Annotated in this window: 54 protein-coding genes and 1 pseudogene (1 of these 55 running past the window's edge); 17 read left to right on the top strand and 38 right to left on the bottom strand. The window is 63.5% G+C overall.

Annotated features, from left to right (window positions below):
• Positions 1–623, top strand: partial view of an ORC1-type DNA replication protein gene (locus tag RBH26_RS07215; RefSeq protein ID WP_306757514.1) — the 3' portion only. It extends 1,114 nt beyond the left edge of the window; only the last 623 of its 1,737 coding nucleotides appear in the window; its start codon lies beyond the left edge, outside the window; its stop codon occupies positions 621–623.
• Between the two features lie 83 nt (positions 624–706).
• The gene (locus RBH26_RS07210; RefSeq protein WP_306757690.1) at positions 707–1,177 is read left to right on the top strand and encodes a hypothetical protein; all 471 of its coding nucleotides are present in this window, start codon (positions 707–709) and stop codon (positions 1,175–1,177) included.
• 76 nt (positions 1,178–1,253) lie between these two features.
• On the opposite strand, the gene RBH26_RS07205 is transcribed toward RBH26_RS07210, so the two are convergent.
• Positions 1,254–2,189: a S26 family signal peptidase gene (locus RBH26_RS07205; RefSeq protein ID WP_306757513.1), complete on the bottom strand. Its 936-nt coding sequence runs from the start codon at positions 2,187–2,189 to the stop codon at positions 1,254–1,256.
• Positions 2,190–2,378: 189 nt separating this feature from the next.
• Here RBH26_RS07205 and RBH26_RS07200 point away from each other — a divergent pair, with 189 nt between their 5' ends.
• Entirely contained in the window at positions 2,379–3,968 is a 1,590-nt protein-coding gene (locus tag RBH26_RS07200; RefSeq protein WP_306757511.1) for a DNA-directed DNA polymerase II small subunit, read from the top strand.
• A gap of 13 nt (positions 3,969–3,981) precedes the next feature.
• Here the strand turns inward: RBH26_RS07200 and RBH26_RS07195 are convergent, their stop codons facing one another.
• The 16 genes from RBH26_RS07195 to RBH26_RS07120 form a co-directional block, all read right to left on the bottom strand.
• Entirely contained in the window at positions 3,982–4,590 is a 609-nt protein-coding gene (locus RBH26_RS07195) for an HD family hydrolase (RefSeq protein ID WP_306757510.1), read from the bottom strand.
• A 41-nt stretch (positions 4,591–4,631) separates the two neighbouring features.
• Positions 4,632–5,027: a dehydratase gene (locus tag RBH26_RS07190; protein ID WP_306757509.1), complete on the bottom strand. Its 396-nt coding sequence runs from the start codon at positions 5,025–5,027 to the stop codon at positions 4,632–4,634.
• Position 5,028: 1 nt separating this feature from the next.
• Positions 5,029–5,772 (bottom strand): ABC transporter ATP-binding protein, encoded by a 744-nt coding sequence (locus RBH26_RS07185; protein WP_306757508.1) that lies wholly within the window; start codon positions 5,770–5,772, stop codon positions 5,029–5,031.
• Positions 5,773–5,774: 2 nt separating this feature from the next.
• Positions 5,775–6,578 (bottom strand): ABC transporter ATP-binding protein, encoded by an 804-nt coding sequence (locus RBH26_RS07180; protein ID WP_306757506.1) that lies wholly within the window; start codon positions 6,576–6,578, stop codon positions 5,775–5,777.
• Entirely contained in the window at positions 6,575–7,612 is a 1,038-nt protein-coding gene (locus RBH26_RS07175; protein WP_306757504.1) for a branched-chain amino acid ABC transporter permease, read from the bottom strand. The genes RBH26_RS07180 and RBH26_RS07175 overlap by 4 nt, the downstream gene beginning before the upstream one ends.
• Positions 7,609–8,517: a branched-chain amino acid ABC transporter permease gene (locus tag RBH26_RS07170; protein WP_306757502.1), complete on the bottom strand. Its 909-nt coding sequence runs from the start codon at positions 8,515–8,517 to the stop codon at positions 7,609–7,611. The genes RBH26_RS07175 and RBH26_RS07170 overlap by 4 nt, the downstream gene beginning before the upstream one ends.
• A 6-nt stretch (positions 8,518–8,523) precedes the next feature.
• Positions 8,524–9,861 carry an ABC transporter substrate-binding protein gene (locus RBH26_RS07165; RefSeq protein WP_306757500.1) on the bottom strand — a complete coding sequence of 446 codons (1,338 nt, stop codon included), beginning with the start codon at positions 9,859–9,861 and terminating at the stop codon, positions 8,524–8,526.
• Between the two features lie 148 nt (positions 9,862–10,009).
• The gene (locus tag RBH26_RS07160; protein ID WP_306757498.1) at positions 10,010–10,492 is read right to left on the bottom strand and encodes a MaoC family dehydratase; all 483 of its coding nucleotides are present in this window, start codon (positions 10,490–10,492) and stop codon (positions 10,010–10,012) included.
• A gap of 36 nt (positions 10,493–10,528) precedes the next feature.
• Positions 10,529–12,331 carry an acyl-CoA carboxylase subunit beta gene (locus RBH26_RS07155; protein ID WP_306757497.1) on the bottom strand — a complete coding sequence of 601 codons (1,803 nt, stop codon included), beginning with the start codon at positions 12,329–12,331 and terminating at the stop codon, positions 10,529–10,531.
• Positions 12,332–12,333: 2 nt separating this feature from the next.
• Positions 12,334–14,133: an acetyl-CoA carboxylase biotin carboxylase subunit gene (locus RBH26_RS07150; protein ID WP_306757496.1), complete on the bottom strand. Its 1,800-nt coding sequence runs from the start codon at positions 14,131–14,133 to the stop codon at positions 12,334–12,336.
• Between the two features lie 2 nt (positions 14,134–14,135).
• Positions 14,136–15,302: an acyl-CoA dehydrogenase family protein gene (locus RBH26_RS07145; protein ID WP_306757494.1), complete on the bottom strand. Its 1,167-nt coding sequence runs from the start codon at positions 15,300–15,302 to the stop codon at positions 14,136–14,138.
• A gap of 140 nt (positions 15,303–15,442) precedes the next feature.
• Entirely contained in the window at positions 15,443–17,137 is a 1,695-nt protein-coding gene (locus tag RBH26_RS07140) for an AMP-binding protein (protein ID WP_306757492.1), read from the bottom strand.
• Positions 17,138–17,502: 365 nt separating this feature from the next.
• Positions 17,503–18,891, bottom strand: a complete 1,389-nt coding sequence (locus RBH26_RS07135) for a UbiD family decarboxylase domain-containing protein (RefSeq protein ID WP_306757491.1) — start codon at positions 18,889–18,891, stop codon at positions 17,503–17,505.
• Positions 18,888–20,396: a UbiD family decarboxylase gene (locus RBH26_RS07130; RefSeq protein WP_306757490.1), complete on the bottom strand. Its 1,509-nt coding sequence runs from the start codon at positions 20,394–20,396 to the stop codon at positions 18,888–18,890. Before RBH26_RS07130 ends, RBH26_RS07135 begins: the two co-directional genes overlap by 4 nt.
• Positions 20,397–20,879, bottom strand: coding sequence for a ubiD operon protein (locus RBH26_RS07125; RefSeq protein ID WP_306757489.1), 483 nt, complete (start codon positions 20,877–20,879; stop codon positions 20,397–20,399).
• Between the two features lie 302 nt (positions 20,880–21,181).
• Positions 21,182–21,619, bottom strand: a complete 438-nt coding sequence (locus RBH26_RS07120) for a hypothetical protein (protein ID WP_306757488.1) — start codon at positions 21,617–21,619, stop codon at positions 21,182–21,184.
• Between the two features lie 217 nt (positions 21,620–21,836).
• Between RBH26_RS07120 and RBH26_RS07115 the strand changes: the two genes are divergently transcribed.
• Both RBH26_RS07115 and RBH26_RS07110 read left to right on the top strand, forming a co-directional pair.
• Positions 21,837–23,015: an aspartate kinase gene (locus RBH26_RS07115; protein WP_306757487.1), complete on the top strand. Its 1,179-nt coding sequence runs from the start codon at positions 21,837–21,839 to the stop codon at positions 23,013–23,015.
• Between the two features lie 212 nt (positions 23,016–23,227).
• Positions 23,228–24,574 (top strand): tryptophanase, encoded by a 1,347-nt coding sequence (locus RBH26_RS07110; RefSeq protein WP_306757486.1) that lies wholly within the window; start codon positions 23,228–23,230, stop codon positions 24,572–24,574.
• Between the two features lie 106 nt (positions 24,575–24,680).
• Here RBH26_RS07110 and RBH26_RS07105 read toward each other — a convergent pair whose 3' ends face one another.
• The 5 genes from RBH26_RS07105 to RBH26_RS07085 all read right to left on the bottom strand — a co-directional run bounded on the left by RBH26_RS07105 (position 24,681) and on the right by RBH26_RS07085 (position 27,862).
• Positions 24,681–25,040, bottom strand: a complete 360-nt coding sequence (locus RBH26_RS07105; RefSeq protein ID WP_306757485.1) for a hypothetical protein — start codon at positions 25,038–25,040, stop codon at positions 24,681–24,683.
• A gap of 189 nt (positions 25,041–25,229) precedes the next feature.
• Positions 25,230–25,646 carry a GNAT family N-acetyltransferase gene (locus RBH26_RS07100; protein WP_306757484.1) on the bottom strand — a complete coding sequence of 139 codons (417 nt, stop codon included), beginning with the start codon at positions 25,644–25,646 and terminating at the stop codon, positions 25,230–25,232.
• Between the two features lie 3 nt (positions 25,647–25,649).
• On the bottom strand, positions 25,650–26,186 hold the full coding sequence (locus RBH26_RS07095; RefSeq protein ID WP_306757483.1) for a redoxin domain-containing protein: 537 nt from the start codon (positions 26,184–26,186) through the stop codon (positions 25,650–25,652).
• A 94-nt stretch (positions 26,187–26,280) separates the two neighbouring features.
• Complete coding sequence (locus RBH26_RS07090; RefSeq protein WP_306757482.1) at positions 26,281–26,517, bottom strand: ubiquitin-like small modifier protein 2; 237 nt, start codon at positions 26,515–26,517, stop codon at positions 26,281–26,283.
• A 238-nt stretch (positions 26,518–26,755) separates the two neighbouring features.
• Positions 26,756–27,862, bottom strand: coding sequence for a polymer-forming cytoskeletal protein (locus tag RBH26_RS07085; protein ID WP_306757480.1), 1,107 nt, complete (start codon positions 27,860–27,862; stop codon positions 26,756–26,758).
• Between the two features lie 184 nt (positions 27,863–28,046).
• On the opposite strand from RBH26_RS07085, the gene RBH26_RS07080 reads away from it, so the two are divergent.
• Positions 28,047–29,039 (top strand): replication factor C small subunit, encoded by a 993-nt coding sequence (locus RBH26_RS07080; RefSeq protein WP_306757479.1) that lies wholly within the window; start codon positions 28,047–28,049, stop codon positions 29,037–29,039.
• A gap of 20 nt (positions 29,040–29,059) precedes the next feature.
• On the opposite strand, the gene RBH26_RS07075 is transcribed toward RBH26_RS07080, so the two are convergent.
• Positions 29,060–31,198, bottom strand: a complete 2,139-nt coding sequence (locus RBH26_RS07075) for a GAF domain-containing protein (RefSeq protein ID WP_306757478.1) — start codon at positions 31,196–31,198, stop codon at positions 29,060–29,062.
• 194 nt (positions 31,199–31,392) lie between these two features.
• Here RBH26_RS07075 and alaS point away from each other — a divergent pair, with 194 nt between their 5' ends.
• The 5 genes from alaS to RBH26_RS07050 all read left to right on the top strand — a co-directional run bounded on the left by alaS (position 31,393) and on the right by RBH26_RS07050 (position 37,677).
• Positions 31,393–34,170 (top strand): alanine--tRNA ligase, encoded by a 2,778-nt coding sequence (gene alaS, locus RBH26_RS07070; RefSeq protein WP_306757477.1) that lies wholly within the window; start codon positions 31,393–31,395, stop codon positions 34,168–34,170.
• A 63-nt stretch (positions 34,171–34,233) separates the two neighbouring features.
• Positions 34,234–35,016 carry an alpha/beta hydrolase gene (locus tag RBH26_RS07065; protein WP_306757476.1) on the top strand — a complete coding sequence of 261 codons (783 nt, stop codon included), beginning with the start codon at positions 34,234–34,236 and terminating at the stop codon, positions 35,014–35,016.
• 103 nt (positions 35,017–35,119) lie between these two features.
• Positions 35,120–36,388 (top strand): AMP-binding protein, encoded by a 1,269-nt coding sequence (locus RBH26_RS07060; protein WP_306757474.1) that lies wholly within the window; start codon positions 35,120–35,122, stop codon positions 36,386–36,388.
• Positions 36,389–36,528: 140 nt separating this feature from the next.
• Positions 36,529–37,266 carry a type 1 glutamine amidotransferase gene (locus RBH26_RS07055; RefSeq protein ID WP_306757473.1) on the top strand — a complete coding sequence of 246 codons (738 nt, stop codon included), beginning with the start codon at positions 36,529–36,531 and terminating at the stop codon, positions 37,264–37,266.
• A gap of 132 nt (positions 37,267–37,398) precedes the next feature.
• The gene (locus RBH26_RS07050; RefSeq protein ID WP_306757472.1) at positions 37,399–37,677 is read left to right on the top strand and encodes a hypothetical protein; all 279 of its coding nucleotides are present in this window, start codon (positions 37,399–37,401) and stop codon (positions 37,675–37,677) included.
• 119 nt (positions 37,678–37,796) lie between these two features.
• Here the strand turns inward: RBH26_RS07050 and RBH26_RS07045 are convergent, their stop codons facing one another.
• The 3 genes from RBH26_RS07045 to RBH26_RS07035 form a co-directional block, all read right to left on the bottom strand.
• Entirely contained in the window at positions 37,797–40,010 is a 2,214-nt protein-coding gene (locus RBH26_RS07045; protein ID WP_306757470.1) for a heterodisulfide reductase-related iron-sulfur binding cluster, read from the bottom strand.
• Positions 40,011–40,198: 188 nt separating this feature from the next.
• Positions 40,199–41,071, bottom strand: a complete 873-nt coding sequence (locus tag RBH26_RS07040) for a UbiA family prenyltransferase (protein WP_007259488.1) — start codon at positions 41,069–41,071, stop codon at positions 40,199–40,201.
• Entirely contained in the window at positions 41,049–41,657 is a 609-nt protein-coding gene (locus RBH26_RS07035; protein ID WP_007259489.1) for a phosphoribosyltransferase family protein, read from the bottom strand. Before RBH26_RS07035 ends, RBH26_RS07040 begins: the two co-directional genes overlap by 23 nt.
• A gap of 279 nt (positions 41,658–41,936) precedes the next feature.
• Between RBH26_RS07035 and RBH26_RS07030 the strand changes: the two genes are divergently transcribed.
• A complete protein-coding gene (locus RBH26_RS07030) occupies positions 41,937–43,334 on the top strand; it encodes a cytochrome P450 (RefSeq protein WP_058864760.1) in 1,398 nt (465 codons plus the stop codon).
• Positions 43,335–43,407: 73 nt separating this feature from the next.
• On the opposite strand, the gene RBH26_RS07025 is transcribed toward RBH26_RS07030, so the two are convergent.
• Both RBH26_RS07025 and RBH26_RS07020 read right to left on the bottom strand, forming a co-directional pair.
• Positions 43,408–44,214 carry a UbiA family prenyltransferase gene (locus RBH26_RS07025; RefSeq protein WP_049889305.1) on the bottom strand — a complete coding sequence of 269 codons (807 nt, stop codon included), beginning with the start codon at positions 44,212–44,214 and terminating at the stop codon, positions 43,408–43,410.
• A gap of 180 nt (positions 44,215–44,394) precedes the next feature.
• Positions 44,395–44,979, bottom strand: coding sequence for an isoprenylcysteine carboxylmethyltransferase family protein (locus RBH26_RS07020; RefSeq protein WP_049889306.1), 585 nt, complete (start codon positions 44,977–44,979; stop codon positions 44,395–44,397).
• A 297-nt stretch (positions 44,980–45,276) separates the two neighbouring features.
• On the opposite strand from RBH26_RS07020, the gene RBH26_RS07015 reads away from it, so the two are divergent.
• From RBH26_RS07015 to RBH26_RS07005, 3 genes are all read left to right on the top strand, one after another.
• Positions 45,277–45,870 (top strand): hypothetical protein, encoded by a 594-nt coding sequence (locus tag RBH26_RS07015; RefSeq protein WP_007259493.1) that lies wholly within the window; start codon positions 45,277–45,279, stop codon positions 45,868–45,870.
• A gap of 199 nt (positions 45,871–46,069) precedes the next feature.
• A complete protein-coding gene (locus tag RBH26_RS07010; protein ID WP_007259494.1) occupies positions 46,070–46,756 on the top strand; it encodes a hypothetical protein in 687 nt (228 codons plus the stop codon).
• Positions 46,757–46,903: 147 nt separating this feature from the next.
• On the top strand, positions 46,904–47,263 hold the full coding sequence (locus tag RBH26_RS07005; RefSeq protein WP_306757466.1) for a hypothetical protein: 360 nt from the start codon (positions 46,904–46,906) through the stop codon (positions 47,261–47,263).
• A gap of 71 nt (positions 47,264–47,334) precedes the next feature.
• Here the strand turns inward: RBH26_RS07005 and RBH26_RS07000 are convergent, their stop codons facing one another.
• The 3 genes from RBH26_RS07000 to RBH26_RS06990 all read right to left on the bottom strand — a co-directional run bounded on the left by RBH26_RS07000 (position 47,335) and on the right by RBH26_RS06990 (position 48,826).
• A complete protein-coding gene (locus RBH26_RS07000; RefSeq protein ID WP_058864728.1) occupies positions 47,335–47,919 on the bottom strand; it encodes an L-threonylcarbamoyladenylate synthase in 585 nt (194 codons plus the stop codon).
• A gap of 68 nt (positions 47,920–47,987) precedes the next feature.
• Complete coding sequence (locus tag RBH26_RS06995) at positions 47,988–48,503, bottom strand: redoxin domain-containing protein (protein WP_058864729.1); 516 nt, start codon at positions 48,501–48,503, stop codon at positions 47,988–47,990.
• The gene (locus RBH26_RS06990) at positions 48,503–48,826 is read right to left on the bottom strand and encodes a glutaredoxin (RefSeq protein WP_058864730.1); all 324 of its coding nucleotides are present in this window, start codon (positions 48,824–48,826) and stop codon (positions 48,503–48,505) included. Before RBH26_RS06990 ends, RBH26_RS06995 begins: the two co-directional genes overlap by 1 nt.
• A 121-nt stretch (positions 48,827–48,947) precedes the next feature.
• Here RBH26_RS06990 and RBH26_RS06985 point away from each other — a divergent pair, with 121 nt between their 5' ends.
• Positions 48,948–50,348, top strand: a complete 1,401-nt coding sequence (locus RBH26_RS06985) for a hemolysin family protein (protein ID WP_306757465.1) — start codon at positions 48,948–48,950, stop codon at positions 50,346–50,348.
• A gap of 2 nt (positions 50,349–50,350) precedes the next feature.
• On the opposite strand, the gene RBH26_RS06980 is transcribed toward RBH26_RS06985, so the two are convergent.
• The 4 genes and pseudogenes from RBH26_RS06980 to RBH26_RS06965 all read right to left on the bottom strand — a co-directional run bounded on the left by RBH26_RS06980 (position 50,351) and on the right by RBH26_RS06965 (position 52,033).
• Positions 50,351–50,794 carry an acyl-CoA thioesterase gene (locus RBH26_RS06980; RefSeq protein WP_058864732.1) on the bottom strand — a complete coding sequence of 148 codons (444 nt, stop codon included), beginning with the start codon at positions 50,792–50,794 and terminating at the stop codon, positions 50,351–50,353.
• A gap of 90 nt (positions 50,795–50,884) precedes the next feature.
• Positions 50,885–51,286 (bottom strand): hypothetical protein, encoded by a 402-nt coding sequence (locus RBH26_RS06975; RefSeq protein ID WP_306757464.1) that lies wholly within the window; start codon positions 51,284–51,286, stop codon positions 50,885–50,887.
• Positions 51,287–51,339: 53 nt separating this feature from the next.
• Positions 51,340–51,810, bottom strand: a pseudogene (locus tag RBH26_RS06970) (zinc ribbon domain-containing protein); the annotation flags it as partial.
• A gap of 31 nt (positions 51,811–51,841) precedes the next feature.
• Positions 51,842–52,033, bottom strand: a complete 192-nt coding sequence (locus RBH26_RS06965) for a hypothetical protein (protein ID WP_306757698.1) — start codon at positions 52,031–52,033, stop codon at positions 51,842–51,844.
• A gap of 61 nt (positions 52,034–52,094) precedes the next feature.
• Between RBH26_RS06965 and RBH26_RS06960 the strand changes: the two genes are divergently transcribed.
• A complete protein-coding gene (locus RBH26_RS06960; RefSeq protein WP_058864734.1) occupies positions 52,095–52,448 on the top strand; it encodes a hypothetical protein in 354 nt (117 codons plus the stop codon).
• Between the two features lie 63 nt (positions 52,449–52,511).
• On the opposite strand, the gene RBH26_RS06955 is transcribed toward RBH26_RS06960, so the two are convergent.
• The 3 genes from RBH26_RS06955 to RBH26_RS06945 all read right to left on the bottom strand — a co-directional run bounded on the left by RBH26_RS06955 (position 52,512) and on the right by RBH26_RS06945 (position 56,073).
• The gene (locus RBH26_RS06955) at positions 52,512–53,621 is read right to left on the bottom strand and encodes a hypothetical protein (protein ID WP_306757461.1); all 1,110 of its coding nucleotides are present in this window, start codon (positions 53,619–53,621) and stop codon (positions 52,512–52,514) included.
• A gap of 195 nt (positions 53,622–53,816) precedes the next feature.
• On the bottom strand, positions 53,817–54,875 hold the full coding sequence (locus RBH26_RS06950; RefSeq protein WP_306757460.1) for an AAA family ATPase: 1,059 nt from the start codon (positions 54,873–54,875) through the stop codon (positions 53,817–53,819).
• Positions 54,876–54,927: 52 nt separating this feature from the next.
• Positions 54,928–56,073, bottom strand: coding sequence for a DUF4179 domain-containing protein (locus RBH26_RS06945; RefSeq protein WP_306757458.1), 1,146 nt, complete (start codon positions 56,071–56,073; stop codon positions 54,928–54,930).
• Positions 56,074–56,316: the final 243 nt, after the last annotated feature.

Genomic DNA, 56,316 nt, shown 5'->3' with positions numbered 1-56,316 from the left:
AGGAGATCGTCTTCCCGCCCTACGACGCCAACCAGTTGCGGGATATCCTGAAACACCGTTCGGAGGTCGCGTTCAAAGACGGCGCGCTGTCGGACGACGTCATCCCCCTGTGTGCGGCCTTCGCGGCCCAGGAACACGGGGACGCGCGACGCGCACTGGATCTCCTCCGGACGGCGGGAGAACTGGCCGAACGCTCCCAGTCGGAGACGATCGTCGAGAAACACGTCCGGCAGGCCCAGGACAAGATCGAACTCGATCGGGTCGTCGAGGTCGTCCGCACCCTCCCGACACAGAGCAAGCTCGTCCTCTTTGCGATCATTCTGCTGGAGAAAAACGGCGTCCACAGCATCAACACCGGCGAGGTGTTCAACATCTACAAGCGCCTCTGTGAGGAGATCGACGCCGATGTCCTGACCCAGCGTCGCGTCACGGACCTCATCAGCGAACTCGACATGCTCGGGATCGTCAACGCCGTCGTCGTCTCGAAGGGTCGGTACGGCCGTACTAAGGAGATTAGCCTCTCGGTCCCACTCGAGGAGACGGAGGCCGTCTTGCTGTCAGACTCCCGACTGAGCAACATCGACGACGTCCAGCCGTTCGTCCAGGCCCGGTTCGAGAACTAATACTGTCGGACAGCAGTCAGTGAATCGTCTCAGTTGGTACTATAGCCGACGACCTGATGTACCTCGAGGGAGTTCGATTCGACATGAACCGACGGGCAGTTCTCGGTTCGACGGCAGGGCTGGCCGCGTTGGCCGGCTGTATCTTCGACGACAGCGGCCCCGACCACGAGTTCGAACGCGGTGAACTCGACGTCGTCATCGACGGCGAGGCGTTCGACCTCTCGGCGGATCGGTTCCAGGCCGAACACGCCGACAACTACTCGATGCACTTTCACCTTCACGAGGGCGACGACTACTGGTACAACGATTATCCCGAAAGCGGTGAACGGATCACCGTCGCCGAAGGGATCGATCTTCTCCCACACTTTGTATACGCCGCCGAGGACGACGAACACGTCGTCACGATCGACGGAACCGAGTACGACGGCCGGGAATCAGGAACAGAGCTGACGTTTTTCGTCGACGACAACCGCGTCGATCCGACAGCCCACGAGATCCAGGACGGAGACGCGCTTCGACTCGAGATCGAAACCGAAGTCGAACCCGACGCCTGAGACGGACTGCTGTACCGCTGTCTCGCCGACCGCCAACGGGCCGGCGATCAGCAGGACGTGACGACAGGAGACCGTCTCAGTGCTGACGACGACCGATCGCCATTGCGACACCGGCGCCGGCAGTTGCGACGCCGACGGAACCGGTGAGGCCGGCCTGGATAGCTGGGTCGTCGAGGTCGTCTATCGGAACCGGCGTGGTGTCGATCGTCGGGGACGGTGCGAGCATGCCGCCGATGATCTCGTCGAACGCCAGTCGGACGTGGCCGAGCCACGGCACGCGGAACGTCGCCTTGCCGGTGACCCACTCGGGTCTGACGATATCTGACTGGATCTGACCCCGCTGGCCGAACTGGTCGTAGCCGGCGTTCGCGTCGCCTTTAGTGATGAAGCCATCGTGGGGTGCCGGACACGTCATCACGTCGTCACAGGTCGCGTCGCCGACGATTGCGTCGTCAGCTTTGGTCTCGATCCAGTTTTCGTCCTCTTCGACCCAGTAGTGAGCGCGATGGATGATGGGGACGGCGTTTGGATCCCCGTTCGGCCGGAAGACGATGACGTCGCCCTCGTTGCCGAACTTTTCGTGACCGCTGTCCTGACCGTTCTCGAGTGGAACGACGCCGGTCCCGTCGACGGGATCGTCACCGACGAACCGCTCGTCGTCGACGACGAATATCAGATCGCCCCGTTCCATGTTCGGCTCCATACTGCCGCTCTCGACGGCGACCAGCGGGGGCCAGACGCCGCTGACGCCAAACAGGATCAGGCCGATGACGACGACGATAGCGATACTGCTGACGACGTCGCGTACGAAGACGACGTTTTCCGCGTCGGATTTCAGAAACCAGCGGAAGACGCCGTCGTCCTCGATCGTGACGGCGTCGGTTCGTCCGTCACCGTTGGGCCCTTTCGACGGCTCCCCGGCTGAACTCCGGTCGTCGACGTCGTCTCGATCCCATCGATCCCGACCGTCGTCGGGATCGTCCGGTGGATCACCGGGGGTAGATCCGCTCATCGTCACCCGTTTTGCTGGGATGTCCAATCAACCTTCTGCTCCGGTGGCCCCACCGGTTCCGAGACGATCAGTGACCGGCTCGTGATCGGTTGCGAGACGACCGGTGGCGAACTCGCAGTGCGAACCGCGATGCTCCCCTGCGGGCGTCGATACGGTACCCTTTTCTCTTCGCTCACGAATGCGAGTCGTGTGCCACTCGAGGCGCCCGCCCGGATCGTCAGCGAACTCACCAGTCGTGGCTACAACGCCGAACGCGAGGCCGTGACCCGGCTCGCGTCGGCCAACAATCCACAGGCGACCCTCGAGCGCGTCGTCGAGGAGCTCCCGGATGACGCACTGGTCGTCCGGACCGAACACGTCGAATCGGCCCTCGAGGCGATCGAATCGGGGACCGACGTACCCAACGGATCGCCGTCACACCCTGCGGTCGATGAGCGAGAATCTGCCCCAGCCGACGGCTCGAACACCTTCGTTTCGACTGGAGGCGAAACCGCCGGCTCCCCCGCGGCTGATGGGACTGATCCAGTCGAAACGAAGGGGGTCGAGAGTATCGAGCGGTCGGTTGATCCCGAGTTGCGATCGCTGGAGATCGACGGCGACATGACCGGCGAGAGCACGGGAACCGGTGAGTACGAGGACTTCGTCTCCGTGTTCCGCGATCGACTCGAGCGACTCGGCTCGAAGCTTCGGGGGCGGGTCAATCACCGACCGGCGTCGGCGATCGAGAACATGGCCGGCGGGAGCGAGGTCGCGATGGTCGGCCTGGTCAACGACATCCGATCGACGGCCAGCGGCCACTGGCTGATCGAACTCGAGGACGCGACCGGAACCTTCCCGTGGCTCGTCATGAAAGACCGGGAGTACGTCGATCTGGTCGACCAGCTGCTCTGTGACGAGGTGCTGGCGATGCAAGGAACCCTCGCCGACGACTCGGGGATCGCGTTCGTCGACTCGATGTACTTCCCGGACGTCCCACGGACCCACGAGCCGTCGACGGCCGACCGCCACGTCCAGGCGGCGCTGATCAGCGACGTCCACGTCGGCAGCCAGGAGTTCATGGCCGAGGCCTGGAACCGATTTACGGACTGGCTCCACACGAAACAGGCCCAACACGTCGAGTATCTGCTGATCGCTGGCGACATGGTCGAGGGCGTCGGCGTCTACCCAGACCAGGACGAGGAACTCGATATCGTCGACATCTACGAGCAGTACGAGGCGTTCAACGAGCGTCTGAAGCAGGTTCCCGGTGACCTCGAGATCGTGATGATCCCGGGCAACCACGACGCGGTTCGTCTCGCCGAGCCACAGCCGGGCTTCGACGAGGAACTCCGGGAGATCATGTCCGCTCACGATCCACGGATCGTGAGCAACCCCTCGACGGTGACGATCGAAGGCGTCTCGGTGTTGATGTATCACGGGGTCTCACTGGACGAGGTCATCGCCGAACTCCCCGAGGAGAAGGCCAACTACGACGAGCCACACAAGGCGATGTACCAGCTACTCAAGAAACGCCACGTTGCACCGCAGTTCGGCGGTCACACCCGACTGGCGCCCGAAGAGCAGGACTACCTCGTGATGGAGGACGTACCTGACATCTTCCACACCGGCCACGTCCACAAACTCGGCTTCGGGAAGTACCACAACGTCCTCGCGATCAACTCCGGCTGCTGGCAGGCCCAGACGGATTTCCAGAAGAGCGTCAACATCGATCCCGACGCCGGCTACGCGCCGATCGTCGATCTGGACACGCTCGACGTGACCGTCCAGAAGTTCAGTTGACCGTCGTCCGCGATCAGAGCTGACACGAGCGGCCGATCTCCCGTTCGTACGCCGATTTGATCCGCTCGAACAGGTCTTCGCCGACCGCCGTCCGAATCCGCGGGGCAGCCGTCGCGAAGAACTCGTCTAAATTCTCGAACTCGTCGAACGCGTCGTTGTCCTCGGTCTCGTCGTAGCGGTCCTCACGCTCGTATTTGAGCGCCTGCAGGCAGTTATCGATCAGATCCATATCCTTGACGAACCGCGCGGTCTCCGTCTCTCGCGTCTCGTACTCCTCCCAGAGCGCCAGCAGTTCGTCGTCCCCGAACGGCTCGAGCAGGGCCGCCATCGCCTCGCGTTCGGCCGCCTCCTTCTCGGCGTCGGTGACGGTTCTGCCATCGTCGCCCGCTCGAGTCGGGATATCCCCGGTCCGGGCCTCCGCGAGGTCGTGGACGACCGCCATCGACGCGGCCCGCGATCGGTCGACGCCGGCCCGTTCGGCATACAGCAGACAGAGCGTTGCCGTCCCCCAGGTATGGGCCGCGACCGACTCCGGCGAGTCGACGTTTCGCAGCTCCCAGCCCGTCCGGCGCTCGTCTTTTAACTCGAGTAACTCGAGCAGTGAATCGAGTTCGTCCGTCATCGTCTACGCCGGCGGCGGGACGGAGAATGAGTCTGTCGCTTTTACGGACTGCTGTCCTCGTCGTTCCAGATCAGGCCCTCGATCGTGCCCGTCAGTACCGTCTCGCCGTCGTCGTTCTCACAGCGAACGTCGACGTCGATCTCGAACCGGTCGTCTCGCTCGATTACGTCCGTAAACGTCCACGTACAGCCGATCCGCTGGCCGGTGTAGACGGGGCGGACGAACTCGAAATTCATCGCCGTCGCCAACACCTCGAGGTCGCCGCCGATCTTCGTCGGCAGCGTCGCGGTCAACAGTCCGTGGACCAGCAGTCGGCCGTCGTTCGGAACGGTGTGTTTCTCCTGTTTGTCCTTCGAGAGCTCGGCGAACTGCTCGACCTCGTCGGTCGTGAACGTCCGCTCGAACGTGTGCGTCTCGCCTTCTGTCGGTCGGTACATGCTAGCCGCCTTCGAAGATCCGTTTGATCTCGTCGTTGTCTACGATCGGCTCGTCGCGGCCGATGTCGGTGACGATCTCGCCACGCTCGATGACGTATCCGTGATCGGCGATCTCTCCAGCGTGGCGGACGTTCGACTCCGCGACGACGATCGAGATTCCGAGGTCTTTGATCCGTTCGACACCCTCGCGGAACTGTTCGCGCACCGAGGGGGCGAGTCCCTCGAACGGCTCGTCGAGCAACACGATGTCGGGATCCGAGGTCAGCGCCCGGCCGACGGTAACCATCTTCTGTTGACCGCCGCTCAACTGGCCGGCCGGCCGATCGAGGAACTCCTCCATCTCCGGATAGATATCGAGGACGCGCTCGAGGCGCGCTTCGAATCCGTCATCGTCGACGTCGCCTTTCCCCCACGCCGACATTCGTAGGTTGTCCTCGACGGTGAGGGTCGTAAACAGCCGTCGGTCTTCGGGTGCGAAGCCGATACCGTGTTGGATCCGTTCTCGTGACGGACGATCCGTGAGGTCGGTTCCGTCGACGCGGATCGTCCCGTTTCGAATCGACGTCTGGCCCATCACCGACCGGAAGGTCGTCGTCTTCCCCGCTCCGTTGCGTCCGATCAACGCGACGGTCTCGCCCGGTTGGACCGCCAGCGAGACCTCCTCGAGGACCGTCGCTCTGTCGATGCTGACGGTGACGTCTTCGACCTCGAGAAGCGGCTGCTGGTGTTGCTGTTGTCCACCCATCGTCAGACACCTCCCTCGAGGATGAACTGGTTGACCTCCTCGGAGTTCATCACGGCGGCCGGGTCGTCGTCGGCGAGCACGCGACCCTCGTGGAGGGCGACGATCCGATCGGAGTAGGTGCGGATCAGTTCCATGTCGTGTTCGATGAAGATGAGACCGATGTTGCGCTCGACCGCCGCGTCGGTGATCGTCTCCATCACCGCGTTCTTCTCGCGGGAGCCGACGCCGCTCGTTGGCTCGTCGAGGACCATGAGCTTCGGTCGAAGCGCAAACGACATCGCCACGTCGAGGATCTTGCGTACCCCGTGTGGCAGGTGTTCGGTGTGTTCGTCCGCGTGGGCCTCGAGGTTGAACATCTCGAGGAGCCGTTCGGTCTCTTCGACGGAGTCGCTATCGCGGTGGGTAAGCGTAAACAGCCGATTGTTCTCCCCTTTCCGGGAGAGAACGCTCGCCTGAACGTTCTCGAACACCGTGAGCTCGTCGTAGATCTGTGGGATCTGGAACGAGCGGACGAGACCGCGACGGACGCGTTTGTACCGTCGCAGGTCCGAAATGTCGTCGCCGTCGAAGACGATGGTTCCGTCGGTCAGCGAGAGCGCACCCGACAGGAGGTTCGTAAACGTCGTCTTGCCAGCGCCGTTCGGCCCGATGATGCCGACGATCTCGTCGTCGTAGAACTCGAGGCTGACGCCGTCGACGGCGACGAGGCTGCCGAACTCCTTGCGGACGTTTTCGGTTCTGAGGATCGGTTCCGCCGATCCGCTCGATCTCGCGGATGCCGTGTTCCGTGTGTTCTGTGTACTCATGAGTTGTCTCTCCGTTCGTCGAGTCGCTCGAGCAGTTCTTTCGCACCGCCCCAGATACCCTTCTCTCGCAGCGTCAACACGACCACGAACAACACGAGTCCCATCGTGAAGTGCCAGTAAGTGGTGACGCTGAGTGCCAGTTCCTGCAACAGGATGAAGCCGCCGGCGCCGACGACCGGTCCGAGGAAGGTGCCGATACCGCCAAGCAACGCCATGAAGACGATCTCGCCGGACATCGTCCAGTCGAGATACTCCGGCGTGATGTGGCCGACGACGACGGCGTAGAGCGCGCCGCCGAGTCCGACGATCATCGCCGAGAGGATCATCGAGTACAGCCGGTACCGGAGGATGGGGACGCCGCTCATCTCCGCTCGCGTCTCGTTTTCGCGGATCATCTTCAGCGTGAGGCCGAACGGCGAGCGCAACACGACCCACAGCAACAGGATCGTCGCGGTCAGACAGACGAGGATCACGTGGTAGTAAAAGCCCATCAGATAGAACTGGGCCGGCACTTCGCTGACGGGGAGTCCCAGGAAGTCGGGGCGGGTGAGCCCGATCCCGTCGGTCCCGCGGGTAAGTCCGCCGACGTCCCGGGTCGCGAGCACGAACAGCAGCTGGGCAAGCGCAAGCGTCAACAGCGCGAAGTAGATCTCGTGTGTCTTGACCGAGAGCGCGCCGATGATCGCCCCGACGACGCCGGCGACGATCATCGCCAGTACCAGCAGGACGACGAGATCGGTGATCCCGGCCCGTTCCATCGCGATCACGACGGTGTACATCCCGGCCCCGAAGAACGCGGCGTGGCCGAACGACAGCAGCCCCGTGTAGCCGAGGACGATGTTGAACCCGAGGGCAGCGATGGCGAAACACATGATCCACGCCAGCAGACGCGTGTGATAGGCGTTCATCGTCAACGCGGGGTACAACGCGAGGAAGACGAACAGGGCGCTGCCCGCGAGCAGGCGCTTGTCGAGAAGCACCCCCTTTATCTCCCCGGCTTTCACGTCGCCGAACGTCGGCAAGCGGGTGCTCATTCGACCACCCCCTCGTCGCCGAACAGCCCTTCTGGCTTGAAGATGATGACCACTGCCATCAGCCCGAAGACGATCGCTAACTCGAGTGCCGGGTAGTACGCGATCCCGAAACTCCGAACCATACCGATGACCAGCGCGGCGACGACGACGCCTTTGAGGCTCCCGAGACCGCCGATAACGATCACGGCGAACGAGAGCAGGACGTACTCGAGGGTCACCGCCGGCGTCGCCGTCGCGAAGGGGACGAACAGCGCGCCGCCGAGGGCCGCGATGGCGACCGAGATGCTAAAGATCATGATGCGAACGCGGTTGACGTTGATCCCGAGCATCTGGACCATCTCGTAGTCCTCCGACATCGCCTGGGAGATCTTCCCGAGTTTCGTCTTCACGAACATGAGATAGAGCCCGACGGCACAGGCGATGGCGATCAGGATGACGACCGACCGGTAGGCCGACACCGAGATGCCGAGCAGGTCGAGCGTTCCCAGCTGTCGGGACGGATCGACGGCGCCGTCGACCGTGATCGGGGACGCACCCCAGATGAACTTGATCACGTCGTCGAGCATGAGGATCACACCGAACGTCGCCAGCAGCTGATAGACGGGCTCGATCTCGTACAGCGGGGCGAAGACCGTCTTGTCTAACACTGCCGAAAGGACGAACACGACCAGCGGTATCACGAGGACGAGTACCGCCAAGAGGACGACCGTCGACGTCGTGATATCGCCCATGTTGTTCAGCGTCCAGACGGCCACGTAGGCGCCGAGACCGTAGAACGCGGCGTGAGCCATGTTCAGCAGGTTGAGGATACCGAACACGAGCGTCAGCCCAACCGATGCGAAAAACAGCAGGGCTGCGAAGTAGAGCCCGTTGAACGTGTTTACCATGAGGGATTCGATCGGCATCCGTTCTCACCCCGTCATCGGTTCGATTTCGTCGACCCAGTCCATCGTCAGGACGCCCTCCGGCGGGTTGACCTCTGCGGCCTCGATGAACTCGAACTCACCGAGAAGCGGGTGATCGACCGGAAGATCGTGGTCGTCGGTCGGACGTCCGAAGACGGCCGGTGCGACTGCCTGTGGGCCGTGCATCGTATGCTGGCCGTGCGGTGCCTCGAACGCGATGTTGTTCATCGACGCCATGAGCTGTTCGCCGGTCGGCCAGTCGCCGATGATCTGGACGGCCCGTTCGACGCCCTCCTGGAGCGCCTCGAAACCCATCCACTCGTGGTAGGCACCCCACCCCGGGAGCTGGTCGTAGCGCTCGTAGTATTCGTCGACGAACTCCCGGTGGGCTTCGTCCTCGTCGTACCGGTAGTTGGGTTGGTAGCCACCGCGACCGCCGAGCCAGACGTTCTCTGGCATATCGGCGCCGAGAGAGTCGAGCAAGGGTGCACCGGTGTCGCCGATCAACAGCGCCTCGTCAACCGCTTCGAACAGCCCACCGGCGACGCCCTGTGAGACGAACGTCGAAATGTCTCCGCCCCACAGACTCGAGAACAGGAGGTCCGGCGACTCGTCGGCGATCGCGGAGACGTGAGCGCTGTAGTCGGTCTCACCCAGCTCCGGGTAGCGCGACTCGACGACCTCGACGTCTGCACCGACGGCGTCGAGGCCGGCCGTAAACATCTCCTGGTGGTCGTGTCCCCAGGCGTAGTCGGGATCGACCGTGATCACCGTTTCGACGTCGTCCATCTGCTCGACCATCCGGACGGCACCGACCGCACCGGCAGCGTTCGTCCCAGCCGTCCGGACGACGTGGTCCATCTCCGGGTTCTCCTCGAACAGCTGGTAGGTTCCGGGCATCGTCACCAGGAACGGCAACTGTTGGTCGTCCGCTGCTGGTGCCACCGCAAGCGAGTGGGCACTCGAGACGATACCCATGATCATGTCGACCTCGCCCTCCTGTGCCATCGCCTGGACGTCGCTGATCAGCGAATCCGGTCCGGCATCCTCGTCGAGTCGGTCGACGACCTCGATCTCGCGTTCGCCGATGAGGCCGCCGTCGTCGTTGATCTGCTCGACGAGCATCTCGCTCGCGTTTCTCGCTTCCTCGCCGTAGAACGCCGGCGGGCCGGACTCGAAGAGGAGTTGGACGATCCGGAACGGTTCGTCCGGAATGCCGTCGATCTCCTCCGTGCCGAAGTCCCCCTCGAGGAGGACACAGCCTGCAAGCGATCCGACTGTCGTTACCGCGGCGGACCCCTTCAGGAAGTTCCGCCGTGAGACGTGTGAATTGTTTTCGTTCATCAGTTGTGTGTTCATATCTCGCATATCGGTCGAGGACGGCAATCCCCACACCGATCAGTGTCGTCGAATAACGGTTCACCCCAGTCACCCGTGCCGGGGTTCGATCGGTCGAACCCCGTCGAAACTGTCGTCGTCGGCCCGTTACCGTCTACGTGTCTGGACGATCACCTCGCAGCGAGAGGACGGTTCGGTCGAACTCACAGACGAGCGTTTCGTCGGCCTCGTCAGTGGGACGGTCGTTGACCCTGAAGACCTCGACGTGCATGGTGACGATACCGCGCTCGCCGTCGCTGGTCTCCCGTTTGTCCGTGACGGTCGACTGCACCCGGATCGTGTCGCCGTGAAACACCGGCTCGGGGTGCTCGACGTTGTCGTACGAGAGGTTGGCGACGATGGTTCCGTCGGTGGTCTCCGGAATGGTAATGCCGACTGCGAGGCTCATCGTGTAGAGCCCGTTGACCAGCCGTTCTCCGAACGCCGTCTCCTCGGCGAACGCAGCGTCGAGATGCAGCGGCTGCTGGTTCATCGTCATATCGCAGAACTGCTGGTTGTCACTCTCGCTGATCGTCCGACGCCGCTCGTGTTCGATCGTCTCGCCGACTTCGAACTCCTCGTAGTACAGTCCGGTCATATGTGTGTCACCTGTGAGATGTCTGTCGGTGGGTGTTCAGAGGATCGTCCCGTGTTTCTTGTCCGGAAGGTCCTTCTCGACGGTCTCGTAGAACTCGAACCGGGCCTCGAGTTCGTCCCGGAGCGAGCTCGGCGGCACGATCTCGTCGATGACGACCTCGCTTGCCATCCGGTGGACGTTGATGTCCTCCCGGTACTCCTCGCGCAGCTCCTGTTCTCGCTTTGCGCGTTCGTCCGGATCGTCGATCGCGGCCAGTTTGTTCGCGTAGACGGCGTTGATCGCCGCCTCGGGGCCCATGATCGCGATCTCGCCGCTGGGAAGTCCAATGACGCTCTCGGGGTCGTAGGCCGGCCCGGACATCGCGTAGATGCCGGCGCCGTAGGCCTTGCGGACGACCACGGACTGTTTGGGCACCGTCGCAGAAGAGGTCGCGTAGATCATCTTCTTGCCCTGCTCTAAGATGCCGTCTTTCTCGACCTGCGAACCGGCCATGAAGCCGGGCGTGTCACACAGGTACAACAGCGGAATGTCGTAGGCGTCACAGGTCCAGATGAACTCCGCGGCCTTCTCGGCGGCGTCGGGGAAGATCGCCCCGGCTCGCTGGGCAGGCTGGTTGGCGACGATCCCGACCGGACGGCCGTCGATACGGGCAAAGGCCGTGATGATCTCGGGGCCGTACTCCGGCCGGAGCTCGAGCGTCGAGCCAGCGTCGACGACCCGGTCGATGACGTCGAACATGTCGTAGCCGCGGTTTGGCTCCTGGGGGACGATCGAGTCGATCCCCTCGGGCGACAGTTCGGGTGCGGCTCCCTCGGTTTGTGGCGGCTCCTCGTCGCTGTTGTCGGGGAGGTAGCTCAGCAGCTTCGCGACGAGTTCGCGGGCGTGTTCCTCGTCTTCAGCGATCAGGTCCGCGCTACCCGAGTGCCGGGCGTGGACGTCCGGTCCACCCAGGTCCCCGAGGTCGATCTCCTCGCCGGTGACCATCTCGACCATCCGTGGGGAGGCGATGGCCATCGCGGACATGTCCCGGACCATGATCGTAAAGTCCGCGAAGACGGGCGTGTACGCCGCACCCGCGATACAGGGACCGTACAGCACGCAGATCTGTGGGACCCGTCCCGACAGCATCGAGTGATTGTAGTAGTACTTCCCGATCCCCTCACGGTTGGCGAAGAAGCCGGTCTGCTGGTCGATCCGACCGCCCGAGGAGTCCATCAGATACAACACCGGTCGGCCGGTCTTCAGCGCACGCTGTTGCATCCGGAGGAACTTCTCGACGCCCTTCTCGGCCATCGACCCCGCCTTGACGGTGAAGTCGTTGGCCATGAAGTGGATATCACGGCCTTCGAACTCGGCGGCGCCGGTGATGAGCCCGTCGGCAGGCAGTCGGTTTCCGGAGTCGGCCTCGCCGTCCTGTCCGCTCGGATGCCACTCGTCGAAGTTGGCGAACTTGCCGTCCTCGAACGTCAGGCCGTCCTCGCCGAACCAGAGGTCGAGCCGATCGCGGACGAACAGCTTCCCCTGATCGGAGAGGCGTTCGCGGTACTTCTCGGGACCGCCCTCGAGGATGTCCTCGATCTCGTCGAGCAAGGCCTCCTCTCGCTCGGTCGGCTCGAGGTCGTCGGCTGCGGTATCGGCACCGCCATCGCCGGTGGCGGTGGCCGTCCCGGTCGTGGTCTCGTCGGCGGAACTTCCGTTTCGCTCCGGTGACGCGCTTGCGAGGAGCTCTTCGCCCGTCTCGGCGTACAGCTCTACGTCGTCCCCGAAGTGGGACGCGAGGGCCTTCGCGATCGCCTGTGCCTCTCGATCCGTCGTCGTGTCGTTGACTGTCACTTCCATGGTTATTCGAGCACCACGAGCGGGTCGCCCATATCGACCGATTCACCGTCAGTCACGGGGATATCCGCGACGGTCCCGGCCGCCGGTGCCACCACGTCGTTTTCCATCTTCATCGCCTCGAGGACACAGACCACGTCGCCTTCGGCGACGTCGTCGCCGGGAGAGACGTTCACCGAGAGCACGGTGCCCTGCATCTCGGCCGTGATCGTGTCGCCCGCGGTGACCTGTCCAGTTCCGGCACCGCCGCCAGTGCTCGAGGCTGTCGACGACGTGCCGGCAGTGCCCCCGCCGGCGTCGGCTCCGCCGTCGCTGCTCGCGACCTGGGAGAGCCCGCCCGTGACGGCGACGTCGAACCGCTGCCCGTCGACTTCGACGACGAGGTCGTTCGTCTCGGCGTCTCCAGCCGGGTCGCCCTCGTCGTCGACCGCCGTACTCCAGCGGTCGACGGCGTCCGCGAGGTCGTCGTCGCTGACCGTCTCGTCGAGGTAGTTCGTCGTGTGTTCGCCCGCGCGGAACGTCTCGTCTTCGAGCATCAGCCGGTGGAACGGGACCGTCGTCTCGACGCCGACGTCGAAGTGGGCGAGTGCTCGATTCGAGCGCTCGAGACAGCGTTCCCGCGTCGGTGCGCGAACGATCAGCTTCGCGATCATCGAGTCGTAGTCGCCGGCGATCTCGTCGCCCTGAGAGATCGCGTCGTCGATCCGGACGCCGAGGCCACTCGGCGGATCGTACGTGGTGAGCGTCCCCGGCGTCGGCGCGAACCCGTCGGCCGGGTTCTCGGCGTTGATCCGGAACTCCATCGCGTGGCCGTCGATCTCGACGTCGTCCTGGCTGTAGGGGAGTTTTTCGCCGGCCGCGATGCGGAGCTGCTCGCGGACGATGTCGATTCCCGTCACCTCCTCGCTGACGGTGTGTTCGACCTGGATCCGGGTGTTGACCTCCATGAAGTAGAACTCCTCGTTTTCCACGAGGAATTCGACGGTGCCGGCGTTCGTGTAGCCGGCTTCCCGAACGCCCCGACGGGCCGCGTCACCGATCGCCTCCCGAAGGTCGGCGTCCAGTGCCGGGCTCGGTGCCTCCTCGATGACCTTCTGGTGGCGACGCTGGAGCGAACAGTCCCGTTCACCGAGATGGAGCGCCGTGCCGTGTTCGTCCGCGAGGATCTGTACCTCGACGTGTTTCGGACTCTCGAGGAACTTCTCGACGTAGACCGAGTCGTTGTCGAAGTACGCTTCACCCTCGCGTTTGGCACTCTCTAGGGCGTCTTCGGCCTCGTCGTCACCGCGAACGATCTTCATCCCGCGGCCGCCACCGCCGCCTTCGGCCTTGATTGCGACTGGGTAGCCAAACTCGGCGCCGAGTTCTCGCACTTCCTCGGCCGACTCGACGGGTTCGGTCGTCCCTGGAACGACGGGTACGTCGGCCGCCTGCATGATGCGACGCGCGTTCGTCTTCTCGCCGAGTGCCGTCATGGCGTCGCTGCTTGGCCCGACCCAGGTGATCCCCTCGGCGTCTTCGACGTCGCTTGCGAACTCGGCGTTCTCCGCGAGGAAGCCGTAGCCGGGGTGGATCGCGTCGGCCCCTGCTCGGTCGGCGACCTCGATGATGGCGTCTCCGTCGAGGTAGGACTGACTCGCGGGCGCGGGACCGATGTTGTACGCTTCGTCGGCGTAGGCGACGTGGCCAGCGTTTCGGTCGGCGTCGCTGTAGACGGCGACCGTCTCGATACCGAGCTCCTCACAGGCTTGCATGACGCGAACGGCGATTTCGCCGCGGTTTGCGACTAGTAGTTTTTCGAACATGGTCAGTAGGATTTGGGGAAGCCAAGCTGTTGGCCGATGTGGTTGTACGCCATCTGCTGGCTGACCGGAGCGAGCCGGGTGAGGTTGATCTCACGCCACCAGCGTTCGACGTCGTACTCCTTGGCGTAGCCCCAGCCACCGAAGGCCTGCATCGAGTGTTTGACCGCCTCGATGCCGGCCTCAACGGCCGTCGCTTTCGCGACGTTGGTCTCGTAGCCACACTCCTCGTCCTGGTCGTAGAGCCACGCGGCCTTTTCGCGCATGAGCGTGGCCGTCTCCATCTTCGCGTAAGCCTCCGTGATGGGGAACGAAACCGCCTGGTGGGTGCCGATCGGCGCCCCGAAGATCTCGCGATCGTTCGCGTACTCGATGGCCGTCTCCGAGGCGAGTTTGCCGATCCCAGTACCGGCAGCCGCGAAGCCGATCCGTTCGGGGTTGAGCATGTCGACGAGCACCCACCAGCCGTCGTCGACCTCGCCCAGCAGGTTCTCCTCGGGCACGCGGACGTCCTCTAAGAAGACCTCACAGGACTTCGAGTAGTTCATCGCGTGTTTGGGGATCGGCGAGACGTCGATGTTTGGATCGTCCATGTCGACGACGAACAGGCTGATGCCGTCGGTGCCGCGGTCGACCTCCTCGCGGGGGGTCGTCCGCGTGACGAGGATCATGTTGTCGGCTCGGTCGGCGAACGTGATCCATGCCTTCTTGCCGTTTAAGACGTACTCGTCGCCGTCTTTCTCGGCTCGAGTGGCGACGTTCAACGTGTTCGTTCCCGCCTCGGGCTCGGTGATCCCGATCGAGAAGTTCCGCTCGCCGGTCGCGATGTCGGGTAGGTAGCGTTCCTTCTGGTCGTCGGTGCCGTGTTCACGGATGCCGACGGCGGCCATCCCGGCGGTCAACACCAGGTACCACGTGCCGGCCATGCCACAGCCCTCGGCACAGAGCGTCTCCATGGCCAGTCCCATCTCTTGCATCCCCATTCCGGCACCGGCGTACTCCTCGGGGACGAGCAGGCCGTGGAAGCCGGCGTCGCCGAGTTCGTTCCAGAACTCACTGGAGAACTCGCCGTTCTCTTCCTTTTCGCGCCAGTGTTCGGGTCCGTACTGGTCGGCAATCTCCGCCGCCGTCTGGCGGATCATCGATCGTTCTTGCGTGTCTTCGAAGTTCATGATCGCAGTTTCGTAGTGTCGTGGTGCAACGTTCGGTCCGGGACATCCCGGACCGGTACTCGTTCTCAGGTCGGTTCGACGTCGTCGTCGTCCGGTGTCGAGACGGTACGCGTCGGGCCGAAATCACGGCGCCGGGCCGATCAGGCCGCTTCGGCTCCTTCCTCGACCTCCTCTTCGACCTCGTCTTGCAGCTCGGTCCGGCGGATCTTTCCGGTGACAGTCTTCGGTAGCTCCTCGCGGAACTCGATCTCGCGTGGGTATTCGTGGGCCGACAGCTCCTCCCGGACGTGGCTCTTGATATCCTCCTTGAGCTCTTCGGAGGTGGTCGTCCCCTCACTGGGCACGATGTAAGCTTTCACGATATTGCCGCGTTCGCGGTGGGGTTTCGGAACGACCGCGGACTCGGCGACGGCCTCGTGTTCGCCCAGCGAGCTCTCGACTTCGAAGGGACCGATCCGGTAGCCCGACGAGAGGATGACGTCGTCGGCCCGACCCTCGAACCAGAGGTAGCCGTCTTCGTCCTTGTGGGCGAGGTCACCGGAGAGATACCACTCGCCGTCGGGACCGTCGACGAAACACTCCGCGGTCTTCTCGGGTTTCTGCCAGTACTCCGCGAAGAAGCAGGGGTAGTCCCCACGCTGGGCGATCTCGCCCGTCTCGCCTGGCTCGAGCACTTCGCCCGTCTCCGGATCGACGATTTCGGCCTCGACGCCGGGCAGCGGCTTGCCCATCGATCCCGGACGGACCTCCATCGTCGGGTAGTTGTTGATGATCATGTTGCCCGTCTCGGTCTGTCCGTAGGTGTCGTGAATGGTGACGCCGAGCGTCTCCTCGCCCCACTCGACGACGCCAGCAGAGAGCGGTTCGCCGATCGACAGGGCGTGACGGAGGTCCAGCGAGACGTCCTCGAGGACCTCTTCGTGTTCGCGCAGCATCCGGTAGGCTGTCGGCACCGAGAACAACACCGTGATCGGGAACCGATCGAGGAGGTCGGCCCACTCCTTGGGGTCGAACTCGCCTTCGTAGGTGAACAGTGACGTTCCCCAGAACCAGGCGCCGAGCGTGTTGATCGGCCCCGTCAGCCAGCCGAGGTCGCCGGTCGACCAGTAGCAGTCTCCCTCCTGGAGGTCGACGGCGTACTTCTGGGTGGCGGCGACGCCCGTGACCCAGCGGTGTTTGTGACGGACGCCTTTCGCCAGCCCGGTCGTCCCGCTGGTGTAGTAGAGCAACGCGTCGTCCTCGCCGCTTGTGTCTGCCGGCTCGTACTCGCGGCTTGCGGTCTCGAGTTCGCTGTGGTAGCTAACGTCGCCGGGTCGGATGCCCGTCCCGTCGTCGCTGACGACGATGACGTGTTCGACCGAGGGCGCGTCCTCGAGTGCGTCCGCGACGGTGTCGCGGTTTTCGGGGGTCGTAACGATCGCTTTCGCATCGCAGTCGGAGAGTCGATAGGAGATGCCATCGGGACCGAACCGCTCGTTGATGCCGCCGAAGACGGCCCCGCGTTTGAGCGTTCCCACGAGCGCCACGTAGTGTTCGGGGATCCGTGGCATGTACGAGAAGACGCGGTCGCCCTGCTCGATGCCCAGCGACTCGAGGACGTTCGCAAACCGGTTGGTCCGGTCGGCGAGCTCCCAGAAGGTCATCGTCGTCAGCTCGCCGTCCTCGCTGACCTGGTAGAGTGCGACCTTCTCTTTGTTCTCGGCGTGGCGATCACAGACCTCGTGTGCGATGTTCAGCTCGTCCGGTGCGTCCCAGTCGGCGTCCGCGTAGATATCCTCCCACGTGAACTCGTCGTACACTTCCTCGTAATCCGGTAGGTTGTGGCCGTCTGTCATACACCTCCGCTGGTTCCGTTCTCCGTAATAACTGCACTGGATGTTTTCACACTACTAAATGGAAATATAATATCTGATGGTAGTATACTGTTATTCGGAGCCCGACGCCGTCTTGCGTAAACACTTTCGAAAACGCCGATGGATCGAATAGAGTGCTACTGTGTGACACAAAGTCGCGAAAACGATACACCGCTGTCGGAAAACGAGTGTCTGACTACTGGTTGATACAATCAAAAATCCGGTGAATTGAACTCTCTAGCGTCCTTTTGTCGGGGAACTGAGAGGGACTTTTGAACGAACACGCAGGACCTGGTGACTCCCATACGGAAAGCCGGCGGTGCTTTCGTACGGGCGAGGGGACGCTGTTACAGCTCCTCCGGATCGGTGTCGAAACCGAACTCGGACCACGAGCCACGGATAGCCGCTCGGAGGTTAGGCGGGTACGACTCGGTAAGCGAGACACGCGGCGCGATGTACTCCTCGTCCCACCGGGGATCCCACGTTGCGTCGACGTAGAGTCGGGCCCCGGTCCCGTCCCGGCTGTACGTCGGCAGCCGGGCGACGGGAGCGTCGGACTCGCTGAACAGCCAGTCTCGAGACGGATGGGCCTTGACCCAGATGTCCGCGAGGACCTGTCCGAGGTCGCGCGGACTGGCTTCGTCGTCGACGACGACGACGGTGTCATAACAGTTCGAGAAGGAAAACAGGAAGTTCGAGAGCTGCCACTCGAAGCCGGCGTACAGCATCTCCGTCGAGACTACACAGACCCCGAGCCGTCCGCTCGCCGGAAGCAGAAGCCACTCGACCGGTGCGATGCCCCAGTAGCTGTTTGCTCGATCGTACAGCTGTGCCGCCAGAGTCAACGCGACGAGCTGGAGGTCATCAGCGAGTGGAACGTCAAGCGGCGTAAACGGAACGACGGCGTCGTCGCGGGTGAACACACTGGTCACGTCAAGCGTCAGCGTCGTGCCGTCGACGATCCGTTCCCAGAACTCCCGTTTCTCCGAGCGCGTCTCGGGCTGTTGGTCCGCGATTTCGGCCTCGAGGACGACCTCCGAAGAGCTGGGGACGAGCCCGCCGCCGGTCGGGATCACCGGCACCGTCGAGCCGACGCGCCGCTCCTCGATCGGCGTCGAGAGGCGGTCTGTGACCGTCAGGAGGTACGTCGCAGTGAGCGCTTCGGCCGGGACCCCGAGCGCGACGCTGACGACGTCACCGCGGGCGAACCGATCGGTGATCGCGTCGGGGACGCGGGCGCGAATCGTGTTATCATCGAGAACCGTGCCGTGGATCGGCGTCCAGTAGGAGCCGTCGTCGGTCCCGACCGAAAGGAGCCCAAGCGTTAGTCGGGGCCAGGTTCCATCCGGCGGCGTCGGAAACCCGAGTTCCCGGACGCTCGGGTCGGTGGCGGTCGCCGCGCGTTCGACGTACGTGACGTCGTGTTCGTCGAGTCGGTCGCCGAGGTCGGTGATCGCCTCGAGGACGTCGACGTACTCGGGTTCCTGGTCGACGCCGAGGCCGATTCCGAGACGGCTCCACGGGAACCGATTCCCTCGACTCAACCCATCGACGCCGCCGTAGACCCCCGCTACGAGGTCGACACGAGCGTCGTTCGTCGTACACCGCAACACCGGCCCGTCCGCCCGAAGCGCCTCGCTGGCGATAACCTGGGGCGACGGCGAGTCGGGTCGTTCGAGCCAGCAACAGTCGTCGGTCTTCCGGAGAAACTCGAGGTGACTTCGAAACGCCGTCATCGTTCCGCCCCGGTCGTGTGCGCTGGTTCGAACGCCGTTTCGGGAACGCCCGCCTCGACGAGCAGTTCGCGGGCCCGCTCGCGTGCGTCGCGATCACCGATCCCCTGTGCCGGCCGATCGCCGTCGGCACAGGCGTCGATGTAGGCTTTCGACGTCTTCGTCCGTGAGGTGCCGACCGTCGCGCTTCCCTTCTCGTCGGGCGTCTGGTAGATGTTGAGCGGTACTTTCGGCATACGTTCGACGCCGAACTGGTGGAAGTCCGTCGCGGGATCGGCATGGAGGGCGATCGCTTCGATCACCGCACGAGGCGACAGCGGATTGACGTCGCTGTCGACGAAGACGAAGAAGTCGATGTGGAGCATCCCCCAGGTCGTGAAGATGAAGTTGGCGAGTTCGTGGAGGGCGCCGGGGTAGGCTCGATCGACCGCGATGACCCAGACCGTCCGGGAGGTAAACGGCCACGGGGCGGCCAGTTCGACGTCGAAGCCGGCGATTCGCAGCCCGAGCGTGGCGTCCGGCCCACCTGCGGCGATCGCAAGCGTACTCGAGGAGTTCTCACCGTACCCGACGCCGCTTCCCTCGACACAGAAGGGGACGTACGGCTCGCGGCGATGAGTGATCGCGTCGACCTCGAGGACCGGCATCGATCGGCGAGGACCGTTCATGTACCCGAAGTAGTCGCCGAACGGTCCCTCGTCGAGGCGCTCGTTCGGCATCACTCGTCCCTCGATGACGATCTCGGCGGTGGCCGGAACGGCGAGGTCGTTCGTCTCACACTCGACGAGTTCGACCGGCGACCCGCGGAGTCCACCGGCGAAGGAGACCTCGCTTCGCCCGACGGGGATCCACATCTCCGCGGTGGACTCGACGGCCGGGCCGGCGCCGATCGTCAGTGCGACGGGCATCGGTTCGTCGTCGCGTTCGTACTCGAAGTAGTAGCGGTTGGGTACCTGTTCGCCCGCCAGCAAGAGCACACTCGCCTGCGAAGAATCGTGAATCATCGTTCGGTGGCGCGACCAGCTTCCCCACTCGCTGTTGGGATCCGGCGCGACCAGCGTCGCAAGCGTCGCGTACCGACCGCCGTCGCCCTGATGGATATACGGCCAGGGGAACTCGAGCAGACTCGCGTCGTCACCCGTTCGGACGACCTCCTTGCAGGGAGCCGCGGCCGCAGAGACCATCCGTGGCTCGAGCGGTTCGTGGAGCCGATCGATCATCCCCTCGTAGTAGGCCGGCCCGGAGTCGACCGGGAGGTCGAACGCGTGCCCGAACCACTTCCAGGGACACTGCTGGGGACCGCGATAGGGGTCGCCGACGAGCCGAGCGTTCGTGTCCGATCGCTGGTTCCGGACCGACTCGAAAACGGGGATCCGGTCGTCCGTCTCGTTTGCCAGCATCGTGATCGCACTCGCCTCGAGGTCCCAGGAGACGTCGTCGGTGATCCGCGTGATCGCGTCGCCACGCTCGAGGACGTCCAGAAACGTCCGAAACGAGTCGACCGACATCTATCCGTCCTCGAGGACCGCTTGGAGCGGATCGGACTCGTACTCAGTCTTGAGATCCACGTAGGTCTCGAGCAGCGATGGGTGTTCCTCGGCGAGCTGTTCGAACAGCAGCTCTCGTGTCGCGTCGGCCGTCGACTCGTACTGGCCGGTCTCGACGAGATACCGGAGCAACACGTTCAGATCGCTCGATCGCGTGTTGATGACGTTCGATCGGTCGGCCTGCTCCTCGAGCAGCTGCTCGAGGCGCTCCTCGGTGGTCGTCGTCTCGTCGACGAACTCGATGTACCACTGCTCTTGTGTGGTCTCGTGGGGTCCCTTGACGACCGAGAGCGACTTCGGCTGCTCGAGCTGTGTGGGATCTTTCGCGATACGCGCCCGTGAGTGGAAGATCTCTTTCGTCTCGGCGTCGCGTACCTGCAACACCGTTTCCGTCTCCTCGGTATCCGGGAGGTGTTCTTCGGCAGTGATATACTGATTTGACATACCCTCGAGTACGATGATCGGCGTCGATTTGACGTCCGGTGACGGCTCACGTTTGCCGTGTGTTCACGATACGTTCGTGCTAGTATTCTATTACTAGATACCCAGATCATAATATTTGTGTCTCCGGGGCAGCCGATCCGCTCGTCGGTCACGACGAACGAACGAGTCTTCATACTACCGGACAGAAGTCAATGAAGAGAATTCGCCGGATAGAAGCGGCGAATTCTCACAATCGTTCTGTCCGGCAGTATCACCCGTCGCGTGCGATCGATGCGTGATCCGACAGTATACGGTGGCGTGGCTTACGGCTCGAGTCGGAACCGAACCGTCGGTGAGCCGTCGAATCGCGGCCCTCGGCCCCGGCGTTCGAACCCGAGTTCCTCCGCGGCGTCCCCGATGGTGTCGGTCTCGTGGGGAGCGAGCACTTCGACGGCCATCGACTCCCGTTCGGCGAAGCGAACTGGTTCGGCCAGCAGCCGCTTACAGGCTTTGCTGGTGCCGTCGAGTTGGGTTACGTGAACCGTGTCCTCGCGGGCGTCGAAGCTGATAAACCCCAGCAGGTCCTCCGGATCCGAGCCGTCGTACTGCGATCCGGAGACGTCCGCGTTCGGATCGTGAGTCCCGTCTTCGGCGACCCGGACCGTCCGGTCGTGGACCAGGTTTCGCATCACGTCGGTCGGCGAATCGGCGATCGACGCCAGCGCGTCCGCGTCGGCCTCGAGAGCGTCACGTACGTTCATTAGCGTGTGGTAATGCTACGCACGAACATAAATCCCGTTCCGCGTTCGGCCGAGCGACGGCCCGTCTGTGTCTCGTAGTCGTGACTGTCACGTCTATCGATAGGATCGCCGTCTCCGTAAAAGCGCGGCCGATGGGACACAGTTATCTGCCCGCTCTGGTAACGGTGTGCCATATGAGCGTAGCTATCTTCAGCCCAGTTGCGGACGAGGTGGCAGCATGCGTGTAGTAGCCAAGTTCGGCGGTACGAGTCTCGGGAGCGGGGACCGAATCAACCGCGCTGCCGATTCGATCGCCGCCGCCGTCGAGGACGGCCACGAGATCGCCGTCGTCGCCAGCGCGATGGGGTCGACGACGGACGACCTGCTCGAGGAGATCACGTTCGAGACCGACGAGGAAGACCGCGCCCAGATCGTCAGTATGGGCGAGCGAACGTCGGTCCGTATGCTCAAAGCCGCCCTCTCCGCACGGGGCATCGACGCCACGTTCTTAGAGCCCGGCAAAGACGATTGGCCCGTCGTCACCGACGAATACGGCGAAGTCGACGTCGAGGAGACCAAGGAACGCGCCCTCGAGGTCGCCGACGACCTCGACGCGACGGTTCCGGTCATCACCGGCTTCCTCGCGGAAGGGCCCGACGGCTCGATCACGACGCTCGGTCGCGGTGGCAGTGACACCACGGCTGTGATGATGGGCAAATACATGGAGGCCGACGAGGTCGTCATCGTTACCGACGTCGAAGGCGTCATGACCGGTGACCCCCACGTCGTCGAGGGCGCCCGCAACGTCGGCGAGATTTCCGTCGACGAACTGCGGAACCTCTCGTTCCGCGGTGCCGAGGTCGTTGCCCCCTCCGCGCTTTCCTACAAGGACAGCGAGCTGGACGTCCGCGTCGTCCACTACCAACACGGGGACCTGCTGTCTGGCGGAACCAGCATCGAAGGCGAGTTCAAGAACCTCGTCGACTTACGTGAGCGACCGCTTGCTTGCCTGACCGTCGCTGGGCGCGCGATCCGCAACCAGCCGGGAATCTTCAACCACCTCTCCGAGGCCCTCGCCGAGAGCGACATCAACATCGACGCCGTCGCCAGCGGTATGGACACCGTGACCTTCTACATCGACGAGGACGAGGCCGAACGGGCCGAGAACATCCTCCACCGCGAGGTCATCGCTCGAGACGAACTCTCGAGTGTCACCGTCGACTCGCCGGTCGCCGTCGTCCGCGTCACCGGCGGCGAACTCCCCAACCAGCCGGGGATCATCAGCGAGATCGTCAACCCGCTTGCCGAGGCACGGATCCATCTAAACGACATCATCACGAGCGCGACCAGCGTCGCTCTTTTCGTCGACTGGGACGACCGCGAGAAGACCCTCGAACTCACGCAGGACCTCTTCTGAGACGGACTGCTAAGCAGTTCCGGCACGACCGTGACCCCGGTTGCGCCGGAAAGCGCCACGGCAGTTCCGGACGAGCGTGTTAGGGATCGATTTCTCGACGTTCGCCGGTTCCGTCCACTGACGGATCGATTCGTCCGTCAGCGGACGCCTCGAGCCGCCAGCGGACACGAGATTCCAGCTAGACTGAACACGCGCGACGCCGTCGAAGGGGTATGGTCGCCTACAAGTCCAAGGTCGTCGAGCGAATCGAGTTACCCTCCCGAGAGCGCCGCGAGCGGGCGCTCGCGGAGGCCGGATACAACGTCTTCGAGCTCGCGTCCGAGGACGTCTTTATCGATCTGTTGACCGACAGCGGGACCGGTGCGATGAGCGACGCCCAGTGGGCTGCGTTGATGCGCGGCGACGAGTCCTACGCCGGCTCGCGGAGCTTCGAGCGACTCGAGTCGGCGGTCCGGGAGGTAATGGGGTTCTCTCGAGTCGTTCCGACCCACCAGGGTCGTGGCGCGGAGAACGTCCTCTACGGCGCGCTCCTCTCCGAGGGCGACGTCGTTCCCAACAACACGCACTTCGATACGACCCGTGCCCACGTCGCGAACCAGGGCGCCGAGCCGGTCGACTGTCCGGTCGAGGGTGCGCGCGATCCGACGGCCGACGGGCCGTTCAAGGGGAACGTCTCGCTCGAGCGTGCCCGCGCGGTCGTCGACGACGTCGGCGCCGAGCGCGTGCCGCTCGTGATCCAGACGATCACGAACAACTCCGCGGCCGGCCAGCCGGTCAGCGTCGAAAACACGCGCCGCGTTCGGGAGTTCGCCGACGAGATCGACGCGACGTTCGTGATCGACGCCTGCCGGTTCGCCGAGAACGCCGGCTTCGTTCGCCGCCGCGAGGGAGAGTTCGAGGGATACGAGATCGCCGAGATCGCCCGCGAGCAACTCGGCTACGCCGACGCCGTCGTCATGAGCGGGAAAAAAGATGGGTTGGTCAACGCCGGCGGCTTCGTCACGACCGACGACGACGACCTCTTCGAGCGATGCAAGCAGCGAGCGATCCTCTATGAAGGGTTTCCCACCTACGGCGGGATGGCCGGCCGCGACGTCGCCGCGATGGCCGTCGGCCTCCGCGAGGCCGTCACGGAAGCGTACGTCACCGATCGCCTCGAGGAGGTCCGCAAGTTCGCCACGCTGCTTTCCGACGCCGGCGTTCCGGTCTATACGCCGCCGGGCGGCCACGCCGTCTACATCGACGCGGGGGCCGCACTCCCCCACCTCGAGCCCGCGGAGTTCCCCGGCCAGGCGCTGGTCTGTGAACTCTACCGCGAGGGTGGCGTCCGCGGGGTCGAACTCGGGAGCTTCGCCTTTCCCGACACCGACCGGCCGGAACTCGTTCGTCTCGCGGTTCCCCGTCGAACGTACCACGCCGAGCACTTCGAACACGTCGCCGAGACCGCCGCGACCGTCCTCGAGAACCCCGAGTCGATCGACGGTCTCGAGGTCGTCTCCGATCCGTCGATGCCGGAGCTGCGCCACTTTACGGCGTCGCTCGAACCGCTGTCGTCCTGAGACGGACTGCTGTACCGAGTTCCCGTCGACCGCCAGGGCGGGGTCGGCGACCGGCGGGACGTGACGACAGCAGACCGCATATGGATCGGTGCGACCGCTCTCGGGACTAGCTCGAGAGGACGTGTCGGGCCCGATCGCGCAGCGTCGGCTCGGGCTCTGGCTCGCTCCCGAACTGTTGTCTGGCGAGGTTGCGAACGCCTCGTCTCGCCGGTTCGGAGGTCGCCATCTGAATCGCCCAGTCGGGGACCGTCTCCTCGATCTCCGCACGCTTTTCGTCTCTGAGTTGGCTGTACTGCCGTAACGCGAGCCCGACGCCGATGAAGAGGCCGGCGTCGACCAGTTCGCGGCGGAACCGCTCCCGATCGTTCCGGACTGCGATCGCCTTGACGAGCGAGACAGCACCGATCGCGAGGTAGAGTTTGGAGTTGCGCGACGGATCGCCGCTGAGTAACCCTCTGAGTGCCATGCGCCGCGACGTACCACGTTCCACGGGATAAACTTCCGCCGGAATACGCCGGCACGAGCGGCTAGACCGGCGTCGACCGTCGCCTATACTGCCGGACAGCAGTCAGTACCACGTCGGTCGCGAACTCGCGGCCGTCACCGTCGGCGATGGCCGCAGTCGTGTAACCGACGGTGAATAGTGTCGACAGTATTACGCGCGCTCGAGCGTGGAGACGACGCCCCGGTTCCGGCGTTCGTCGATCGGTTCGATCGCGAACTCGAGGCGCTCGTAGAACGGACGGACGTCGTCGTCGAACCGCGCCGTCAACCGGCCTTCCCGCTCGAGGGCGTGCTCGATCAGCGCCGAGCCGATCCCCTGGCCACGGTGGCGCCGGCGGACGCCGATCGCTGCGACGTGAGCGCCGGGCTCCTCGCGGCCCTCGAGGACGACCGTCCCGAGGATCCGTTCCGTGTCGGCGCTCGTCCCGCCGCGACGATCGCCGGCGACGAGGACGTTGCCTTCGGCGATCCGGCCCTCGACGTCGCCGGGCTCGAGCATAGCCGCATCGAGGATCCGGCGGACCTCGAGGGCGTCGTCGTCGACTGCGAGGCGAACGTAGCCGTCCATCGCTCAGGTATGTTGGTCGACAGCCGTCAACAGGTCGTCGATTTCGGGCCGGTCCATGTTCGTTCGGCCACGATGCGTGTCGACGACGGAGAGGTCGCCGTTCTCGTCGACGTCGAGGACGACCGCGGCGGGCATCCGGCCGATGAGATCGAAGTGTCGACCGAGCGGGCCGAGCCGAACCGGCTGGTCGAAGGCCTCGCCGGCGGTTGCCTCCGGATCGGCACAGAGTGGGTAGGGGAGGTCGTAGCGCTCTTGCCACTCCTGGACGCGCTCTCGCGGTTCGGGAACGACCGAGACGACCTGACAGCTGCGCTCGCGGAACTCGTCGTAGCGGTCGGCGACGGCCCGAACCTGGCGGCGACACTGGCCGGCGTGGTGATCCCGGTGAAGCAACAGGAGGACCGCGTCGTGGGCCGACTCGGTATCGTCGGTCGTCGTTGGATCCGCCGGTGCGACCGGCTCGGTCAGGTCGGTGAGCGTGAGTGGGTCCGGCCCCGGACCGACGTTCGGAAGGGTCACCTCGAGGGCGTCACCAGACATGGGTCGGCGTACGACGGGCCCCCTCAAAACGATCGGGCTTTCATACGGGCTCCTGTCGTCACGTTCCGTCATACGGACTGCGTGGCGATCCTCGCTACCCGCCCTTGATCAGACGCAACACCGTCACGTGGTCGCTCTCGACCGGCTGGTCCTCGGGGACGGGACGACCGTCGACCAGCACGCTCACCTCGTGGGGGCTGAGATCGATCTCGCCGAGCAGGTCCCGATAGGTCGGCGCCGCGTCGTCGACGCCGGTACTCGAGTCGGATCCGGCGTTCTCGAGGTCGATCTCGTGGGTGGTTTCGCCCTTGACGTCGACGGTCACGCGCATATCCACGCTTACGCGAGCGCGGACTTGAGCGCGTCGCTCTCTATCTCATACGGACTACTGTACGTCAGTGCCGGCGCAACCGCGATCCGGGCTGCGATTGCGCCGGGAAATCGTTCCAGGGATCCGTCTCATACTGTCGGACAGCAGTCAGTGAGCCGTCGGTCGCGAAATCGCGGCCGCCACCGTCGGGACGGCCGCAGTCGCGCGACCGATCGTCGAATCGTGCTGTCCAACAGTATCAGTCGCTGGCCGGACCGCCGGCGTCGATCTCGCCGCGTGGCTCCTGGTCTCGCTGTCGCCCCGCTCGCCAGTGGCTGTACAGTCCGGCAGCGAGCGCACCGAGCCCGAGCAGGAAGACGACGAAGTTGATCGGACTACCGACGTACGGCACCTGCGCGAGGAGGGCGCCGCCGACCATCCCGACTACCAGTGCGAGCCAGCGGTGCTCGACGTCGACGAGCGAGAGCAGCCACGCCGCGACGGCAAAGCGGCCGTAGACGATTCCGATCCAGACGACGAAGGCGAACGCGAACGCGCCGATGATCGTAAACGGAATGCCGATCACCGTAATCGCCATCGCGAGCAGCAAGATTGGGACGCCGACGAGGACACCGAGTCCCGCCAGCCCGGAGCGGACGGGACTGCGTCCGACGCGGTCGGCGATCCCATCTGAGAACCGCGGGAACAGGGCGAGCAACGCGGCACCGAGCAGCAGGTTCAACACGAGTGCGTACGCCGAGAACAGCCACGAGGCGATCGGCGGAATCGACGGGGCAACGTCGACGCCGATCGAGGGATCTTCTTCGATCTCGCCCGCGACGGCATCGGTGTTGCCCTCGAGGTCACCACCGTAGCGCAGATCGCCCTCGATAGCCGCGTCATCACCGAGCTGGATCGTGTCGGCTCCGATTTCGGCGTCGCCCTCGATCGTGCCGTCGACCGTGACGCTACCAGCGCCGATCCCGACGTTCCCGCCGACGGTCGCTCCCTCGGCGATCGTAACGCTGCCGCCAGCACTTTCGAGATCACCGTCGACAGTTCCGGCGATCGTGACGCTGCCGCCGACGCTTTCGACGTCCCCACCGACCTCGCCGTCGATTCGGACGTCGCCGCCTACGACTTCGACGTCGTTCGTGACGGTTCCCTCGATGACGACGGTACCCGCAAACGCCTCCACGTCCTCGACTGTCTCGCCTTCCTCGACGACGACCGTCCCGCTCGTCTCGGAGTCGGACTGGGCGACGACCGTCGCCGGGACGACGCCGGCGAGGACGACGAACGAGACGACAAGCACTGCCAGCGCGGTGGTTCCGAAGCGCATGACGGCTTCTTCGACGACTGACATGAAAAAAGTGTAACCGTAGTTTCAGACCTGCGTACAGTCATCGTCGCGTTGTCGTCACGGCTCGAGTGCCCGCCCTGCTCGGAGTCGTACGGATCGCTGTCCGACAGCCCGCACGCGAGACTCGAGATCGAGACCGACGCCGTGGTTCGGTCGTTTTATCTTGCGCCCGCTCCTTGCGAGCGGTATGAGCGAGGCCGACGCCGAGGCGGCGGAGCCGACACCCGGCAGGACCGAAGTCTGGATCGAGAAGTACCGGCCGGAACGGCTCGACGAGATCAAGGGCCACGAGAACATCGTCCCGCGGCTGCAACGCTACGTCGAGCAGGACGACCTCCCACACCTCATGTTTTCGGGGCCGGCTGGCGTCGGCAAAACCGCCAGTGCACAAGCTATCGCCCGCGAAGTCTACGGCGACGACTGGCGCGAGAACTTCCTCGAACTCAACGCCTCCGACCAGCGCGGCATCGACGTCGTCCGCGACCGGATCAAGGACTTCGCGCGGTCGTCGTTCGGCGGCTACAACTACCGCATCATCTTCTTAGACGAGGCCGACGCACTGACATCCGACGCCCAGTCGGCGCTCCGTCGCACCATGGAACAGTTCTCGAACAACACCCGCTTTATTCTCTCGTGTAACTACTCGAGTCAGATCATCGACCCCATTCAATCGCGGTGTGCCGTCTTTCGCTTTACCGAACTCTCCGACGAGGCGGTCGAGGCCCAGGTCCGTGAAATCGCCGCCAACGAGGGTATCGAGGTCACCGACGACGGCGTCGACGCCCTGGTCTACGCTGCCGACGGCGACATGCGCAAGGCGATCAACGGGTTGCAGGCCGCCGCCGTGATGGGCGAGACCGTCGACGAGGAGACGGTCTTTGCGATCACCTCGACGGCCCGCCCCGAGGAGGTCGAGGCGATGGTCGACCACGCCATCGACGGCGACTTCACCGCTGCCCGCGCCGCCCTGGAAGACCTGCTGACCGAGCGTGGCCTCGCCGGCGGCGACGTCATCGACCAGCTCCACCGTTCGGCCTGGGAGTTCGACATCCCCGAACAGGCGACCGTTCGACTGCTCGAGCAACTGGGCGAAGTCGACTATCGAATTACGGAGGGGGCAAACGAACGGCTGCAACTGGAGGCGCTGCTGGCATCGCTGGCGCTCGAAGAAGCGGCCTGACCGCGCTTTCCCGAGCGCTTCTAGCCGTCCCTGATCCGTTTTTTCCTGTCGGACAGCAGTATCCGACGATCGGTCCCCGGGTCGACCGAGCCGATCGACTCGACCTCCGAATCACGACCGACGTCGATCGGTTCGACACCGGAAACGACGACGGTCGGCCCATCTGTCTCTTCGAGGCGGACGTCCCAGCCGTGGGCCTCGGCGATCCGATCGACTGCCTCGAGTCGGGGACCGACGTCGGAACCGTCGGCGACGGACACCCGGTCGGGATCGGGTTCGGTGCTCGGTTCACGCCGGGCCCACGGCCCATCGTCGCCTGTCGGACGCCCGCTGACGACGAATCCATCGTCGGTCGCCTCCACTGTGATAGTCGGATCACCGGTTTCAGGTCGGTTCCCCTCGCCGGTCGAGAGACGCTCGACGATCGCTCCGAGCAGGTGTTCGAACAGCGTCCGTAGCCGGGTTTTGTCGGCCTCGAGGACGACGTTCGCTCCCGTCTCGAGCCGCGCGTCGCCGGTGTCGACGGCGACCCAGGCCCGGCGCGCGACGTCGTGGGCGGCGACCGGTTCGGGTCCGTTGATCTCGCGGCGGGCGATCGCGACCAGTTCGTCGACGCGCTCGCAGAGATCGTGCTGTGTCGTCTCGACGACCGAGAGGTGGTCTATGTCGCCGGTCGCCGCCGTGAGCTCGAGGTAGCCGCGGGCGACGTTCAGCGACCGACGGACGTCGTCCTCGAGCGTGTCGGCGATCGTCTCGAGTCGCTTTTGGGCGGCGGCCGCCTCGCGGGCCTGTCGTCTGGTCTCGGTGACGTCGCTGTAGCGCACCACTCCCCATCTGGCGTGTGCTCGCTCGTCGGTATCGCTACTCGCTTCGAGGGGTGTCACCGTGAGCCGGAACTCACGGACGCCCGAGATAGTCCCGCGTCGAGTGACGAACTGGCGGCGCTTGCGGGTTTGCAGCGTCTCACACAGCGTTCCCTGCCGGCCCTCGAGCCCCGGCGGTCCGGTCCGCTCGCGGACGGACTCGCCGACGACGGCGTCGGGTTCAGTGCCGAAGGTCGTCGCGAAGGTATCGTTGACGTCCCGAACGACCGGTTCGCCGTCGACGAGTTCGTAGCACAACGCGGGCTCGGGCACTGCAGACGGCACCTGCATGCGGTCGCGTTCGGCTGCGTGGCGACCGTGGTCGTCGGGACGCGTCGGTTCGGTCTCGAGTCGCTCGAGTGTAGCGTCACCGACCCGTCCCCACGCCACGAGCGACTCGCGGTCGCGATCGTCGAACGCCGCCGGCGCCTCGCTTGCGACACAGAGGTGTCCGCCGTCGCCGATCGGGACACAACAAAGCGACTGCAATCCCCCGAGCGAGGTCGTCAGCCGATCGTCGGATCGACCGTCGATCCACAGCGGTTCGCCCGTTCGGCAGACCTCGTCGATCACTCCGCCGACTGCCACGAGATCGGTGTCCGAGACGGCGTCGGTCGCTGCCAGTAGTGTCGACTTCCCGTTGCTGTGTCGCGACAGCCAGCAGTAGTCGGTCTCGAGAGCGTCGGCCGCGGCCGTGACCAGTCGCTCGGCGAGCTCGTCTCGACCGTCGCAGGCGAACAGGTCGGGAACGGTCTCGAGCAACGCGGCCGATCGTGGATCGACGGACGTCGTCGAACCGCTCGTCTCGATCGCGTCGGACGGTCGTCCGGCCTCGGTCGCCGATGGCTGTTCGGCCTCGGTCACTGTCTCGTCGGGTTCCAGCCCGGATCCGCCCGGGATCGCCGGCCCGGGCTCGCTCTCGTTTCTGCTCTCATCGCGGGCACAGACCCACTCGATCTCGTCTGCGAGGTGGGCAACGGCATCGTCGGTGTCCCGCCGGACGTAGCCGTCGATGCCGTCGGTCGAGCGTGCGGCTCGCGGCGGATAGCTGGCGGCGGAAAAGAGCACCAGTGGCGTCGCCTCGCAGGCGTCGACGACCTCGAGCAGACGCGCGCCCGCGGCGGTCGTCGGCGTCGCCGCGAAGACGACACAGTCCGGCGTAGCGAGCCAGTCACGATGGTCGTCGACTGCGTCGATCGACAGCGGCTGGACTGCCAGCTTCGGTCCCGAAGGGGCGTCCTCGAGGGCGGTCGCACCCTCGCGAGCCGCGGCGGGGGTCGCCGCGAGATAGCACACTGTCCGTGGTCGTGACCGCGACGGAGCAGACATGGGAAGCGGTGTCTCAGTTCGAGAGTGACCGACCACTAAAACTGCTCGGTGCGTACCGAACCCGCCGCGGTCGTCGACGTGTTGAACCGCCCATGCGTGCGATTCCGGCGGACTGAACGTTGCGGAACTGTTTTAGGCGCTGGCTGGTCAACACATACGTAATGAGCGAACTGGCGGAAGCGTACCGCCTCGAGTACTTCGAGGAGGAAGGATTCGAGCGCAAGGAGTGTCCGTCCTGTGGCGCACACTTCTGGACCCGCGATCACGACCGGGAGACCTGCGGTGAGCCACCCTGTGAGGAGTACGGCTTCATCGAGAACTCCGGGTTCGACGACGAGTACAGCCTCGAGGAGATGCGGGAGGCCTTCCTCTCGTACTTCGAGGATCACGACCACGACCGGATCGACCCCTATCCCGTCGCCGCAAACCGCTGGCGCGAGGACGTCCTGCTGACCCAGGCGTCGATTTACGACTTCCAGCCGCTCGTGACCAGCGGCGAGACGCCGCCGCCGGCGAACCCGCTGTGTGTCTCCCAGCCCTGTATTCGGATGCAGGACATCGACAACGTCGGCAAGACGGGCCGGCACACGATGGCCTTCGAGATGATGGCCCACCACGCGTTCAACACGCGCGAGGACGTCGACGAAGACGAGTACGCCTACCACGGCGAGGTCTACTGGAAGGACCGCACCGTCGAACTCTGTGACGGCTTCTTCGAGTCACTCGGCGTCGATCTCGACGAAGTCATCTACATCGAGGACCCGTGGGTCGGTGGCGGCAACGCCGGCCCCGCCATGGAGGTCATCTTCCGCGGGGTCGAACTCGCGACGCTCGTCTTCATGTCTATGGAGCAAGACCCCGACGGCGAGTACGAGATGAAAGACGGGAACCGCTACAGCCCGATGGACACCTACATCGTCGACACGGGCTACGGGTTAGAGCGCTGGACGTGGGTCTCTCAGGGCACCCCGACCGTCTACGAAGCGGTCTACCCCGACATGATCGCGTTCCTCAAGGACAACGCGGGACTCGAGCACACCGACGAGGAGGAGGAGCTCGTCCATCGCGTGGCCAAACTCGCCGGCCACATGGACATCGACGAGGCCGAGGATATGGAGACCGCCCGCGGCGAGATCGCCGACGAACTCGGCGTCGACGCGGCCGACCTCGAGGAGCTCATGGAGCCCCTCGAGAACATCTACGCCATCGCCGACCACTGCCGGACGCTCGCCTACATGCTCGGCGACGGCATCGTCCCCTCGAACGTCGGCACCGGTTATCTCGCCCGGATGGTCCTCCGACGCACGAAGCGACTCTGTGATACGGTCGGCGTCGACGCACCACTCGACGAACTCGTCGACATGCAGGCCGAGCGCCTCGAGTACGAGAACCGCGACACCATCCGCGACATCGTCCGCACCGAGGTCGAGAAGTACCGCGAGACCCTAGAACGGGGCGGTCGTCGCGTCGAGAGCCTCGCCGAGGAGTACGCCGAGAAAGGCGAGCCGATCCCGACCGACGAGCTGATCGAACTCTACGACTCCCACGGCATCCAGCCCGACATGGTCGCCGAGATCGCCGAGGAGGCGGGTGCCGACGTCGACGTCCCCGACGACTTCTACAGCCTCGTCGCCGAGCGCCACGACACGCCTGACGGCGCCGAAGAGACGGACGAAGACGAGGACGAACGGTTCGCGGACCTCCCCGAAACGGAGAAACTCTACTACGACGACCAGCAGCGCACGCAGTTCGAGGCCGTCGTGTTGGACGTCTTCGAGCGCGAGGAGGGGTACGACGTCGTGTTAGATCAGACGATGTTCTACCCCGAAGGCGGTGGCCAACCCGCCGATACAGGGACGCTCTCGACCGACGACACGACCGTCGAGGTCGAGGACGTCCAGATCGAGGACGGCGTCATCCTCCACCGGACCGACGAGAGCCCCGGGAAAGGCGAGTTCGTCAAGGGCCAGATCGACGGCACCCGCCGACGGCAGTTGATGCGCCATCACACGGCGACTCACATCGTCATCCACGCCGCACGGCAGGTACTTGGCGAACACATTCGACAGGCCGGCGCCCAGAAGGGCGTCGACTCCTCGCGGATCGACGTCCGCCACTACGACCGTATCTCCCGCGAGGACGTCAAGGAGATCGAACGCGTCGCCAACGAGATCGTCATGGACAACGGCCAGGTCACCCAGGAGTGGCCCGACCGCCACGACGCCGAGGCCGAACACGGCTTCGACCTCTATCAGGGCGGTATCCCGCCGGGCGAACAGATCCGACTGATCCACGTCGACGAGGACGTCCAGGCCTGCGGTGGGACCCACGTCGCCCGGACCGGCGAAATCGGGACCATCAAAGTGCTCAACACCGAGCGCGTCCAGGACGGCGTCGAGCGAATCACCTTCGCTGCCGGCGAGGCCGCCCTCGAGGCCACCCAGGAGAAAGAAGACGCCCTTTACGAGGCCGCCGAGGTGCTCGACGTTTCGCCCGAGGAGGTTCCCGAGACCGCCGAGCGGTTCTTCGAGGAGTGGAAGGCCCGCGGCAAGGAGATCGAGGACCTGACCGAACAGCTCGCCGCGGCTCGAGCGGGCGGCGGCAGTGACACGGAGGAGGTCGACGTCGGCGAGACGACCGCGGTCGTCGACCGCATCGACGCCGACGTCGACGAACTCCGTGCAACGGCAAACGCCATCAGCGACGAGGGCAAGATCGCCGTCCTTGGGAGCGGCCAGAACAGTGCTCAGTTCGTCGTTTCCGTCCCAGAGGATGCGGGCGTTAACGCCGGTGAAGTCGTCGGCGAACTCGCCTCGAGAGTCGGTGGCGGCGGTGGCGGCCCGCCGGACTTCGCACAGGGTGGCGGCCCGAACGTCGAGGATCTAGACGCGGCGCTCGAGGACGCACCCGACGTCTTGCGGCAGGTCCAGGACGCCTAAGACGGACCGCTCTGTCGGTTCCGAACCGTCGTTTTTCTTTCTCTCGACGCCCTCGAGTCAGCTATGCCCACTGCAACGAACGGTGCCGTCTCGCTGTACTACGATCGTGCGGGCGAGGGCGAACCCGTCGTCTTCGTCACCGAAGCCGGCCTCGGCGGCTGGCTGTGGGGCTGGCAACACGCCGCCGTCGCCGGCCCCTACGAGGCCGTCGTCTGGGATCTTCGAGGGACCGGTCGATCGGACGCCCCCGACGGCCCCTACACCCTCGAGACGCTCGTCGACGACCTCGAGGCCGTCCTCGCCGACTGTGGCTTTCGTAAGGCACACCTCGTGGGGTGTGGCCTCGGCGGAGCGATCGCCCTCCGAGCCGCTCGAGAGTCGAGTCGGGTCGCAACGCTGACCCTGTTCGGGACCGCTGCGCAGGGCGAGGCGTTCGACCTCGAGCCTCTCTACGCGCCACCGGACGACCGCGACGCGCTCCGTGTGTCGCTCGCCGCCGGATTCTCCGCGGCGTTTCTCGAGTCACAGCCAGACGTCCGCGAGGGCATCGTCGACTGGCGGGCCGACGGGGACGCCGACCGCGAGAGCTGGCAGGCACAGACGGCGGCACTCGAGGGCTTCGACGCGACCGACTGGCTGGTCGAGGTAACCCAGCCGACGCAGGTGGTCCACGGCAGCGAGGACGACCTGGTTTCGGTCTCGGCGGGTCGGGAGCTGGCGACTGGGCTTCCCCGCGGCGAGTTCGTCGAACTCGAGGGCGCCGGCCACCTCTGTTTCGTCGAACAGTCCCGGACAGTCAACGATCGACTGCTCGGCTTTCTCGAGGCAGAGACCGACGACGAGTGATTCCCGTCCACCGGGCCGGACTCGAGTGTGACACTCCGCTATCGACGTCGTGCTTGCGCTCGACCCCCCAGCTTTGACGGGTACTGGAGTCCGACACACAGTCGTGACGCTCTCGCTGGCACGTCGAGCCGAACGCTTTCCGGACCGAACGGCGGTCGTCGACGTCTCCGAGGAACGACTCTACGCGCCCGCGGAGACGATCCACGAGAGTCGCGTCTCCTACGGCGAGCTCTCGGCGATGGCGACGCGGACGGCCGAACACCTCTCGGCGCTCGGCGTCGCGGCCGGCGACGTCGTCTGTCTCGTCACGCGCAACCGCGTCGCCTCGCTCGTCGTTCTCTTCGCCTGTCGCCGGCTCGGTGCCGTCTTTGCGCCGATCTCACACTGGCTGACACCTGCGACCGTAACGCGGCCCTTCGAGGCGATCGATCCCGATCTCGTCGTCTCAGAGTCCGCCCAGCGAGACCTCGTGCGATCGATCCCGTTCGACCGCTCCGTCACCCTCTCGGAACTCGTCGACGCAGACCGCGAGGACGTGCCCGACACCGAGGACCGCGACCGCGACACCGACGTCCCGCTCTTGTTCCTCCACGGTGATGACGGTCGGCCCGTCGCGGGATACACCGCGGACACGCTCGAGTGGAACTGTCTCTCGGCGCTGGTTTCCTGGGCCCTCTCGAGCGACGACGTCGCTCCGTTGACGACGCCGCTCTCGAGTTACGACGGCCTCGTCCGCGCTGCCCTGCCGTTGTTGTACGTCGGTGGCACCGTCTTGCTCGACCGGGCGTTCGACCCCGGCGACACGCTGACCGCAATCGACGAGAACGCCGCCACGTTCCTCGCCGGCCGCGAGACACAGATCGCGGCCCTCGCGGCCGAATCGGGCTTCGACGCGGCGATCGACTCCCTCGAGCGCGTCGTCCTCGACGGAGCGGCCGACGACGAGGTCCGCGCCGCGTATCGCGAACGCGACGCGTCGATTCTGCGAGCGTACGGCCGTCTCGAGTGTCCGACCGCGTTCAGTCAGTCGCCCGGTTCGGCAAGCGACGAGACCGCTGGAGAAACGGGCGACGAGACGGCGACTGGTTCCCACGTCGGTCTTCCGGTTCCCGACTGTCGGGCGCGGTTGGTCGGTCCCGACGGAGACGTTCTCGAGGGTGAGGCGGAGGGCGATCTCCATCTTTCGGGGCCGGTCGTGGCCGACGGTTACGTACATGTTGCCGGTACCGACGATCGGACCTGGTATCGGTCGGCCGACGAACAACGCACCGACGACGAGACGGACACGGACCGCGGCCGGTTCGCGGACGGCTGGCTCGAGACGGACGAGCGCTTCAGCCGCGACGCGGATGGCCGCTATCGGCCGCAGTAACAGGGCCGGAGATCCGGCCGTCGGACTCGAAAGCCGGTGATAGCAGCCGTGCTCGTGGCAGGTCGTCTAGCTGTCCATGGTTGCGGCAACCCCTGGGCTGGACAGAAGGTATATGCTTCCCGAGTCGCCAATACGGGATCATGAGTCAGCTCCGGATTGCCGTCCTGAACGCAGCCCACCAGGACGAGAACACGACGCGGAACTTCCGACGCGAACTCGACGCCTCGCTCTCGGAGTTCGACGCGACCGACGGCGAGGTGCCCAACGACTACGACTACGACGGTGCAGTCGTCACCGGCTCTCGATCGTCGGTGTACTGGGACGACGACTGGATGCAGCCCGTCAAGGGATGGGTCGACGAAGCGATCGACCACGATATCCCGTTTCTCGGCGTCTGTTGGGGCCACCAGCTGCTCGCGGACGTCCTCGGCGGGACCGTCACGGACATGGGTGCTTACGAGGTCGGCTACAGCGAGATCGAGCGTCTCGGTGACTCGCGGCTGTTCGACGGCATCAGCGAGGAGTTCCTCGCGTTTACCAGCCACTCCGACGAGGTCACGGAGCTGCCACCCGGTGCGACACCACTCGCCGAGAACGAGTACTCCAACCACGGCTTCCGAAAGGACCGGGTCTTCGGCGTCCAGTTCCACCCCGAGTACGACACGAAAACCGCCCGCGAACTCGTCCACCGCAAGGAACTCTCCGACGAACGCCTCGAGTCCATCCTCGACGAAATTACCCGGGAGAACTATCGCCAGGCCTGCGAGGCGAAACTCGTCTTCGACAACTTCCTCGAGTTCGTCCGCGACGTGAGCGCGGTCGACGTCTCCGCCGAGGTAGGCAACGACGCGTCGGCGTCGCTTGGCTGTTCGGACTAACCCCTCGAGTCGTTTTCGTTCGTTTTTGGTGTCTCCGTCGTAGCTACAGCTACCGTCCGTCCGACAGCTGGGCTCCGCTCGATCGCCTGTTCCGAAGAAACGTATTTCCAGTGGAATCTACTACTAGTCCGTATGAGTACCTCGGTCAAAGTCACTGATCGGACGAAAGCACGTCTCGAGGAGTTACAGGCCGAAATTCGCCTCGAGACGGGTACGAAGGTAACTCAGCAGGAACTGCTCGAGCGGATGGTCACCGAGCCCTACGAGTCGAAAGACGACCTCATTGACGACTTCCGCGACGATTTCGAACCACTCTCCGATGACGAAATCGAACAGTGGTTGTCCGGAAGTTCGGATTGGGGCACTGAAACGACCGACGACGAGATCGACGAGGTTCTGTACGGCGAATGAGCGTTCTCATCGACACGGGCGTTTTCGTTGCCGTACAAAACGAGCGAGACGAACGTCAGCACGGGGTCGGCGATCGGCGGTAATTGACGACAGTAGACCGTATCACTGCAGCGTCGTGGTTAGTCGGCCGCGACCTCGAGGTCGGCTTCCTCCTCGGCGCCGATGGCCTCGACGATGAGTTCGGCGACGTCGACGATCTCGATTTCGTCCTCGTAGCCGCCGGTCTTGCGGCCGTCTTCGTACATCGTCATACACATCGGACAGGCGACGACGAACTTCTCGACGTCGGGGCCGTTGTCGGTGTCCTCTAGGGCCTCCCGGAGCCGCTCTTCGCTCGGTTTGGGGTCCTCTTCGAAGTCCATCCAGAGGCCGCCACCGCCACCGCCACAACAGAAGGAGTTGTCGCGGTTGCGGGGCATCTCGTCGAGTTCACAGCCCGTCGCGCGGATGAGTTCGCGCGGGGCCTCGTACTCGTCGTTGTACCGGCCCAGATGACACGGATCGTGGTAGGTGACCGTGTAGTCGAGTTCGGTGCCCGACAGCTCGAGTTTGCCCTCCTGGACTAACTCTTCGACGGCCTGGGTCCAGTGGTAGACCTCGATCTCGCCGTCTTCGTTCCACTGCTCGTCGTACTCGAAGGGCATCATCGGATCATCGGCGAACTCGTCGAAGTTGAGCTCCGGATACTCGTTTTTGAAGGTGTTGTAGGAGTGGGGGTCCGTACAGACGATTGTGTCGAACTCACAGTCCTCCCAGGTCTCGACGTGGTGGCCGGCGAGTTCGACGTACAGCAACTCTTCGCCGACGCGGCGGATGTCGTTGCCGTCGTACTTCTCGTCGTCGAAGAGGATCCCGAAGCTGACGTCGGCTTCCTTGAGGATCGTCGCCAGCGAGCGGGCGACCTGTTTGTTGCGCTCGTCGTAGCTCGGGAAGTCGCCGACGTACCAGAGGTAGTCGACTTCCTCCTCGCGGGCGTCGGGAACGTCGAACTCGAGGTCGTCGCTCCAGTCGCCCCGGTTGCGTGGGGAGTCTCCGAACGTGTTGCCGTTTTGCATGACGTTCTGGAAGACGTCCTGCATGCTGGGGGCGACGTCGCCCTGGTCGGTCATCTGGCGGTTGAGTCGAGTGAAGGACTGCAGGTGCTCGATGTCGACCGGACAGGCGTCCATACAGGCCATACAGGCCATACAGGACTCCATCGTCTCGGTGTTGATCACGGACGTGCCGCCGTCGGCGATGATCGGCTTCTCCTCGCCGCCGGCGTCGAGGTCCTCACGGTATTTCTTCAGATCGAGGATGACGTTTCGTGGATCGAGCGGTCGGTCGGAAGCCTTCGCGGGACAGACCGACGAACAGCGACCGCACTTCGTACAGGCGTCCTGATCGAGAATTTCCTTCCAGGTGAAGTCCTCGATGGACTCGGCGTTCGTCGCGTCGAGGTCCGACGGGACGTTCGGCAGGCGCTTGCCCGCCTTCTCGTCGGCCGTGACGACGTTGGCGAACGATGAGATCATGTGGAACGGCTTGGCGTAGGGGATCCACGCGATGAAAAACAGCGCCAGCAGCGAGTGAGACCACCAGAACAGCCAGTGAATCGTTTCGGCGTTGTAACCGAGGTCGCTCACCGCACTGTAGTCGGCGCCGTTGAGCGTCGCCTCGACCGCGGCACCGGTCGTCGGCACGTCGATCGCATGGAACACCATCGCGATTCCATAGCCGACGAAACTGACGACCTCGTGGTCGGGCATGCCCGTCGCGTAGATACGGGCGCCCTCGAGGAGGAAGCCACCGACGCCGAGACCGAACAGCGTCCAGATGAAGATGTCGTCCTCGTTGGAGGTGTGACGACCCCAGAGGCGGTGATTACGGACCCAGTAGCGCCGGTAGATCGCCATCCCGATCCCGACAACAAAGAGCAGGCCCATCGCGTCGACGATAAACTGGTAGGAGAGGTAGAAGTCGCCCTGCCAGAACTGATAGTCGAAGAAATTATCCGTCGCGTACAACTGGAATCCGATAATCAACGTTGCGATGAACAACGTCAGAAATCCCCAGAGAATAAATGAGTGCATCAGACCGCCGTAGAGGTCTCTGTTGAAATTCTTCTCGTTAGTGATGACGGTCCTTGCTGCGCCAACGATACGACCTGGTAGATCGTCAAGCCGCGTGAACGGATCGTCGTCCCCCTGAGCGTACCGGCTGAAACGCCGGTAAATGCCGTACGCGAGGACGGAAAGCGTAATTACAACGAGGAGATAAAACAGCGCGTAGCCGACGCTGCTTATACCCAGATAGGTTTCTCTCCCCACATCCGACTGTGCTATGACGTTCATGTACAATGACGTGGTGTGCTGTGACTTAATTCTTGTTACACCGAACCAATTCTCGATCCGACGCCGTCTATCGAAAACGTTCCATCTATTCTTAGTTCATAATGGATAGACACTCAGACGTTCAGAATAGTACTGTTAAATATAAACCAATACGTCGTCGGTGAAATGGACTCGGTCGAGAGTCGTACTCACAGCGGGACGTCGACGAGGTAAAACAGTCCGAGCCACGCATAGCTTCCGACGACGTACCACTCGACGGCATGCCGGACCGTCGTCGGACCAACACGATTTCTCCCGAAGGAGAACGTCGCGACCAGCGTCCCGGCGAGCAGCACCACCGGGAGAACGATCGACGGGAGTCCCTGATGAAAGAAGCCGAGCAGAATCGCCATCGAGACGGTGAGACTTACAGCGATCGTCCCCGCGACTGCGGCCCGTGAGAAATCGCGCCCGAGCGAGGCTATGCCAGCGCGTCGGTCACCGTCGCTGTCGAGATACGCACCGATCGTATCGTGACAGATGTCCCACAGCCATGTCGCAGCGAAGATCGCCACCAATCCGGCCGTGAGTCCGCCGTAGACGGTCCAACCCATCACGCTGAACATCGAAATACTAGTCACCGTCACGAGCGTCGAGATGCCGGTGACGTCCAGATGGTTGAAGACGAGCGGGTCCGCGATCAAGATCACGTACAGGAGCGTCGCGGCCGCAAGAAACGATTGCCCGACGAGCGCCGCCAGTCCCAGTCCGCCGGCGAGCATCGCAGCCCCCATCCAGAACGCCTGCGTTTTGGTGACCAGCCCCGACGGGATCGGACGGTACGGTTTCTCGATCGCGTCGGATTCAGCGTCGAAATAGTCGTCGTGAGTGAGGATGCTACCACGGACGAGGAGCATACTCGCGAACGCGATCCCTGCAGTGAGGTCGAGTCCGCCGTCCTGGACGGTAATCGCCAGGGGCAACCCGAACAGGACCACGTCGATCGCGAAGTAGCGGATCGGTGTCACCCGATTGAACGTCACGAACGCGCGGAACGCGTCACTCGTCGACGACGTTGACATTGTTCCCCTCGATCTCGATAGCGATCGATGTCGTTACCTCGATCCCGGTCTCCTCCGCGACGCGATCGACGCCGTTTTTTCGCGTCTTTTCGACGATGCAGTGGGCTTCCTCAACCGTTGCACCAGCCTTCTCGATGGCCTTGATCATCGCGATCATCGTCCCACCGGTACTAATCGTGTCGTCGACGATCGCGACCGCGTCGCCCGGTTCGATGCCATTCAGGTAGAGGTCACCCGAAAAGTACTCGGAATCGATGTCGACCGCTGACTGACGGTCGGCATTTATCTCGTACGTATACCAGCGAGCGACCGCGAGTGGCAGCGAATACTCCCGTGCGATCAGTACTCCGAACGGAAGTCCCTTGTCCTCTTCGACTGCGAGTTTGTCGACGTTGAACGAGCCCGACGCCGAAAGCAACGCTCTCGCCGCCTCGAGTGTCCGGGGCTGCAGTGCCGGAAGCTGGTCGGTTAACTGATTGACCGTCGTCGCGTGCTCACCCGAATGGGTTACGTCAGCGCTCTCGTAGACCGCGGTAATTTGTTCCGTAGCTGCTTCTAAATCCAACTCGGTGTGTTTCACCGACATTACGCACAAAGAATAATATGTTTGTTTAAATATTTTTCTATTATAATTGAATATAATATAGTATGGATTTATATGTCGGCCGGACAAGCGGGCTGGCAACCAGCGACTCCCATCCGTGAACTGGGTCGCGAGACGACGGTCGGAGTAGACTCTCCCACAGCTCCGTCGTGGAGTGAACGCCAGCATTGCCCCACCGGAACATATACATCCATGCTGTAATATAAAACTCAAAATAACTATATAGTTAGTAGAAATCGGTTTGGGACGAACTAATTGCCGATGACGAGACCACACGCAAGGAAGAATACGGAACCTGCGGCAAACGCTGTTGACCGACCACCCGGTCCCGACGGATTACCGGTCATCGGGAGTACGGTATCGTTCGTCCGTGATCCGCTCGACTTCGTCCGATCGATCGGTGAGTACGGAGACGTCGCGAGCTACGAGGCATTCGGTCGCGAGTTCGTGGCGGTCTCGAATCCCGAACTCGTCGAGGCTGTTCTCGTTTCCCGTGACGACGAGTTCTGGAAAGGAGAGTTCGAGAGTGAGTTCGGTGATATCGTCGCCCCAGACGGCGTGTTCTACGCCGAGGGTAGTGACTGGCAGCGGCAGCGGCGTCTTCTGCAGTCACTGTTCACGCCGAAACGGATCGAATCGTACGCGGCCGACATGGTCGATGAGACGGTCCGGCTAGTCGAAGGGTGGGCCGACGGAACGGTCGTGAACGTTCGAGACGCACTGTCCATGCTCACCCTGGGTGTGCTGACCCGATCGCTGCTCGATCTCGATCTCGACGACGAGCGCGCGGACGTCGTCGTTCGGATGGTTCATGCCCTCGGCGAGTACGTCGACGCCGAGATGCTCGGCGTCCGAGCAGCACTCCCGTCGTGGCTGCCGAGCAAACCGGAAAGGAAATTCGATCGAGCGATGGCCGACCTCGACGCCCTCGTTGAATCGCTCGTCCACGACCATCGCGAGTCGAAAACGGAAAGTGACGATCTGCTTTCGCTGCTCGCGATGGCCGAGTATCCCGACGGCACGAAGCTCTCGCCGAGCGCAGTGTCCGATCAACTCGTTCAGTTTCTCGTCGCCGGACACGAGACGAGCGCAACCGCACTGACGTATTCCTGCTGGCTAATCGCCAATAATCCCGCGACCCAGCGGCGTCTCGCGTGCGAAGTCGATACCGTCTGTGGAGACCACGACCCGACGATCGACGACCTCGGTTCACTGACGCTCTCGGAAGCCGTAATCAACGAGTCGATGCGTCTGTATCCACCGTTTCCCTTCATTCACCGTCAGCCCCACGAACCGACCACGCTCGGGGGATATCGAATTTCGCCGGAGTCGACCCTCCAGTTACCGTTGTCTTCTGTTCATCTGGACGAACGCTGGTGGCACGATGCCGAATCGTTCCGTCCGGATCGGTGGCTTCCGGAGGCGGAACAGAACGGCGATTGGAACCGTGACAGGCCCGAGTACGCGTACTTCCCGTTCGGAGGTGGACCGCGTCACTGTATTGGCATGCGATTTGCCATGACCGAATTACAACTCGTACTCGCGACAATGGTCCGCCGAATGGAATTCGAACCCGTCACTGAGTCTATCGACCCCACGTGGAAGGTTTCACTCGATCCGGGTCCGGTCAAGCTTCGGGTCCATGTCCGTGACCGATAACGGTTTCGCGCATTAACGCGCTAAAATACCGATAGATAGAGATCGATAGATAGAGATCGCGCGTACGACGGAGCTACGACAGATAGAACGCGACTGCAAACGAAACGAAAAACACTGCGTTGATGACCGTGACAGCGCGGTCCGTAGCCTCTCCCCCGTCCCACGACCAGAGAATATACGACCCGAACCCGCCGAGAACGGCGAAAAACGGGACGACGTAGTAGACGCCGAACAGTATTGGGGTAAGAACGAACGTAGACGGCAACGCGACGACCAGTATTCTGGTGAGGCGGTCTTTCCCGTAGCGAACGACGAGATTATCGACACCGGCTTTCGCATCGTGCTCTGCGTCTTTGAGGTCCTGGTACGAGATCGTAAGGATAATTACGAGCGCCAACACCGTCGCTATTTGCCACGCATCGGCCGATAGAGAGGTTCCGACGGCCGCACTACCGAGGATTACGGAGAGGAATCCGCCGATACCGAAACAGAGGAGACTCGAGATCGCTCCGTTTTTTAGACGAATCGGCGGGACCGTGTATACCATCGCGGCGAGAACCCACGCCAGTGTGCTCAGGAATCCGAGGTAGTTGACGGTGGCGCCATATGCGACGGCGAATCCCATCAACGTCACTCCGACGGCAATCGCTTCACGTTCCGAAATGAGTCCCTGTGTGGTGGCCCTGTCGGCGTTGGACTCCTTATCGATCTCTTTGTCGGTGATATCGTTTATGAACCATTGCCCCCAGTGTGCGAGCGTCATCGCGATAATCACTCCGACGAGATTACTCCATTCCATGCCCCCGGGACCGATCGGTTTCATCGCCACCACGATTCCAACCCCGGTCAACGCAACCCACGCGAGCGTGATCGGGAGCATTTTCGATATTCGTCGCACCGTCAGGAATGCCGTTTCAGTCGACCAGGCGAAGTAAATCCCGACGAGTAGCACGAACGCTGCATTGAGGACCGCTTGGTTCGATATACCTTCCATGTGCTATAGATATAAATCAATCATTTATATTATTAATGATTATTGATGGCTCGATCACCGTTCGGCTCAGCTCCGGTCTTGCACGTCCTCGAGAAGCCGACGGAAGGTCCGACTGTCGACGAATCGGGGAACGTTTTCGCAGTATTCCTCGTACTCGCCCCCGTACTGCTCTGCCAACCACGTTTCCTCGGGACGAGGGTGGATCCACAGCCAGGCAATACAGAGCGTCAACAGCGGAACGAGTAGCTCCGCGGCCGCCGTCGCTATCAGTCCCACTGCGACCCCGATGAACCCGACGTACTGTGGATTCCGCGTGTATCGGTACGCACCGCCGGTGTACAACTGCCCCTCGAGTCCGAGCGTTGCGGTTCGAATATAGTACGCCGAGACCGCAGTGAATACCACACTGAACGCGAGAACGGCACCGCCGGCGTATCTGATCCACAGTGGTATCGCGAGGGTCCCGCTATTCAGAACCGCGAGCACCAGAACCGATCCGGTGAAGATCGTACTCGCCGTCCAGTACGTCCAGAAGCGCCAGTCTCTGTCGCCCGGCGGCCAAAAGGAAAACGAGTCGCTGACCACCGTTCCGACGATACCGACGAGTAGCACTATTTGTGCGCCGAGCCCAGCGACAAACACTTCGTCCATTCGTATACATTAATCCGAATATTACATAAATAAAAATTTTGAACTGGGCAACAATCACGTTCGCCGTCGTCGTAGTACGGATCAAGAATGAGTAGACGTCCCCAGTCCGTCCCGGCGAACTCGAATGATCGACTGAGCCGTGGAAGGGATTTTCGGCTATGGCAACGCTTACGACGTCGAACGCAGGTTACGATTCTCGCGCGTTTTCGAGCCCGGTGACACCTCGATAGTGTCCGCATCCGTACCAAGGCTACACGGCAACAGCCTTAAATAGCCGCCCGTCGGGAGTGTCCACTCATGAACGACAAAACCGAGGAACTCCGAGATATCTTCACCGACGTCACCGACGGCGAAGAGACCGTCACCGAATCGCAAGAAGACACCCGCGGGTCGCTCGAGCGCGACGAGCGGTCGACCGAAGAGCGCCTCGAGAGCGTCGTCCAGCAGATGCGCGAACGGTACGGGTTCGACGACGTCTCGCTGTCGGACGACGAGCTCATCACGGTCGCGAAGTCCTTCTACGAAGGCGACAGCGACGCCGAGATCGCCGACGCGCTCGGCGTCGAGCCCGAAACCGTCTTCGAAGCCCGAATGGCGTTGCACCTCGTCGACGAGGACGACGCCGACGAGGTCGACCTCGCGGCGATCCGCAACCGCGAGGAGGACGACGCCACCCTCGCCGACGAGTACGACGTCGACGAAACTCAGATTCGGCGCTACCGCCGCATCGCCGCCGCCGAAGACGAGTCCCGGACCGCAAACGACCGCTACCGCGACGAGTTCGACAGCGTCCTCGCCGACTCCGAACTCTCCGAGCGCATGACCACCGACGTCCGCGAAGACGGCCTCGAGGACGCGACGGAGGGCATGGAGACGGACGTGGAGTTCTAAGAACCGAACTTGTTCCTCTCGGGTCGGCCGAAGGCCGACCGCTCGAGCAAAAACTTCGATGAAAAAAGCCGAGCGCTCGCTTCGCTCGCGCTCGGTACAATCGTCTACGGCATACAGCACAGATATTCAACTCGCGGATAGCTACGCGTCCTCCGTTTTTGGACGAGGCTTTTTATACCAAGGGACGGCCAGACCGTCCGTGTCTCGAGCTCGCGTCCCTTTCAGCGACCTGCGGACGGCCGCCTACTGCCCGCGGAAGTGTTACTACCAGCGAACCGACGACGAGTACGACCGGGAGCCGCCACCGGCGGTCGAGTCGATACGCGCGCTCGCGTATCGATATGATGAATTGCTCGAGTCGCCTGCTGGCGCCCTCGAGTCCGAACCGATCGCCGTCGCCGCGGGTCGGTACCGGGACCGACTGCGAGCGACCCGCGATCGACTCGTCGAGTGCGGTCGGTGGGACCAGTTCCGAGAGCCCGAAGCGAGAGGCGTCCTCGCAACCGGTCGCCACTGTCGCGGGATCGTTCACAAGGTCCTCGAGGATCCGCTCGAGCCCGTCCTGATTTCGACCGGTGAACCGCCCGACGAAGGCGTCTGGGAGGCGCAGTCGGTCCACGCCGTCGCGGCCGCGAAGGCGCTGGCCTGGGAACACCAACAGCGGGTCACCCGGGCGTGGCTCGAGTATCCCGCCTACGGCGAGATCCGCTCGGTCGACCTGACGACCCGTCGAAAAGCCCGGTATCGCCGGACGCTGCGGACGGTGCGTGAACTCGATGGCCCGCCAGCCAGAATCGATAACCGGGCCAAGTGCGACGCCTGCGAGTTCGCCGCCCAATGTGGCGTCCGGACGCGGACGCTTCGGTCGCTGCTGAGACTCGACTGACGGGGCGATCCAGCGTGATCGAGGAAATTCGTGCGAACGGAAAACACAGCTAATGGCGCCTGAAACTAACGTATTCGGACGTTTCGATCGTCAGGCCAAGCCGATACCGAGAGACTTTTACTCGAGTCCGAGTAATGAGTTTTACCGATGATGTGGCAAGACTTCATCTTCCTGGCTGGTAGCGTCCTCTCGATCGCGTTCCTCGCACCGACGGCTCGAAACTCGAGTGCGTGTGTGCCACTCGGCTCGAGCGTGCCGTCGATGACGATCGGGGCGATCTACGCGTTCACCTACGCGACGATGGGTATGACCTTCTCTGCGGCGGGCTCCATCGGCGTCGCGACGATGTGGTCGCTGATCGCGTTCTACCGGGCACCGGGACCCGTAACCGGTCCGAAAGCGATTCTTCGGTTCGTCGAATCGCTGCCGCGACAGGCGCTCGATCTTCTGTCCGGCGCTCGCGGCAACCCACAGGGAACGGCGGATCACGACCAGGCGGCGGACTGACTTTCGCGCGAGCGGTACGGGGCGGGTCACCGGCGGGTCAGGGTAGTCGCTCGAAAAGAAGAGACGCGGCGTCACCGCGTCGTGAACCAGCGTTCGATCTCGTCGGCCAGTGCGCCGCGCCGGTGGATCGTCTCCGTCGAGACGTCGACGACGGTACTCTCCGTCCCCTCGGTCCGACCGCCGTCCAGCACGACCGCGGCTGCGTCGCGGATTTCGGGATCGAGGTCCTCGAGGCGGCGAACGCTCTTTCGGCCGCTAACGTTGGCGCTCGTCGACGTGATCGGCGTCCCGGCCCGCTCACAGAGCGCCAGCGCGAGGTCGTGGTCCGGAACGCGAACGCCGACCCGGTCGTTGCCCGCGGTGAGCGCGTCCGGAACGTCCTCGCGGCGACGACAGAGGACCGTCACGGGACCGGGGAGAAACGTCGCCATGAACCGACGTTCTCGCTCGGTCGCGCGGACGTGTTGCAGCGCCGACGGCACCGACGGGACGGCAACGGAGATCGGCTTCGATCGGTCCCGTCCCTTCACCTCGAACACTCGTTCGACGGCGTCGGCGTCGAGCGCGGCCCCGGCGAGGCCGTAGACGGTTTCGGTGGGGTAGACGACGAGTTCCCCCGCTTCGATCGCGGCCGCCGCACGGTCGAGTTCGCTCATTCGGCTCCAACTCGGCTCATCGCGGCAAAAAATGTATCGTCTGCTCCGAGGGCGACGACGCCGTGCGACTACGCCTCGAGTCCGAACCGTTCCTCGAGGTCGTCGTAGGGCGGGAACTCGGGCCACTCGTCGGCGACCCACGCGTCAGCGACGGTCAGGTCGGGCTCGAGGACGAAAACGGCCATGCGTGGTTCGCTGATCCCCTCCATTCCGTCGAGGTCGTGAACGATCCCGTACTCGCCGGCGACGTCGTTCGCCGGGTCGGCGAAGACGGCGAACGGGTGGTCGTTGTCGTCGAGGAACGCGGAGATGGCGTACGGCGTCGCCGCCGAGAGTCCGACGATGCGGTCGGCGCGGTCGAACCAGTCGCGCTCGGCGAGTTCGTCCCAGACGTACTTGCTGGTGTAGGCGCCGATCATCGACGTGAACACGAGGATCGTCCGGCCCTCGTCGGCGACGACGTCGGAGAGGCTGCGGTCCTCCCAGAACTCGTCGGTGACCAGCGGTCGCGTGAAGTCGGGCGCCGTCTCTCCCCGTCCGGGGGAGTCTGCGGCGTCGAAGTCGATGACGTCGAAGTCCGGCATCAGTCCTCACCCCCGGTTTCAGCCGCGGTTGCGTCCGTCTCCGCGGCCGTTCCGTCTCCGTAGGTCGACTCGAGGTAGTCGACGATGTTCGCACTCTCGGCCATCGTGACACCGGTCTCCGCGTCGACGATGACGGGCACCGATCGGACGCCCGCGACGCGTTTGACGACGTCGCGCTCGGAGTGCATCGCGTCGACGAACCGCGATCGGTACGCGAGGTCGTAGGCCTCGAGCAGTCGGGTGACGCGCTCGCAGTACGGACAGCCCTGGAGCCGGTAGAACGTGATCTGTGCGCCACCGGCGTTGCTGGCGGATGCTCCCATACGACGGTGTTCGAGAAACGAGCGGGTAAACGTGTCGTCGCCGGCGGGTTGGGCCTCGAACCCGGCACGAAACGGGAAAATGGTAAACGGTTAACCGATCCGGCCGTTATGCTCGACATCAATGGCGTTTTCTCCGCCCCTCGAGGTCGTGTTTGCCGTCTACGAAGTCCCGGTCGTCGGACTCGAGCTAGCGCAGTCGACGGTGACGATTCTCGGCGCCCTCGCCGTCGTCGTCCTCATCGGGCTCTCCGGCTTCTTCTCCTCCTCGGAGATTGCGATGTTCAACCTCCCGAAACACCGCATCGAGGGGATGGTCGAAGACGAGGTGCCGGGCGCGGCGCTAGTCAAGGCGCTCAAGGACGACCCACACCGGCTGCTGGTGACGATTCTGGTCGGTAACAACATCGTCAACATCGCGATGTCCTCGATCGCGACGGCACTGCTCGGACTCTATTTCGGCGGGCTCGAGGCCGTCCTGCTGGCGACGTTCGGAATCACGGCCATCGTCCTTCTGTTCGGTGAGAGCGTCCCCAAATCCTACGCGGTCGAGAACACCGAGTCGTGGGCGATCCGTATCTCGAAGCCGCTGAAGGCCACGGAGTACCTGCTCTACCCGCTGATCGTCCTCTTCGACTACCTCACGCGGCAGGTCAACAAACTCACGGGTTCGACGGGCGCCATCGAATCTCCCTACGTCACCCGCGACGAGATCCAGGAGATGATCGAGTCCGGCGAACGCGAGGGCGTCTTAGAGGAGGAAGAACACGAGATGCTCCAGCGGATCTTCCGCTTTAACAATACGATCGTCAAGGAGGTGATGACGCCTCGGCTGGACATGACTGCCGTCCCCAAAGACGCCGACATCGACGAGGCGATCGAGACCTGTATTCAGAGTGGCCACGCCCGCGTGCCAGTTTACGAAGGCAGTCTCGACAACGTCCAGGGCGTCGTCCACATCCGCGATCTCGTCCGTGATCTCAACTACGGCGAGACCGACGCCGAAGACCTCGAACTCGAGGATCTCATTCAGCCGACGTTACACGTCCCCGAGTCGAAAAACGTCGACGAACTGCTGACCGAGATGCGCGAAAACCGGATGCACATGGCGATCGTCATCGACGAGTTCGGCACCACCGAGGGGCTGGTGACCGTCGAGGACATGATCGAAGAGATCGTCGGCGAGATCCTCAAATCCGGCGAGGAAGAGCCGATCGAGTCCCTCGACGAGCGGACCGTCATCGTCCGCGGCGAGGTCAACATCGAGGACGTCAACGAATCCCTCGAGATCGACCTCCCCGAGGGCGAGGAGTTCGAGACCATCGCCGGTTTCATCTTCAACCGCGCGGGCCGGCTCGTCGAGGAGGGCGAGGAGATCACCTACGACGGCGTCCGCATCACCGTCGAGAACGTCGAGAACACCCGGATCATGAAGGCTCGCCTGCGGAAACTCGAGGAGCCACCCGAGCCCGAGCCCGACGAAACGGAAGTCGAGGCGGACGAGGAGTCGGTGGCGAGGGACTGATCCTACAGGTTTTCGTCGACCTCGAGCATTCGCTCTCGAAGCTCCCGTCCACGCTCGGACTCGACTGACAGTTCCGGGACGGGAACCGCGGTGCCGTCGTCGTCGATCGCGACGAACGTAAACGACGACTCGGTCGTCCGTTCGGTCTCGCCGCTTCTGGGTTCTTCGCGCCAGGCTCGAAGACCGACGTGGACGCTCGTCCGGCCCGCCTCGTAGACGAAGGCCTCGACGACGGCCGTATCGCCGATCCCGATCGGGCGCTCGAAGTCGAGTTCGTTGACGCGTGCGGTGACACAGGTCTCGCCGGCGAATCGCATCGCCGACATCGCAGCGACCTCGTCGAGCCACTTCATCAAGTTCCCGCCGTGGAGCGTGTCGTTGTTGTTCGCGTGGTTTGGCTGGACGCGAAATCGGTTCTCGATGTGCGTCTCGAGGATCGTCGGCATACGGCTCACTTCGCACGAGGGGGTCAAGAAGACACTCACTGAACGCATGCGTCTACTGCAACGGTTTCGGAAGACTCGTCGAAGGGGCAGTTACGAGCAGTTCGTCTCTCCCGGTGCCGTCTCGGCGGCCATCTCCTCGAGTTGCCCGTCGATAACGCGAATCGTCCGGTCGATATCCGCAGCCCCGGCCGTGTCGCCGCGCTCGCGAAGCTTCTCCCGGTACCGGTGGAGCGTTACCGACAGTCGGAGCGCGTCGGATCGGCGAATCGCAACGACTTCACCCCGCTCGCTGGCAGCTTCCACCTCGGTCCGGAGTTTTCGATGGCGGTGTGCTTCGCCGAGGGCGTCTGTTTCCATGGCCGACTCGGCCATCTTGTCCAGCGCGTACAGACACGCACCGAGGTTCTCCTCGGCTCCGTCCAGATAGATCGGATCGGTCAGTTCGTCGAGTCGGTTCAGCGCCCCGTATAGCGTGTCGAACGAGTCGTTCATCCGTGTTCGCGTAAACAACCCGGGCGCGGTGGCCCGAGGCTTTTGTAATTCCCTCAGCCCTGCGCTAGCACTCCCTGCTCGGCAAGCGAGCGGGATGAGGTTGGGCGGCTTACACGCCCCGACCCGGACAGACGCACCAACCGAACCTGCGGCTGGGTTCTGTGAGTCCGGTAATCCGTCGTGTTACCGTCAAGTTTCGCCTTCTCACGCCACGCGATGTTCACCGACGCATTCCGGTCAGCGTGGTCTTGCCCCACATCACACTCGTCGTTCGTACACCGAAACCGCCGACCTTGTCGATACCCGCGTTCTCCACAGCACGAACACGTCTTCGAGTTGTGGTAGGCATCAACTTCATCCGTCGGAATCTCTCGCCACATCGCCTTGTACGAGACGAACGTCTCGAACTTGTGGAACGGAAGTTTGTGCAACCGGCGGTTCATATACGCCCCGTACTCGATAGCGTCACGGATACCGCTCATGTCCTCGAACACGATGACCGGGTTCGAGAACTGTTCTGCGAACGAAGTCGAGCGCGCAAAAACGATGACCGATTCACCCCTCGCCGCGGTCCCACGGCCCCCTCGAGTCGAGGCTGTCGATCGCGTCACTCGTCAGGACGAGCCCGACGGCCGTCAGGCGTCCCGTCCCAGCTCCGCCAGTAGATGCGAGACGTGGATCCGATCGCTCGAGCCCTCGTGCATCTCGAACTCGATGCCGTGACGACCAGCGCCGTAGGTTCGACATTGGGAACCGCCGTTTCGAGTCGTGGCGAAACGGTTATCAACTGTTCTATGAAAGTTAAATTATGGAACCGGAGATCGATAGAGAACGTCTGCTTGACGACGGTCTCGGGTGGATCTTCATCGCCGTACTCCTCGTCGCCCCCCTGGCGTGGCTGGTCGGTCTCGTAACGGGAGCGTACGATATCGGAGACGGCTACTTCGTCGCCGGGTTCCTCCTCGTCTTGCTCTACGTGCTCATGGACAGTTCCGAAAACGATCGAGTCGTCGGCGCGCTACTGGCCGTGGTGGGGGGGATCGCGTTCTGGTTAGGTGCGGCAGGCCATCTCCGTTCGGGAACCATCTACCTCGGTCTCTTTGCGATCGGTTACGGTGTGGCGATACTCGTCAAGCCAGATCTCCTCGATCGGAGTCACTGAGTTCTCGCGCCGGTGCCGGCGAACCGATCGAGACGATCCGAGAAGGGTCGCGCCCGTTCCCGTTCAGAGGATAGAGGGGCGCGATGGGGGTGACGGCAGCTCGTCCCACACCCACGCGAGCGCGTCCGCTTCGTCGGGGATGTCGGGATCTTCGTTCGTGAGCAGGCACGCGAAACAGGCGGCACACTCCACCTTGTCCGACACTTTGCCACACCACGCGTAGTAACATGTCACGAACAGTATTGCACCGACACCGGATGCACCTGTTCCCATGAGGGGTCTACACAGGGAACAACCGCCCAGAACGTCGATGATGACGTTCGCACAGTCACCACAGGAATCGCATTCGCGCCCCAGGAACTCGAGGCTTTCCGTGACCACATTGTCGACGAGCCAGGTCTTGATGACCTCGAGGGCGATATCCTTGGGATCAGGGAACGAAATTGCAGCCGTCCGGGTGAGCGGTTCAGGTATCAGAATGTCCGCCGCATCGTCCTCAACGGTGAGTACGTCCGACAGCGACTCGGATCGCGGATCGAAGTCAGCACCGACGGAAACGACGTACTCACGCGTATCGAGTTCGTCCGTTTCTTCGGACGCAACCTGAACGGTCGCCCGGAACCCGTCGGCCGCCGTCGTGGCGTGTACTCTCGCGCTGTCGATGTCGCCGTCGACGTCGATCACGGATAGTACGTGTTCGGTCTCGGCATCGGTGGCGTTACGACTGAAGACGAGATCCGACCCGCTGGTACCCAACGACGCGTTCGCTTCGGCTGCCATTGAGTATCCCGCCGGGGTCTTCGCGGTGTCGGGGCCGAACGTGAATACCGCACCGATCCGCTCCTCGTATTCGAACGCGTGCAGGATTCCGTACGGGCGAATCTCGATCTTCCACGTGACGAGTTCGCCTTCGGTGAGGCATCCGTCGTCTTCGATCCGCCGCTTTTCGGCGCGTCCCGGGCCGGGAAGTCGATGAACGCCGAGTTCGGTGAGAATCTCCTGTACGCCGGGTGCGTCCTCGATTCGGTCGAGGTCTTCCCGAGTCGTCTTTTCGGCGCTTACAGTCCCGAGAAGCGCGCTCAGCGCTGATCCCGTGCCGACAGTTCCCGCGGCAGTTCTTCGTAAGATCGTTCGCCGATTCAATTCGTTGTCGCTGCCCTTTCCACCAGACATACATAAGACAGTATTTTAATAACTATAGATAAAAATGTCTATTTCAGTTATATTATTATTCTATATATGAGTAGTGAAAACTGACCGTCTGCGTATTCTGTCGGGGAATCCGACCCTCCGACCGATGCTCGCCCGCCGTACCCGGTCAGACGACGCAGAAAACGGCATCAATCGGGCGACTCGTCTCTTGTAACGCTATCCGTTGCGACCTAATTCGGCGAGCAATCGACCGACGTGGATCCGATCGCTCGAGCCCTCGTGCATCTCGAATTCGATGTCGGCGGCCAGCCGGTGCATCCGGGCCAGTTTCTCGCCCTGATACCGCTTTCGCGCGACGCCGAGGATCGAGTCGATGACCTCCTCGCCGTCGAGCCCGTCGTCGACGAGCAGGTCGTCGAGCGCTTTGCGCGCGTCCGTAAACTCCCCCGCTTCGGCGTCGTCTAACATTTCCTCGATCTCGTCCTCGAGGCCGACCTCACCGATGGTCTCGTAGGCCGCCTGCATCGTGAGTTCGCCCTCGTCCTCGACGGTCGTCTGGGCCGCCAGGATCGCCTGCCGGAGGTTACCGCCCGCGTAGCCGGCGACGAACTCGAGGCCGTCGTCGTCGTAATCGACGTCCTCCGCGTTGACGATATCCTCGAGGACGCCCACGATCTCTTCACTCGAGGGCGCTCGCACGGAGACGGGGAAACACCGCGAACGGATCGGCGGGATGAGCTTGGTCGGCTGGCGAGTGGCGATGATAAACTGTGTCGTCCGGTGGTGTTGCTCCATGATCCGCCGTAAGGCCTGCTGGAAGTCCTCGCGGACGTCTTCTGCGTTGTCGAGCAGGATCGTCTTGTACTCACCGGAGACGGAGGCGTAGCTCGCCGACTCCTTTAGGACGTGGTTGATCATGTCCCGTTTGGACATCGAGGAACGACCGACGAGGAACTGGGCGAAGCGGGGATCGTTCTTGATCTCGGTTTTCGTCCGGCCGAAGAAGTCGGCGACGTTGATCTCGATCAGGTCGTTGTCCGGACCACTGCCGGACGAGGTCCGGCGTGTTTCAGAATCGTCGGACGACGATTCGGAACCCCCGTGCGCTTCGCGGGCGAGTGCGCGCGCCGCCGCCGTCTTTCCGCTACCGGGCGGGCCCTGCAGGAGGAGGTTGATCGGCTCGTCGACGGCCCGCTCTAGGTACTCGCGAGCGTCGTCCTGTGGCAACTCGGCCAGCTCGGGGGCGTGGGTGTCGGTCCACAGCGGCGCGTCCATCGCCCGTCGATAGGGACGGGGCGGGTAAGAATCGGTCGGTTGGCAGTCGACGCTACGTCTCGTCTTCGTCGCCCGCAGCGTCGCCTTCGGCGTCGCCGGTTTCGGCTTCGTCGTCGGCCTCGGCTTCGATCTCCTCGAGCGTAACCGTCGTCTCGACGCGTTCGTCGTCGTCCTCGAACGGCGTCGCCGCCTCGAGGTCGTCCGGATCGCCCTCGTAGAGGACGGCCGTGAGCTCGTCGTCGTCCTCGACAGTCACGTTCTCCTCGAACTCCGCAGTGACGTTGCTGTGTTCGCCGGGCTCGAGTGCCTCGCTCGTGGCGATGGTCTCGTTGTCCGCCTCGACGGCGACGAAGCCGTCGACTGGCGTCGCGACGTCGACCGAGACGTTGTCCTCGCTCGCGTCCACGATCTCGACCGTCGGCTCGGTGTGGAACTCGAGTTCGATCGACTCGAGTTCGCCGTCGCCCTCGGTGTAGACGCCGATCATCCGGTCGCCGGGTGGCGTCCCAGCCGTCTCGATCTCGAAGTCGACCTCGGCGCGCTCTCCGGGCTCGAGTTCGACCGCCTGTCGCTCGAGGACGGTCCCGTCGAGACGGATGTCGACGTTTTGCTGCGTCTCGAGATCGGTCGGGTTCGATATCTCGGCGGTGACGTTGATCTCCTCGTCGGTGGTCGCCGAGTCGGGCGCGTCGACCGACTCGACCGCAAAGGAGTCCCCGATCACGTCCTCTTCGTCGGTCGTCACCGTCGCGGTATCGGAGACGGGGAACCCGGCCTCGAGATAGGGCCGATCCTCCTCGCCGTCGGTCTCCTCGTAGGCGTACTCCCCGTCGCCGGTCGTGTCCTGGTGGACCGTCGCGGTAAGTCGGCCGACGAGTTCCTCGTCGGCGTCCTCGGCGCGTTCGACGGTCACGTTCTCGTGGGTCCCCGACTCGAGGTAGTCCGAGACCGCGATCGGGTCGTCGCCGCCGTCGGTCAGGACGACGAAGCCGCCGTCGGAGAGTGAGACCTCGTCGATGACGACGGCCTCGCCGTCTCCTCGCTGATCCTCGAACTCGATCGACGCCTCGGGATCGTCCTCGACGCCGAACAGCGCCGGGGCCTGACCGACGATGATCCCCGCAGCGAGGACGATCACGATCGCGATCAGGATCGCGCCGACGCGTTTGATCGTTCCGAACGTCACTCTCGAACTCATTGTAAGGGGGTGGTTGCGTTGAACGTCACTAGGTGACACCCGGTTAGGTCGAACGGTGTTGAGACACGTTTGGCGGCGCATCGATGTAAAACGTCGCGGTGATTTGCTCGAGCTGTCGAATCGGGTCGGAATCGGTCGATTATTTCGGACGCGACAGTCGACGTCGACTGTCTCGGTAAGAGAGTGTCAATAACACCCGACCTAGCTGGAACCACATCACATAGTGTTGATTATAATGATTTA

Source organism: Natronolimnohabitans sp. A-GB9 (genome assembly GCF_030848565.1).
Classification (GTDB): domain Archaea; phylum Halobacteriota; class Halobacteria; order Halobacteriales; family Natrialbaceae; genus Natronolimnohabitans.
The sequence above is the reverse complement of the archived record's forward strand: the minus strand, read 5'-3'. Positions and strand labels throughout refer to the sequence as shown.

What these genes read in the sequence shown, in the direction of transcription:
- RBH26_RS07210 (WP_306757690.1), top strand. Translation starts at nt 707, where the DNA reads ATGAACCGACGGGCAGTTCTCGGTTCGACGGCAGGGCTGGCCGCGTTG.
- RBH26_RS07205 (WP_306757513.1), bottom strand. Translation starts at nt 2,189, where the DNA reads ATGAGCGGATCTACCCCCGGTGATCCACCGGACGATCCCGACGACGGT.
- RBH26_RS07195 (WP_306757510.1), bottom strand. Translation starts at nt 4,590, where the DNA reads ATGACGGACGAACTCGATTCACTGCTCGAGTTACTCGAGTTAAAAGAC.
- RBH26_RS07190 (WP_306757509.1), bottom strand. Translation starts at nt 5,027, where the DNA reads ATGTACCGACCGACAGAAGGCGAGACGCACACGTTCGAGCGGACGTTC.
- RBH26_RS07185 (WP_306757508.1), bottom strand. Translation starts at nt 5,772, where the DNA reads ATGGGTGGACAACAGCAACACCAGCAGCCGCTTCTCGAGGTCGAAGAC.
- RBH26_RS07180 (WP_306757506.1), bottom strand. Translation starts at nt 6,578, where the DNA reads ATGAGTACACAGAACACACGGAACACGGCATCCGCGAGATCGAGCGGA.
- RBH26_RS07175 (WP_306757504.1), bottom strand. Translation starts at nt 7,612, where the DNA reads ATGAGCACCCGCTTGCCGACGTTCGGCGACGTGAAAGCCGGGGAGATA.
- RBH26_RS07170 (WP_306757502.1), bottom strand. Translation starts at nt 8,517, where the DNA reads ATGCCGATCGAATCCCTCATGGTAAACACGTTCAACGGGCTCTACTTC.
- RBH26_RS07165 (WP_306757500.1), bottom strand. Translation starts at nt 9,861, where the DNA reads ATGAACGAAAACAATTCACACGTCTCACGGCGGAACTTCCTGAAGGGG.
- RBH26_RS07160 (WP_306757498.1), bottom strand. Translation starts at nt 10,492, where the DNA reads ATGACCGGACTGTACTACGAGGAGTTCGAAGTCGGCGAGACGATCGAA.
- RBH26_RS07155 (WP_306757497.1), bottom strand. Translation starts at nt 12,331, where the DNA reads ATGGAAGTGACAGTCAACGACACGACGACGGATCGAGAGGCACAGGCG.
- RBH26_RS07150 (WP_306757496.1), bottom strand. Translation starts at nt 14,133, where the DNA reads ATGTTCGAAAAACTACTAGTCGCAAACCGCGGCGAAATCGCCGTTCGC.
- RBH26_RS07145 (WP_306757494.1), bottom strand. Translation starts at nt 15,302, where the DNA reads ATGAACTTCGAAGACACGCAAGAACGATCGATGATCCGCCAGACGGCG.
- RBH26_RS07140 (WP_306757492.1), bottom strand. Translation starts at nt 17,137, where the DNA reads ATGACAGACGGCCACAACCTACCGGATTACGAGGAAGTGTACGACGAG.
- RBH26_RS07135 (WP_306757491.1), bottom strand. Translation starts at nt 18,891, where the DNA reads ATGACGGCGTTTCGAAGTCACCTCGAGTTTCTCCGGAAGACCGACGAC.
- RBH26_RS07130 (WP_306757490.1), bottom strand. Translation starts at nt 20,396, where the DNA reads ATGTCGGTCGACTCGTTTCGGACGTTTCTGGACGTCCTCGAGCGTGGC.
- RBH26_RS07125 (WP_306757489.1), bottom strand. Translation starts at nt 20,879, where the DNA reads ATGTCAAATCAGTATATCACTGCCGAAGAACACCTCCCGGATACCGAG.
- RBH26_RS07120 (WP_306757488.1), bottom strand. Translation starts at nt 21,619, where the DNA reads ATGAACGTACGTGACGCTCTCGAGGCCGACGCGGACGCGCTGGCGTCG.
- RBH26_RS07115 (WP_306757487.1), top strand. Translation starts at nt 21,837, where the DNA reads ATGCGTGTAGTAGCCAAGTTCGGCGGTACGAGTCTCGGGAGCGGGGAC.
- RBH26_RS07110 (WP_306757486.1), top strand. Translation starts at nt 23,228, where the DNA reads ATGGTCGCCTACAAGTCCAAGGTCGTCGAGCGAATCGAGTTACCCTCC.
- RBH26_RS07105 (WP_306757485.1), bottom strand. Translation starts at nt 25,040, where the DNA reads ATGGCACTCAGAGGGTTACTCAGCGGCGATCCGTCGCGCAACTCCAAA.
- RBH26_RS07100 (WP_306757484.1), bottom strand. Translation starts at nt 25,646, where the DNA reads ATGGACGGCTACGTTCGCCTCGCAGTCGACGACGACGCCCTCGAGGTC.
- RBH26_RS07095 (WP_306757483.1), bottom strand. Translation starts at nt 26,186, where the DNA reads ATGTCTGGTGACGCCCTCGAGGTGACCCTTCCGAACGTCGGTCCGGGG.
- RBH26_RS07090 (WP_306757482.1), bottom strand. Translation starts at nt 26,517, where the DNA reads ATGCGCGTGACCGTCGACGTCAAGGGCGAAACCACCCACGAGATCGAC.
- RBH26_RS07085 (WP_306757480.1), bottom strand. Translation starts at nt 27,862, where the DNA reads ATGTCAGTCGTCGAAGAAGCCGTCATGCGCTTCGGAACCACCGCGCTG.
- RBH26_RS07080 (WP_306757479.1), top strand. Translation starts at nt 28,047, where the DNA reads ATGAGCGAGGCCGACGCCGAGGCGGCGGAGCCGACACCCGGCAGGACC.
- alaS (WP_306757477.1), top strand. Translation starts at nt 31,393, where the DNA reads ATGAGCGAACTGGCGGAAGCGTACCGCCTCGAGTACTTCGAGGAGGAA.
- RBH26_RS07065 (WP_306757476.1), top strand. Translation starts at nt 34,234, where the DNA reads ATGCCCACTGCAACGAACGGTGCCGTCTCGCTGTACTACGATCGTGCG.
- RBH26_RS07055 (WP_306757473.1), top strand. Translation starts at nt 36,529, where the DNA reads ATGAGTCAGCTCCGGATTGCCGTCCTGAACGCAGCCCACCAGGACGAG.
- RBH26_RS07050 (WP_306757472.1), top strand. Translation starts at nt 37,399, where the DNA reads ATGAGTACCTCGGTCAAAGTCACTGATCGGACGAAAGCACGTCTCGAG.
- RBH26_RS07045 (WP_306757470.1), bottom strand. Translation starts at nt 40,010, where the DNA reads ATGAACGTCATAGCACAGTCGGATGTGGGGAGAGAAACCTATCTGGGT.
- RBH26_RS07040 (WP_007259488.1), bottom strand. Translation starts at nt 41,071, where the DNA reads ATGTCAACGTCGTCGACGAGTGACGCGTTCCGCGCGTTCGTGACGTTC.
- RBH26_RS07035 (WP_007259489.1), bottom strand. Translation starts at nt 41,657, where the DNA reads ATGTCGGTGAAACACACCGAGTTGGATTTAGAAGCAGCTACGGAACAA.
- RBH26_RS07030 (WP_058864760.1), top strand. Translation starts at nt 41,937, where the DNA reads ATGACGAGACCACACGCAAGGAAGAATACGGAACCTGCGGCAAACGCT.
- RBH26_RS07025 (WP_049889305.1), bottom strand. Translation starts at nt 44,214, where the DNA reads ATGCTCCCGATCACGCTCGCGTGGGTTGCGTTGACCGGGGTTGGAATC.
- RBH26_RS07020 (WP_049889306.1), bottom strand. Translation starts at nt 44,979, where the DNA reads ATGGACGAAGTGTTTGTCGCTGGGCTCGGCGCACAAATAGTGCTACTC.
- RBH26_RS07015 (WP_007259493.1), top strand. Translation starts at nt 45,277, where the DNA reads ATGAACGACAAAACCGAGGAACTCCGAGATATCTTCACCGACGTCACC.
- RBH26_RS07005 (WP_306757466.1), top strand. Translation starts at nt 46,904, where the DNA reads ATGATGTGGCAAGACTTCATCTTCCTGGCTGGTAGCGTCCTCTCGATC.
- RBH26_RS07000 (WP_058864728.1), bottom strand. Translation starts at nt 47,919, where the DNA reads ATGAGCGAACTCGACCGTGCGGCGGCCGCGATCGAAGCGGGGGAACTC.
- RBH26_RS06995 (WP_058864729.1), bottom strand. Translation starts at nt 48,503, where the DNA reads ATGCCGGACTTCGACGTCATCGACTTCGACGCCGCAGACTCCCCCGGA.
- RBH26_RS06990 (WP_058864730.1), bottom strand. Translation starts at nt 48,826, where the DNA reads ATGGGAGCATCCGCCAGCAACGCCGGTGGCGCACAGATCACGTTCTAC.
- RBH26_RS06985 (WP_306757465.1), top strand. Translation starts at nt 48,948, where the DNA reads ATGGCGTTTTCTCCGCCCCTCGAGGTCGTGTTTGCCGTCTACGAAGTC.
- RBH26_RS06980 (WP_058864732.1), bottom strand. Translation starts at nt 50,794, where the DNA reads ATGCCGACGATCCTCGAGACGCACATCGAGAACCGATTTCGCGTCCAG.
- RBH26_RS06975 (WP_306757464.1), bottom strand. Translation starts at nt 51,286, where the DNA reads ATGAACGACTCGTTCGACACGCTATACGGGGCGCTGAACCGACTCGAC.
- RBH26_RS06965 (WP_306757698.1), bottom strand. Translation starts at nt 52,033, where the DNA reads ATGTCGAACCTACGGCGCTGGTCGTCACGGCATCGAGTTCGAGATGCA.
- RBH26_RS06960 (WP_058864734.1), top strand. Translation starts at nt 52,095, where the DNA reads ATGGAACCGGAGATCGATAGAGAACGTCTGCTTGACGACGGTCTCGGG.
- RBH26_RS06955 (WP_306757461.1), bottom strand. Translation starts at nt 53,621, where the DNA reads ATGTCTGGTGGAAAGGGCAGCGACAACGAATTGAATCGGCGAACGATC.
- RBH26_RS06950 (WP_306757460.1), bottom strand. Translation starts at nt 54,875, where the DNA reads ATGGACGCGCCGCTGTGGACCGACACCCACGCCCCCGAGCTGGCCGAG.
- RBH26_RS06945 (WP_306757458.1), bottom strand. Translation starts at nt 56,073, where the DNA reads ATGAGTTCGAGAGTGACGTTCGGAACGATCAAACGCGTCGGCGCGATC.